This is a genomic window from Paraburkholderia phytofirmans OLGA172, assembly GCF_001634365.1.
Lineage (GTDB): Bacteria > Pseudomonadota > Gammaproteobacteria > Burkholderiales > Burkholderiaceae > Paraburkholderia.
This window is the reverse complement of sequence record NZ_CP014579.1, coordinates 2,868,871-2,926,541: the sequence shown is the minus strand read 5'-3', so window position 1 is coordinate 2,926,541 and position 57,671 is coordinate 2,868,871. Positions and strand designations below refer to the sequence as shown.

General features: G+C 60.7%; 50 protein-coding genes and 3 pseudogenes (2 of these 53 only partly in view). 29 read left to right on the top strand and 24 right to left on the bottom strand.

The genetic code is table 11. The features are described 5' to 3' along the window. A protein-coding gene (locus AYM40_RS33020; protein WP_063500168.1) for an HlyD family efflux transporter periplasmic adaptor subunit crosses the window boundary here: on the top strand, nt 1–32 show its 3' portion. Its footprint begins 1,285 nt before the window's first position; the window shows 32 of its 1,317 coding nt (coding positions 1,286–1,317); its start codon lies beyond the left edge, outside the window; the stop codon is at nt 30–32. A 303-nt stretch (nt 33–335) separates the two neighbouring features. Here AYM40_RS33020 and AYM40_RS33010 read toward each other — a convergent pair whose 3' ends face one another. The 4 genes from AYM40_RS33010 to AYM40_RS32995 all read right to left on the bottom strand — a co-directional run bounded on the left by AYM40_RS33010 (nt 336) and on the right by AYM40_RS32995 (nt 4,551). Beyond that, on the bottom strand, nt 336–1,604 hold the full coding sequence (locus AYM40_RS33010) for a Rieske 2Fe-2S domain-containing protein (protein WP_063500166.1): 1,269 nt from the start codon (nt 1,602–1,604) through the stop codon (nt 336–338). Nucleotides 1,605–1,628: 24 nt separating this feature from the next. Beyond that, entirely contained in the window at nt 1,629–2,876 is a 1,248-nt protein-coding gene (locus AYM40_RS33005) for a Rieske 2Fe-2S domain-containing protein (protein WP_236721021.1), read from the bottom strand. Between the two features lie 98 nt (nt 2,877–2,974). Next, complete coding sequence (locus AYM40_RS33000; RefSeq protein ID WP_063500164.1) at nt 2,975–3,946, bottom strand: PDR/VanB family oxidoreductase; 972 nt, start codon at nt 3,944–3,946, stop codon at nt 2,975–2,977. Between the two features lie 50 nt (nt 3,947–3,996). Continuing rightward, nucleotides 3,997–4,551: a bacteriohemerythrin gene (locus AYM40_RS32995; protein WP_236721020.1), complete on the bottom strand. Its 555-nt coding sequence runs from the start codon at nt 4,549–4,551 to the stop codon at nt 3,997–3,999. A gap of 274 nt (nt 4,552–4,825) precedes the next feature. Here AYM40_RS32995 and AYM40_RS32990 point away from each other — a divergent pair, with 274 nt between their 5' ends. Next, on the top strand, nt 4,826–5,980 hold the full coding sequence (locus AYM40_RS32990) for a porin (protein WP_420488495.1): 1,155 nt from the start codon (nt 4,826–4,828) through the stop codon (nt 5,978–5,980). Between the two features lie 281 nt (nt 5,981–6,261). Here the strand turns inward: AYM40_RS32990 and AYM40_RS32985 are convergent. The 9 genes and pseudogenes from AYM40_RS32985 to prpR all read right to left on the bottom strand — a co-directional run bounded on the left by AYM40_RS32985 (nt 6,262) and on the right by prpR (nt 18,683). Continuing rightward, nucleotides 6,262–7,636: pseudogene (locus AYM40_RS32985) on the bottom strand (NAD-dependent succinate-semialdehyde dehydrogenase). Nucleotides 7,637–7,805: 169 nt separating this feature from the next. Next, a complete protein-coding gene (locus tag AYM40_RS32980) occupies nt 7,806–8,135 on the bottom strand; it encodes a hypothetical protein (RefSeq protein ID WP_063500162.1) in 330 nt (109 codons plus the stop codon). Nucleotides 8,136–8,137: 2 nt separating this feature from the next. Continuing rightward, nucleotides 8,138–10,153: a heavy metal translocating P-type ATPase gene (locus AYM40_RS32975; protein ID WP_063500161.1), complete on the bottom strand. Its 2,016-nt coding sequence runs from the start codon at nt 10,151–10,153 to the stop codon at nt 8,138–8,140. Next, the gene (locus AYM40_RS32970; RefSeq protein WP_063500160.1) at nt 10,150–11,319 is read right to left on the bottom strand and encodes an SPFH domain-containing protein; all 1,170 of its coding nucleotides are present in this window, start codon (nt 11,317–11,319) and stop codon (nt 10,150–10,152) included. Before AYM40_RS32970 ends, AYM40_RS32975 begins: the two co-directional genes overlap by 4 nt. Beyond that, complete coding sequence (hflC, locus tag AYM40_RS32965) at nt 11,316–12,377, bottom strand: protease modulator HflC (protein WP_063500159.1); 1,062 nt, start codon at nt 12,375–12,377, stop codon at nt 11,316–11,318. Before hflC ends, AYM40_RS32970 begins: the two co-directional genes overlap by 4 nt. A 76-nt stretch (nt 12,378–12,453) precedes the next feature. Further along, nucleotides 12,454–14,367: a protease modulator HflK gene (locus AYM40_RS32960; RefSeq protein ID WP_063500158.1), complete on the bottom strand. Its 1,914-nt coding sequence runs from the start codon at nt 14,365–14,367 to the stop codon at nt 12,454–12,456. 278 nt (nt 14,368–14,645) lie between these two features. Beyond that, on the bottom strand, nt 14,646–16,004 hold the full coding sequence (locus AYM40_RS32955) for an MFS transporter (protein WP_063500157.1): 1,359 nt from the start codon (nt 16,002–16,004) through the stop codon (nt 14,646–14,648). A gap of 98 nt (nt 16,005–16,102) precedes the next feature. Continuing rightward, nucleotides 16,103–16,471, bottom strand: coding sequence for a hypothetical protein (locus AYM40_RS40940; protein WP_181448447.1), 369 nt, complete (start codon nt 16,469–16,471; stop codon nt 16,103–16,105). Between the two features lie 241 nt (nt 16,472–16,712). Continuing rightward, complete coding sequence (gene prpR, locus AYM40_RS32945) at nt 16,713–18,683, bottom strand: propionate catabolism operon regulatory protein PrpR (protein WP_063500155.1); 1,971 nt, start codon at nt 18,681–18,683, stop codon at nt 16,713–16,715. A gap of 290 nt (nt 18,684–18,973) precedes the next feature. Between prpR and prpC the strand changes: the two genes are divergently transcribed. From prpC to prpF, 3 genes are all read left to right on the top strand, one after another. After that, complete coding sequence (gene prpC, locus AYM40_RS32940; protein ID WP_063500154.1) at nt 18,974–20,143, top strand: bifunctional 2-methylcitrate synthase/citrate synthase; 1,170 nt, start codon at nt 18,974–18,976, stop codon at nt 20,141–20,143. A gap of 313 nt (nt 20,144–20,456) precedes the next feature. Further along, a complete protein-coding gene (gene acnD, locus AYM40_RS32935; RefSeq protein WP_063500153.1) occupies nt 20,457–23,054 on the top strand; it encodes a Fe/S-dependent 2-methylisocitrate dehydratase AcnD in 2,598 nt (865 codons plus the stop codon). A 35-nt stretch (nt 23,055–23,089) separates the two neighbouring features. Beyond that, nucleotides 23,090–24,274: a 2-methylaconitate cis-trans isomerase PrpF gene (gene prpF, locus AYM40_RS32930; RefSeq protein WP_063500152.1), complete on the top strand. Its 1,185-nt coding sequence runs from the start codon at nt 23,090–23,092 to the stop codon at nt 24,272–24,274. 363 nt (nt 24,275–24,637) lie between these two features. On the opposite strand, the gene AYM40_RS32925 is transcribed toward prpF, so the two are convergent. Further along, the gene (locus AYM40_RS32925; protein WP_063500151.1) at nt 24,638–25,276 is read right to left on the bottom strand and encodes a dihydrofolate reductase family protein; all 639 of its coding nucleotides are present in this window, start codon (nt 25,274–25,276) and stop codon (nt 24,638–24,640) included. Nucleotides 25,277–25,362: 86 nt separating this feature from the next. After that, nucleotides 25,363–26,274, bottom strand: a complete 912-nt coding sequence (locus AYM40_RS32920) for an AraC family transcriptional regulator (RefSeq protein ID WP_082855433.1) — start codon at nt 26,272–26,274, stop codon at nt 25,363–25,365. A gap of 111 nt (nt 26,275–26,385) precedes the next feature. Here AYM40_RS32920 and AYM40_RS42035 point away from each other — a divergent pair, with 111 nt between their 5' ends. Continuing rightward, nucleotides 26,386–26,751: a hypothetical protein gene (locus AYM40_RS42035; RefSeq protein ID WP_181448446.1), complete on the top strand. Its 366-nt coding sequence runs from the start codon at nt 26,386–26,388 to the stop codon at nt 26,749–26,751. Continuing rightward, on the top strand, nt 26,724–27,533 hold the full coding sequence (locus tag AYM40_RS32910) for an alpha/beta fold hydrolase (RefSeq protein ID WP_201788174.1): 810 nt from the start codon (nt 26,724–26,726) through the stop codon (nt 27,531–27,533). The genes AYM40_RS42035 and AYM40_RS32910 overlap by 28 nt, the downstream gene beginning before the upstream one ends. A gap of 286 nt (nt 27,534–27,819) precedes the next feature. Here AYM40_RS32910 and AYM40_RS32900 read toward each other — a convergent pair whose 3' ends face one another. Further along, entirely contained in the window at nt 27,820–28,857 is a 1,038-nt protein-coding gene (locus tag AYM40_RS32900) for an HAF repeat-containing protein (protein WP_063500147.1), read from the bottom strand. 550 nt (nt 28,858–29,407) lie between these two features. Here AYM40_RS32900 and AYM40_RS32895 point away from each other — a divergent pair. Both AYM40_RS32895 and AYM40_RS32890 read left to right on the top strand, forming a co-directional pair. Next, nucleotides 29,408–30,754, top strand: coding sequence for an IS4 family transposase (locus AYM40_RS32895; RefSeq protein WP_063496178.1), 1,347 nt, complete (start codon nt 29,408–29,410; stop codon nt 30,752–30,754). Between the two features lie 110 nt (nt 30,755–30,864). Further along, a pseudogene (locus AYM40_RS32890) lies at nt 30,865–31,131 on the top strand (GntR family transcriptional regulator); the annotation flags it as partial. Between the two features lie 244 nt (nt 31,132–31,375). Here the strand turns inward: AYM40_RS32890 and AYM40_RS32885 are convergent. Continuing rightward, nucleotides 31,376–32,377 (bottom strand): AraC family transcriptional regulator, encoded by a 1,002-nt coding sequence (locus tag AYM40_RS32885; protein WP_063500146.1) that lies wholly within the window; start codon nt 32,375–32,377, stop codon nt 31,376–31,378. A gap of 247 nt (nt 32,378–32,624) precedes the next feature. Here AYM40_RS32885 and AYM40_RS32880 point away from each other — a divergent pair, with 247 nt between their 5' ends. From AYM40_RS32880 to AYM40_RS32845, 8 genes are all read left to right on the top strand, one after another. Then, on the top strand, nt 32,625–33,680 hold the full coding sequence (locus AYM40_RS32880) for a 3-keto-5-aminohexanoate cleavage protein (RefSeq protein ID WP_063500145.1): 1,056 nt from the start codon (nt 32,625–32,627) through the stop codon (nt 33,678–33,680). A 153-nt stretch (nt 33,681–33,833) separates the two neighbouring features. Next, nucleotides 33,834–35,231, top strand: a complete 1,398-nt coding sequence (locus AYM40_RS32875; RefSeq protein WP_236721019.1) for an MFS transporter — start codon at nt 33,834–33,836, stop codon at nt 35,229–35,231. Between the two features lie 34 nt (nt 35,232–35,265). Beyond that, the gene (locus AYM40_RS32870; protein WP_063500144.1) at nt 35,266–36,246 is read left to right on the top strand and encodes a quinone oxidoreductase family protein; all 981 of its coding nucleotides are present in this window, start codon (nt 35,266–35,268) and stop codon (nt 36,244–36,246) included. Between the two features lie 10 nt (nt 36,247–36,256). Next, on the top strand, nt 36,257–37,105 hold the full coding sequence (locus tag AYM40_RS32865) for a TauD/TfdA dioxygenase family protein (RefSeq protein ID WP_063500143.1): 849 nt from the start codon (nt 36,257–36,259) through the stop codon (nt 37,103–37,105). Between the two features lie 124 nt (nt 37,106–37,229). Further along, the gene (locus AYM40_RS32860) at nt 37,230–37,790 is read left to right on the top strand and encodes an RBBP9/YdeN family alpha/beta hydrolase (protein ID WP_063500142.1); all 561 of its coding nucleotides are present in this window, start codon (nt 37,230–37,232) and stop codon (nt 37,788–37,790) included. A 70-nt stretch (nt 37,791–37,860) separates the two neighbouring features. Then, complete coding sequence (locus tag AYM40_RS32855) at nt 37,861–38,217, top strand: Rieske (2Fe-2S) protein (RefSeq protein ID WP_063500141.1); 357 nt, start codon at nt 37,861–37,863, stop codon at nt 38,215–38,217. A 142-nt stretch (nt 38,218–38,359) separates the two neighbouring features. Continuing rightward, nucleotides 38,360–39,505, top strand: a complete 1,146-nt coding sequence (locus AYM40_RS32850; RefSeq protein WP_063500140.1) for a porin — start codon at nt 38,360–38,362, stop codon at nt 39,503–39,505. A 30-nt stretch (nt 39,506–39,535) separates the two neighbouring features. After that, on the top strand, nt 39,536–39,910 hold the full coding sequence (locus AYM40_RS32845; RefSeq protein WP_063500139.1) for a BON domain-containing protein: 375 nt from the start codon (nt 39,536–39,538) through the stop codon (nt 39,908–39,910). A 209-nt stretch (nt 39,911–40,119) separates the two neighbouring features. Here AYM40_RS32845 and AYM40_RS32840 read toward each other — a convergent pair whose 3' ends face one another. Continuing rightward, nucleotides 40,120–40,710 carry a carboxymuconolactone decarboxylase family protein gene (locus tag AYM40_RS32840; protein ID WP_063500138.1) on the bottom strand — a complete coding sequence of 197 codons (591 nt, stop codon included), beginning with the start codon at nt 40,708–40,710 and terminating at the stop codon, nt 40,120–40,122. A 353-nt stretch (nt 40,711–41,063) separates the two neighbouring features. Here AYM40_RS32840 and AYM40_RS32835 point away from each other — a divergent pair, with 353 nt between their 5' ends. After that, nucleotides 41,064–42,401, top strand: coding sequence for an MFS transporter (locus AYM40_RS32835; protein ID WP_063500137.1), 1,338 nt, complete (start codon nt 41,064–41,066; stop codon nt 42,399–42,401). Nucleotides 42,402–42,542: 141 nt separating this feature from the next. On the opposite strand, the gene AYM40_RS32830 is transcribed toward AYM40_RS32835, so the two are convergent. Together AYM40_RS32830 and AYM40_RS32825 are read right to left on the bottom strand one after the other, a co-directional pair. Continuing rightward, nucleotides 42,543–42,815 carry a hypothetical protein gene (locus AYM40_RS32830; RefSeq protein ID WP_063500136.1) on the bottom strand — a complete coding sequence of 91 codons (273 nt, stop codon included), beginning with the start codon at nt 42,813–42,815 and terminating at the stop codon, nt 42,543–42,545. A gap of 287 nt (nt 42,816–43,102) precedes the next feature. Next, nucleotides 43,103–43,297 (bottom strand): hypothetical protein, encoded by a 195-nt coding sequence (locus tag AYM40_RS32825; RefSeq protein WP_148662378.1) that lies wholly within the window; start codon nt 43,295–43,297, stop codon nt 43,103–43,105. Between the two features lie 259 nt (nt 43,298–43,556). Here AYM40_RS32825 and AYM40_RS41640 point away from each other — a divergent pair, with 259 nt between their 5' ends. From AYM40_RS41640 to AYM40_RS32805, 5 genes are all read left to right on the top strand, one after another. Further along, nucleotides 43,557–44,054: a hypothetical protein gene (locus tag AYM40_RS41640; protein WP_158515371.1), complete on the top strand. Its 498-nt coding sequence runs from the start codon at nt 43,557–43,559 to the stop codon at nt 44,052–44,054. Between the two features lie 37 nt (nt 44,055–44,091). Then, entirely contained in the window at nt 44,092–44,874 is a 783-nt protein-coding gene (locus AYM40_RS32820; RefSeq protein ID WP_063500134.1) for a helix-turn-helix domain-containing protein, read from the top strand. 59 nt (nt 44,875–44,933) lie between these two features. Beyond that, nucleotides 44,934–46,817 (top strand): AMP-binding protein, encoded by a 1,884-nt coding sequence (locus tag AYM40_RS32815; RefSeq protein WP_063500133.1) that lies wholly within the window; start codon nt 44,934–44,936, stop codon nt 46,815–46,817. A gap of 69 nt (nt 46,818–46,886) precedes the next feature. Beyond that, nucleotides 46,887–47,714, top strand: coding sequence for an SDR family oxidoreductase (locus AYM40_RS32810; protein WP_063500132.1), 828 nt, complete (start codon nt 46,887–46,889; stop codon nt 47,712–47,714). A 1,073-nt stretch (nt 47,715–48,787) separates the two neighbouring features. Continuing rightward, nucleotides 48,788–49,144 carry a septal ring lytic transglycosylase RlpA family protein gene (locus tag AYM40_RS32805; protein WP_082855431.1) on the top strand — a complete coding sequence of 119 codons (357 nt, stop codon included), beginning with the start codon at nt 48,788–48,790 and terminating at the stop codon, nt 49,142–49,144. A 270-nt stretch (nt 49,145–49,414) separates the two neighbouring features. On the opposite strand, the gene AYM40_RS32800 is transcribed toward AYM40_RS32805, so the two are convergent. After that, entirely contained in the window at nt 49,415–50,356 is a 942-nt protein-coding gene (locus AYM40_RS32800) for a LysR family transcriptional regulator (RefSeq protein WP_063500131.1), read from the bottom strand. 102 nt (nt 50,357–50,458) lie between these two features. Here AYM40_RS32800 and AYM40_RS32795 point away from each other — a divergent pair, with 102 nt between their 5' ends. From AYM40_RS32795 to AYM40_RS32785, 4 genes and pseudogenes are all read left to right on the top strand, one after another. Beyond that, nucleotides 50,459–51,298, top strand: a complete 840-nt coding sequence (locus AYM40_RS32795; protein WP_063500130.1) for an SDR family oxidoreductase — start codon at nt 50,459–50,461, stop codon at nt 51,296–51,298. Between the two features lie 170 nt (nt 51,299–51,468). Continuing rightward, nucleotides 51,469–51,596 (top strand): annotated as a pseudogene (locus AYM40_RS40935) (ABC transporter permease); the annotation flags it as partial. A gap of 161 nt (nt 51,597–51,757) precedes the next feature. After that, nucleotides 51,758–52,663 (top strand): SDR family oxidoreductase, encoded by a 906-nt coding sequence (locus AYM40_RS32790; RefSeq protein ID WP_063500129.1) that lies wholly within the window; start codon nt 51,758–51,760, stop codon nt 52,661–52,663. Nucleotides 52,664–52,695: 32 nt separating this feature from the next. Next, nucleotides 52,696–54,336, top strand: coding sequence for an acyl-CoA synthetase (locus AYM40_RS32785; protein WP_063500128.1), 1,641 nt, complete (start codon nt 52,696–52,698; stop codon nt 54,334–54,336). A gap of 378 nt (nt 54,337–54,714) precedes the next feature. Here AYM40_RS32785 and AYM40_RS32780 read toward each other — a convergent pair whose 3' ends face one another. After that, nucleotides 54,715–55,365, bottom strand: a complete 651-nt coding sequence (locus tag AYM40_RS32780; RefSeq protein WP_236721018.1) for a cysteine hydrolase family protein — start codon at nt 55,363–55,365, stop codon at nt 54,715–54,717. 231 nt (nt 55,366–55,596) lie between these two features. Further along, complete coding sequence (locus AYM40_RS32775; protein WP_063500126.1) at nt 55,597–56,085, bottom strand: GNAT family N-acetyltransferase; 489 nt, start codon at nt 56,083–56,085, stop codon at nt 55,597–55,599. A gap of 332 nt (nt 56,086–56,417) precedes the next feature. Here AYM40_RS32775 and AYM40_RS32770 point away from each other — a divergent pair, with 332 nt between their 5' ends. Beyond that, on the top strand, nt 56,418–57,044 hold the full coding sequence (locus AYM40_RS32770; RefSeq protein WP_063500125.1) for a LysE family translocator: 627 nt from the start codon (nt 56,418–56,420) through the stop codon (nt 57,042–57,044). Here AYM40_RS32770 and AYM40_RS40930 read toward each other — a convergent pair. Beyond that, nucleotides 57,012–57,284, bottom strand: coding sequence for a hypothetical protein (locus AYM40_RS40930; protein WP_148662376.1), 273 nt, complete (start codon nt 57,282–57,284; stop codon nt 57,012–57,014). The two genes, AYM40_RS32770 and AYM40_RS40930, sit on opposite strands and share 33 nt — an antisense overlap. A gap of 218 nt (nt 57,285–57,502) precedes the next feature. Between AYM40_RS40930 and AYM40_RS32765 the strand changes: the two genes are divergently transcribed. Further along, nucleotides 57,503–57,671, top strand: the 5' end (the start) of a protein-coding gene (locus AYM40_RS32765) for an alkaline phosphatase family protein (RefSeq protein WP_082855430.1). The gene runs 1,796 nt beyond the window's last position; the window shows 169 of its 1,965 coding nt (coding positions 1–169); it begins with the start codon at nt 57,503–57,505; the stop codon falls past the right edge of the window.

Sequence of the window (57,671 nt, the reverse complement as noted above, 5' to 3'; positions counted from 1 at the left end):
GCGATTGCGCAGCGAGCGCCGCGTGCCTTTGACCCGGGGCTTCGGCAATGCATCGTCAGGTTCGTCAAGATCCGGAAGTGCCAATTCTTCCATCAACGCCAGTGTGCGCAGGCAAAACTCATTGCCCGCAGCGCGTTCCGCATCCGAAAAGTGTGCAATCGTGGGGGCGATCGACGCAGAGCACGCGAGCATCCGCCTGTGCGAGAGCATGAACGGTCTGCTCGCCGATACCCTGGCCCGCGCCGAGCACCACAAAACCGCGGCCGTCGAGCCGTAACAAGGACAAGTAGTCCGGTACATCGTTATGGCTGTTGTGGGTCACGGGAGTCGCCTTCTCAGGCAGTCACTGTCTGGCGATGGCCTGGCAGCAGGTCTTGCCAGGCTGTACCGTCTTCGAGTTGTCGGTCGCAGGCGCTCACGCCCCGGAGGTCGAGGCCGAGCGCTGGCGGTTGCCGGTTCTCCATCACACGCTTGATCGCATCCAGCAGCACACGGCGCACGCGCACGACAGCCTGGTCGGCGGGCACCAGGTGCTCGCGCGATCGGTCGTAGAGCGGTCCCTGAGACAGCCCGATCGTTGCGTCCTCCACCTCGACGCCGCGCAATCCGGTCCAGTTTTCCTTCATCAGTTCGCGGTTCTGGCCGAACGTGTCCATCCAGCTAGCCGAGAACGTGCAATTCTTGCGGTCGTAGTACTTGGGGTCGTTCAAGCCGAGCAATTCGATAATCTTCTCTTCAGTCACCGGGGCGTCGCCGTGGACGACGATGTAGGTGCTTGTGTGCGTGTCGTCTTCCGGAACCTCGAGGACGGTGAACTGAAACGCCGGGGCAGGGATGATGCGACCGTACGGGACGATAAACGGCACCACGCGTGCGTTGCGCACTCTCGGGTCCGCAGTCTTGCGCAGAGCGACATAGTGGAATCCGAAGGCCGTATCTTCGATTTTCAGAGCCGGTTCCAGGTCATTGGATGCAAGCGCAGCGGGATTGACTACGTCAGGGTTGGGCGTGAATTCGTCATCTTTCCAGCCGGGGCGCGCCATGTTGGTGTGCAATACGCCGACATGAGAACTGTCCTCTCCGCCTTCGACCAGCTGCAGATAATTGCAGGCGACGTTGACGCGCAGCACGACGCGATTGTTCGGTGCGGAGTCCATAAAAGCGTAATGCGAAAACGCCGGAAGCAACTCGAGCGGGCCGACGTAGGCCCAGACGATGCCGCCTTCCTCGCGCGCTGGAAAAGCCGGTGCCTTCATCCGTGCCGCGTACTTCGGATCGGCGTGGTTCGGCGTTTCCATTACGGCACCGGAAACGCTGAACTTCCAGCCGTGATAGAGGCACCGGATGCCGCCTTCTTCGACCCTTCCAAGTGCGAGCGACGCACCGCGATGCATGCACAGCTCTTCCAGAAAGCCTACCTTGCCCTCGGTGTCGCGGAATACGACATAGTTCTCGCCGAGCAGACGGACGCGGAGGGGCGCGCAGTCCGGATGCGGCAACTGGGCCGAGGTGCACACTGGGTGCCAGTAACGTCGCATCAAGGCGCCCCCCGGCGTACCCGGGCCGACGCGGCAGAGAATCTCGTTGTCATTGTGGCTCAACATATAAAGCTCCTTTCTTGATTTTCGTTATTGGCTGCGCTCTGCACGGGCAGCATGGGACGAAACGATCCGATGGTGCGGAACCAGGGTCCGCCAGTCCTCGTCGAGACCGATCTCACCGGATACGCCAATGGCGCTGCCAGCGTCCGCTCGCAGCGCGGCTATCTCCTGCTGGTCGCGAGCCGCCCGGGCATACGTCAGCAAGCAGCGCTGAAGACGACTGATCGCGATGTCGGCCGTGGATAGCATCTCCTGCGATCGGTCGCGAATCGCGCCGCTCGACACGCTGCATGCGGCATCTTCCTGCGTGATGCTGTCAAAGCCGGTGAAATGACCGTTCCGCTGCTGTCCGCGGTCCTGACGGTAGCCATTGGCAACGGACATTGCCGCCGGAGAGTCGCAAGTGTCGGCCGTCATCCCGTACTTGCGCAGGGTCGGCTCATCCAGACCCACGAACGTGAGTTGCTCGGTGCGCAGCGGCTCTTCGCCAACGTGCTTTTCGGCATCCCACCACACGTGATACAGGTTGCAGCGCTCGTCGTTCACCGGCACGATCGCAAGCCAGACATCCCCGTTCGCGTTAGCGATGAAGCAGGGGGCGATGAACGACGTGACTCGAGCGATACGCTTGTCGCCGGTTTGGCGGATGGCTACATAGTGGAAGCCGAAGTCTGTCTCGTCGGCTTCGATCTTGGGGGCCGCGTCGAACTGCATGTGCGAAGTCTTCTTCGCGTAGTCGAGATTGGAGTCGTTAGTTTTGGCCAGTACGGAACTATGAAGGACGGTCAAATGCGATGAGTCGACAAGACCTTCGATCACCTGAACAAAATTGGCGTTGACAACTGCGCAGGCATTGATACGGTTCGAGTCCGGCTGGTCCATAAAGGCCCAATGCGGGAAGGGCGGCTCTTTACCTTTGGGGCCCAGATAACCCCAGACGATGCCACCCACCTCCCGAACGGGGTAGGTTCGACCCTTGATGCGCTCCTTGAATTTCGGATCCTCGACGTTTGGGGTCTCGAGGACAGTCCCATCCACCGCAAACTTCCAGCCGTGATAGATGCAGCGCAGCCCATCGCCCTCCGAGCGGGCCAATTGCATTGAAGCACCCCGGTGCAGGCACCCCTCCGCATAGATGCCGGGCCGCCCCAACTGGTCGCGCCACACGACAAACCGCTCACCGAGCAGGTCAATTGTCTGCGGTTCTCCATTCGCCTGCGGCATGTCCGACGACTGGATCACGGGCAGCCAGAAGCGGCGCATCGCATCGCCCATCGCCGTACCTGTTCCAGTACGGCACAACAATTCGTTATCTTGCCTGGTCAACATGTTGATCCCTCGCTACGATGTTTGGCAGTGGGTGACTGGCAGGCTCAAAGATCGAGCACCAGCCGGGAAGTTTTCGCGCGCGAGCAGCACGGCATGAAGCTGTCGTTGCTTGCCCGCTCTTCGTCCGTCAGATAAAGGTCTCGATGGTCGGGAACGCCGTCCAGCACCTTCGTCATGCAGGTGCCACAGACACCCTGTTCGCAGGACAGCGGCAGGTTGAACCCGGCGTCGAGCAAAGCGTGCGCGGCACTTTGATCCGCGTGAACCTCGATGATCCGGCCGCTGCTGCCGATCTCGATTTCAAACCGTTCGTCATCCGAAGAATCGATTGGCGATGCCGCGAAATATTCGCGGTGCAGGTGTCCCTCGTCCCAACCGAGTTCGCGCGCAGTCTGCAGGATGTGGTCCATGAAACCGGTGGGTCCACACACGTACAGATGCTTGTCGGGCGATGGCGAACCGATCGAGGAGCTGGCGTCGAGTTGCTGGCCGGGGGTGCCGTCGTCGACGTGCACGTGCACCTGCGACTCGTCGCCAAATTGCGCTTGTTGCAGGCGGTCGACGAAAGCCATGCGCGACAACGTGCGCCCGCAATAGTGCATCTCGAATGGGCGGCGCTCGCGCGCCAGTTGCTGCGCCATGCAGAGGATTGGCGTGATGCCGATACCGCCCGCGAACAGAATCGAACGGTCTTCCTGACCGCTGTGCAGGGCAAAGTGGTTGCGCGGGGCGCTGATCGTGAGCGTGTCTCCCACCTGCACGTCATCGAGAAGTTTCACCGAGCCGCCGCGGGACTGGGGGTCCCGCAGCACGCCGATCCGGTAGCACGGGTTTTCGCCCGGCAAGTCATACAAGGAGTACTGACGCATGGGACCCAGAGGCACGTGCAGGTCGATGTGCGAACCTGCTTCGAAGGCAGGCAGTCCACCATCCGACAACGGCGAGAGTTCGTAGCCGCCAATGTCGTCCGCCAGCCAGATCTTGCTGGCGACTTTGACTTGCAGCAAGGTATTCATTGGGATCGATTTATCTTCCATGGGGATGTAGGCATAAAGAGGGTAGCGTGTCACGCGTCGATGTGAAGTCGACGCCGGATGACGACTGGCGAGGCGCCCAACTGGCGCTGAACTAGCCAGCGCGCCAGACCTTGGTCCATCACGCGCACGTGTTCCGGAAACCAATCCATCAGTGCTCTGGCAAAAGAGCGGACAACCTCGGTTCGTCCATCAGCCAGCATGGCGCGTACATCGTCGAGCGACTGGAGCACGGCCGCATGCTCTTCGATATGGCAGCCCGCTGAACCGTAGGCTGTCTCGCGCATCGAGGCGTCTTCCTCGCCAAAATGGCGGTGCGTATGGTCGGCAAACGCTTCGAGTGCGTGCTCAAGATGGTCGTCTTCCGTACTCAGCAGCGCGTGTACACATGCGACAAACTCACGGTGAGTCTCGTCCATCGCCTGATGGCCAAGTGCATAGTCGTCGTGCCAGACGAAGCCGGGGTGTGCACGATCCTTCGCCCCGGCATGTCTCGTTGCCTCGGCCATTGACGTCCCCACTGCTGGGTTCAGCGATGGCGCGATACCGCGGCCGTGAATTGTCTGTTGGTCTTCCAAATCTTTCATTTGTCAACGCACTCCTGCTCAGCTGGCCACGCCTATAAATTATGTCTTCCACGGAAGATACTAAATCGCGTGACGGATGTCGAGATAGGGCAAACGCCGATCCGCGTAAAAATCGCGGTAAGAGCGCCGGATTATTGCCGGTGAGGCTTGCCGTATATAGCAATCGTGAACCTCGTAAGTGTCTGGTACGGGTAACTCCCCACAGTAAATGGTTTGACATGGAAGATGAATAAAAATTATCTTCCACGGAAGCACGCAACCAAAAGGGAGACAGATGATGGGTTCGCAGTCGAGTCGGCAGGGGTGTGGTTTTGCATGGCGTCGGATGCTTGGGTGGGGGCTTTCGTTTCTTGCGGTATGTGCGCCGGGAGTATCCCAGGCACAGAGCTCTGTCACCCTGTATGGGATTATCGATACAGGCATTGAGTACGTGACAAACGTCGGTCCTCACAAGTCGAGCGTGGTGCGTGAGCCGTCGCTCACGGGATCGATCCCCTCAAGGTGGGGTCTGCGTGGCAAGGAGGATCTGGGTGGTGGTCTTAGCGCGATTTTTGTATTGGAGTCGGGCTTTGCCCCGTCAACCGGCGCGCTGAATCAAGGTGGCCGTTTATTCGGCCGGCAGGCTTATGTCGGGCTTTCAGGGCGATGGGGGACGTTATCCCTGGGCCGGCAATACTCTCAGATCTATTGGGCCTTGCCGGGAGACACGATGGGGCCGAATGTCTATGCCGCCGGCGATCTGGACCCGTACCTGGCTCAACCGCGACTCGACAACGCTGTCGCCTACTCCTTCACGTCATCGGGGCTGACCGTGGGTGCAACGTATTCGTTGGGGCGTGACGGGGTGGATCCTGCGGAGGCCGGAGGATGCGCCGGGCAGTCGCCGACGGACTGGCGGGCCTGCAAGTCAATCTCTGCCATGGTGAAATATGAAGCGGCGACATGGGGCGTAGCGACGGCCTTCGACCGCAACTATGGTGGTGGCGGCGTCGGCTCGCCCCTGCCGCTTAGCTCGCAAACGGATACACGTGCCGTTATCGACGGCTACGTGAAGTTTGGTACCGCGACTATCGGTGCGGGATTTCTCCACCGAATCAATCACGGGGAGCAGACGCCGACCCTTTTTGATGCGGTCAGCAACTACTGGTGGCTTGGCGGGACCTATTTCGTCCTTCCACAAATCGCCCTTGACGCCCAGTTCGGACATATATCGGTGAACGGCGGGAGTTCCGCGGGCGCATCCCTGTTCGCAGCGCGCGCGACGTACTTATTGTCCAAGCGCACTGCCGTGTACGTCACCGCGGGGCGTGTGTTCAACCAGCGCAACGCAGCGTTCACGATTGACGGCGGCGTGATCCCACCGGCTTCCTCGCCATTGCCCGGGGTGAATCAAACGGGTGCGATGGTGGGTATTCGCCACCAGTTCTAAATGGTCAGCGACGCTGGACCTCTAATCAGATAAGCCCTTTTCCTAATTACCGGCGCCGCGACGCAGGGGATCGTCGCGCGCTCGCCGTACTACGTTCAAGGACGGTTCGGATAAAGTCGTGATATGGCATCTGCACGACGAACTCGTCATCGTCACGACCCAAACCGGTGCGCGTAGATGAACAAACCGGTCAGACACAGCTTCGGTAGTCAGAGGATAACGGGTTATGCCGTAGACGGTGCAATGCCCATGAGCCGGGAGGAAGAACGCGCGGGAGGCTGTCAGTCCAGCCCGCCCTGGCAGAGATACTTGATCGACATGTAATCGTCGAGCCCGTACTTCGAGCCTTCGCGGCCATAGCACGATTCCTTCACGCCGCCGAACGGTGCGGCCTCGCTCGACACTGCGCCTTCGTTGATACCGATCACGCCCGCTTCGAGCTGGCCCGCAACGCGATCGATGCGCCGTACGTCCTACGTGTAGAAATAGGCGGCGAGGCCGAACGGCGTGTCGTTCGCGAGGTGGATCGCTTCGGCTTCCTCATCGAAACGGAACAGCGGCGCGACCGGGCCAAAGGTTTCTTCGCAGCAGACGAGCATGCCGGCCTGTGCATCGGTCAACACGGTCGGCGCATAGTAGTTCGGGCCGAGTTCGGTCAGGCGCTTGCCGCCTGTCAGCACCTTGGCCCCCTGTTTGACGGCGTCTTCGATATGGCGGGCAATCTTGTTGATGGCGCGCGCGTTGATCATGGGACCGATCTGTGCGTCCGGGTCGGTGGCGGGCGCAACTTTCAGTGCGGCAACGCGTTTCGCGAGGAGATCGGCGAAACGCGCGTAGACCCCGGACTGCACATAGACGTGGTTCGGGCATACGCAGGTCTGGCCGCCGTTGCGGAACTTGGCGGCCATCAGACCGGTGACCGCGGCGTCGAGATCGGCGTCGTCGAATACGATGAAGGGCGCATTGCCGCCCAATTCCAGTGACAGCTTCTTCAGCGTTCCAGCCGATTCGCGGGCGAGATGCTTGCCGACCGGCGTCGAACCCGTGAAGGTGATCTTGCGCACGCGCGCGTCGGCGAGCCAGTCGGCGACCGCCGCAATGTCCTGTTCACGCGAAGCCGACAGCATGTTCAGCACGCCGTCCGGCAAGCCCGCCTGCTGGGCGAGCGCTGCCAGCGCGAGCGCGGTGAGCGGCGTGTCTTCGGCGGGCTTGGCTACGACCGTGCATCCAGCCGCAAGCGCCGGCGCGATCTTGCGCGCAATCATCGCCAGCGGGAAATTCCACGGCGTGATCGCCGCGACCACGCCGACGGGTTCCTTCACCGAGCTCATGCGTTTGCCGCGTTGTTGCTGCGGGATCAGATCGCCGTAGATGCGTGTCGCTTCGTCGGCGAACCAGGCGACGTACGACGTACCGTAGGCAACTTCGCCACGGCTTTCCGCGAGCGGCTTGCCTTGTTCCGTCGACATCAGCTTGGCGAGGTCTTCGGTATGGGTAACGATCAGCGCGTGCCAGCGGCGCAGAATCTCCGCGCGCTCGCGCGGCAGCTTATCGCGCCACGCGGGGAAAGCGCGCGGTGTCGGCGGCGTCGATCCACTTGCCGTCGATGAGATTCTGCGGGCGAATCAGGTCGTTGCGAGTCAAGGCGAGAAACATCGGGTTGCTCCTTCAGATTGCCGTCGACGAAATCGGCAATCGAGGCTTTCACGGCGCGCGGAGCGTTTTTTTCGGGCCTCGACAGCATTTTCTGCTGAATGTGGCGTGACGCCGCCGTGCCGGGATGGGTGGCGGTCGCGCAGCGAAATATCCGCACGGACAGCAAGCACTACGGCTTGGGTGCCTGCGGTTTGTGCTGTTCAGCACAGTCCGACGTAAACGCCATGCTCGCCTGATCGGGCGTCATATGCGGCGCGCCGGGCCGGTAAATCTTATCGATGATGCCGAAGACCGCTTGCCGGTCGGACTCATCCTTGTAGTACTTTGCCGCTTGATCAAGCGCTTGCGCTTTCGTCTTTTTGTGCGCACGCCACGATGCCACCTGGGCGGCAATATCGCCAATCGCAAAACACCGATCGCTGACTGTCTGTGCAACGGCGTCAACCGCCGGCTGCGCGAGGCACACTGCGAGCACTGCCGATACAAATACACGTTTCATTTTCAAATCCTGTCTTTGTGTGCACCTTCAACAAGGTGCACACGATTCTCCCACGGAGGAATACCTTCATCCATTCGCAGCAGCCGCCCCGCATTCGCGATCACAATGAATGTGCCCAGGTTGTGCAAAAGCGCAACCCAGACGGCGCTGAGCACGCCGGTCGCGGCAAGCGCGATCACCGCGACAGTCCACGCCAACCCGATCGCGGCGTTGACTGCCGCCGTGTGCAGGCAGCGACGCCCGAGGCGGACACACGTCGGGATACGACGCAAGTCGTCGCCGAGCAGTACGACATCGGCCGACGCCACGGCAATGTCGATGCCTCGCTCGCCCATCGCAATGCTAGTGGGGCCGGCCTTGATGGCGAGCACATCGTTCAGGCCGTCGCCCACGACTAACGGATGATAGCCGGCCGCCATTTCCCGCACGACATAATCGAGCTTGTCGTGCGGCAGCGCCTGCGCGACGACCACGGCAATGCCGGTGTCCGCTGCCAGTTTTCGCGCCACCGGCTCGCGGTCGCCGGTCAACAGTGTCTGGCGCGTCAGCCCGAGCTCCCGCAACTCCGCCAGCGCATCCTTTGCTTCCGCCCGCAATGCATCGGCAAACCCGAACCACGCGAGCAACCGCCCATTCAATGCAAGACCAACGCAAGGCCCTTCAATCTCCCGGCGCGGGTCCGGCAAAGCCTGCACGTAGTCCGCTAGCAAGCCGTAGCGGCCCAGCACCGCGACACCGTCCGGCGTCTCGGCGAGGACGCCCAACCCGCGTAGTTCGCGTGCGTGTTCGAACGGCTCCCGTTCGAATCCGGCCGGTGCGGCTTCAGTCGCGTAACGCAGCAGCGCGCGGCTCACCGGATGCGCACTGCTGCCGCCCAGCCGCGCCGCGAGTTCGAGAACCTGCGCCGCGTCGGCGCCGGGTTCCAGCATCACGTCTTCGACACGCATTTCGCCGTAGGTCAACGTGCCGGTCTTGTCGATCACCAGCGAATCGATCTGCGCAAACTTGTCTAGAAAAGCGGCGCTTCTGAACAGAATGCCGTGGCGCGCGCCGACAGCGATGCCGGCAATGGCCGTCGACGGTGCGGCGAGCACCAGCGCGCACGGACACGCCGCGACAATCACGGCCAGCATTGCCGATGCATTCGCCGAGACGAACCACACCAGCGCCGCAATCAGCAGGACGAGGCACAAATAACCGCCCATGTAGCGCTCGAGTATCTGTGTAATCGGCGGCTTCGCCTGCTCGGCACGCTGCATCAACTCGATGATCTTGCCGAGCGTCGACTGCTTGCCCGCGTGAGTGACTTCGATACGCAGCGGACCGTCGAGATTCATCGCGCCGCCGAACACGGTCGACCCCGGCTCGACATCGAGCGGCACCGACTCGCCGGTAATCGGCCCATTGTCGACACTGGAGTCGCCATGCTGAACGATACCGTCGGCGGGAATCCGCGCACCGGCTACGACTTCGATGGGGTCGCCCGCCCGTACCGCGTCGTACGGCACTTCTTCGATCGAGCCGTCCGCCTTCACACGCCGAACTTTGCCCGAGGTCAGCCTGCCGAGCGCCCGGATCGCCTCCTGCGATCCGAGCACGCTGCGCTCTTCGAGTGCATGCCCGAACGTCATGACGATCGGCAACAACGCGGCGGTCGCCATGTCTCCCACCGCCCACGCCGCCAGCATGGCGAGTGCGATCAGCCGGTCAGTCACGCCGTGCAGACTCGGCGACTTAAGGCTGTGCCACGCGCCGGCGAACACAGGTCCGGCGACGGCCAGCGAAGCGAGGCCGGCCAGGACCTGCGCAAGCGCTTCGTCCGCTGGAGCGAAGTAGTGCCATGCCGTCGACAGAATCAACAGGCCGCCGGCCAGCAAGGCAAGCGCGACTTGCTGCGTGACGCCCCGTTGCTCGGAGGCCGACAAAACAATCGCACGCCCCTGAGCGATGCGGTTCGCTTCGTCCGCGTGCGAGGCGTGGCCACCTGTATGCGCTGTGTGCTTGACGCCGGTGCTCATCGCGCATTTCCCGGCAAGATCAGATTCGATGTGTCGTGCGGTCCGACGGTCGTCACGTTGCCCGCTTTCGAGAGGACCGACTGAACGCGGTCCCGATACACGCGCGCGAGAAGCCCGGGATCGCTATTGGTGCGAAGCGGCACTTCCAGTTGCTGGATAGTCATGGTTTTGGCCTGCGCGGTGGCGACACGCTCAACGGCGTTCGCCTGTGCGTTCTGCACGATCCGGTCGGCGTCCTGTTGCGCATCCTGGCGTATTTTTTCAGCGGACGTGCGCGCCTCGGCCATGCTGCGCTCGGCCACCTGCAACGAGGTCAGCACCGAATTGAACGCGCTCACGGCGGCAGCGGGAAACGCGACCTCGACGTCGACACGCGCGACTTCCACGCCGAGTCCCGCGTGCTGCGCGTCGAGCTGGCGCAAGTGGCGCTCGATTTCCTGCGCGAGATCGCCCCGCAGACGCTCACGCTTTACGGCGACCTGCTGATCCGCCGACAACAACTCGGGACGTGCGACGAGGATGGCATCCAGGTCACGCTGGGCGACGACATCGACCGCCGATGCGGACACGATTCGCTCCAGCGCCGCAGCCAGCTGATCTTTTTGCAGGACATAGGCATACGGATTCACCACCCGGTAATACAGCGTGGCGCGCAGTTGCAACACGCCGTTGTCGCCAGTGAGCACATAGCCGGAGCCGGCTAGCGCATCGGGCAACTGCACACCGGCCGGCGGATTGTCCGGGCCGGCCACGTTGTCTTGCGCGAGCGGTGGGCCAGGTGGCGTATCCTGCGGCCCGATCACGGCGCCGGTGTCGGACTGTCCTTGAACCAATGGCGGTGCTTCCGGTAATTTCATATCCGCAGCGCGCGCCCGCGGATCACGTTCGAGCGACTGGATGCGTTGCTCCAGGACCCGCGCACTGCCGGGCACCAGCAACGTCGACTCGAAGGGACGTGGCCACGCAATCAGCAGGCCCGCTTCCTGGGTGCGCACGAACTTTCCGAACCGCAACACGACCGCCCGGCTATCAGGCGGAATGCGCCGGATGTTCGATCCGGCCCATGCACAAGCGGCGAGCACGACCAGGGCGGCGACAAACCAGAACGAGAGTCGTACCGCCTGGGCTCCCGGGCCGAGCGGCGGCAAGCCGGCTTCCGACCTCATCGCGCGGACCTGGATTTTTTCGACGCGGGCGCCGAGCCGGCGCCGGGCTGCGGCAATGGCTCGGACCGCAGTTCGGTGGGGCCCTGCACTAGGGCCTGGAACGGCGCGGCATCGGTGCGCAGAATCAGATTCGTATTGGCGCTAACCACCGAGTCGAGCGTGTCGAGCGAGCGCAGCATCGTGTAGAGCCGCGGATTGCCCGCGTAAGTTTTGCCATAGATCGCGGCAGCGTCCTTGCGGGACTGCGCCTCGATCTCCGCCGCTTTCACATTCGCATCGGCGACGGCAAGCCGGGCATCGCGGTCCGCATCCGAGCGAATCTGCGCGGCCTCGCGGTTGCCGTCGGCCGTGCGCTGCGCGGCCACCGTCTCGCGCTCGGCGCTCATCCGGCTGACGGTGGCCGCGAGCGTCACGGCCGGCAGCGTCAGGCGCTCCAGTCCAACCTGCACGACATGCACGCCGTAAGCCGAATACAGTTGCGCGTCGATCTGACTGCGCAACGCGTCTTCAAAGGCAGAGATGCGCACCTTGGACGGATCCGTGTTGACCAGCGACGCAAGGTCGAATCCTGCCGACGTGGTTTGCAGCGACGAGCCGAGCAGCGAGCGGATTTGCTGCGCGGCTTCGTCCGGCTGGTTGCCCACGGCCCGAACGAAACGGCGCACGTCGTTCGGGTCCGCCGCGACGCGCCATGCGACATACGCCTGCACGATGATCCGCAAGCCGTCACGCGTGCCCACGTCCTGCAAGCCGCTCGACGTCGTATGCAAGCGCAGGTCGACCGGCACCACCGCTTCGATCGGCGCCGGCAGATGCCACGCGAGGCCAGGTTCGAGCAACACGCGCACGGGCTGACCGAAGCGCGTAATCACCGAGGCTTCGCCTGCACGCACGGAGATGAAGCTCGCCACCGCGATCGCAACGATCACGCAAAGCAACGCAAGCAGAACCCGTATGTAGAACGGACCGCCGCCCGCAGCCAGCGCATCGTCACCGCCGTGGCGATGCGGACCGTGACCGTGATCGTGACCGTCTGCATGCGAATGGAACAAACTCATATCGTCACCTTAAAAACAGCTTCGCCGACATTGGGCGTGCGTATCCGTACGGCGCGCGCACGGTGCAGCCAGGGGGTCAATTGCCGTGAGGAATGCCGGCGAGATCGCCCGCGGTGAACGAGCGCAGATCGATGGTTGCCCGGCGGTCGGCTGTCAGCCGGTCGTCGATCACCGTGATGCGCGCATTCTGCAATCCCTGCTGCAACTTGCTCAAGTAGTACTCGAAGGGGAACGCCGGTCCGCCGAGCCGGTAGGCCACCGTGTCGGCTTCGAAATTGATTTGCTGCACGCGCGCCGCCGCCATCGTGTCAGCCGCCCGGGCGCTCGCCTGGGCGACGCCCGCCAGTGCCTGTTGCTGCGCATTGCCGAGCAAGCCGGCCGCGAAGCCGTGTGCCTCGGCAACGCTCGCCTGAGCGCGAATCTGCGCCGCCTGCACGTCGTGATAGGCCGCGGCCGCCCCCGACGGCGGATGCACGCTCTCGATCACCACTGCCACGACTTCGATGCCGCTCGCGAGCTGGTCGAGTTGCCGCTGAACAGCACGGCGCACGCTCTCGGCCATGGCGGTTTGACTCGTCTCGAGCAACGCCTGCAACGTGTGCGACGCGAGGTAATGCACCACCTCGCGATTGGCGATCGACCGGACGGTGCTCTCCGGGTCGACCGACCGGTACAGTGCCGCACGCGCCGCCGTATCGCTCAAGCCCTCGCGGTAATCGAGCCGCACGTCGGCGTTGACGATCTGAAAGCTCTGCTGCTCGCCGGTTGCACCCGCGATCACCTGGCTTGTCTCCCAGGGATGCTGGACGTCCCAGAGACGATTCAGCTGTTCGGGCGTCGGGCCGTCGGCGGGAGTGGAGGGCGCTGCGACGCTGCTGTCGTCGGCGCCACCTGACACGATGAGCTGATGCACGGCGCCGTTGTCGACAAGGCGCGCCTTGCCGAAAGGCCAGGGCATACCGAAGTGAAGGCCCGGCGGCCATACCGCTACCGGTGCGCCGAACCGTTCGTATACCGCGCGCTGGGATGGGCCTAGCACCACGACCGATGTCAGCAACCACGCACACGCCACCATCGCCACGACGGTGACCGGCAACAGTCGCACAAAACTGCGCAACACCCAGTTCTGACGCAGATCGATACCGTAGCGGTCATGCAATTCAGCGCCGATCGACGAGAGCGGTGAGCGGCGATAACGCAACAGACCCGCAATGATGCTCGACGGAACATGAGCCGCGTTTGCACCGGCGCTCGGTGCGAAGAACCACAGAAGCGTGGCGCGGATCATCATTTCGACGGCAATCGCAGCATTGAATACCGCCGCAACATGCACCAACAGATCGAGCGCTGTGTGCAGGTAGACGAACCACGCCGCTGACAACGCCGCAGCGAGCGCACACATCACCAGGACGCGCAGCATGCCGGCGAGCGATGCCGATAGCGAGGCATGGGATTGCTCCGCATCCTGTGCATAGAACCGTTCGGCGACGAGCGTGAGGAAGGCCAGCGTCAGCGCCGCAGCGCCGCTAACGATCACAAGATTCGATGAGACCATCGCGTGAACGAGCGTGGCGGGCGAAAGGGGCTGCAACGCTGTCGCGGCGATCGCCACGGAAAGACAGCCGCACATGGCCACGCCCCACGGCTGCCAGCGAAAAGCCCGGAGTGCGAGACTCAAGGACGGCGCCTCGGCATCGTGCCGGACAAGCTGCTTCACGAAACTTACGCCCCGCTTCCAGCCTGATTCCTGTGCCGGATCAGGTGCCGTGCGTGCCATCGACGGCTGCCATATCGTGACAACCAGCACGTTCAGGCACGCGCTTGCCAGAACCGTGCTCCAGCGCAGATCGATGGGCAGGGTTTTAAACAGGCTCAGGGTGCCGAGCAGACCCGCGAGTCCCAGGGCGGCCCATCCAGCCAGCGAGGTTTCGCCACGTCCAGACGGTCGCTCGCCCAAGTTGATTTCTTCGCCGGCAGGCCGTTCTGACATCAGTATTCCTTACGCACGCGTTACAAATCGGGTGACGTGCAGCCTCCCCGTGGGCATTCGCGATGATCCGCGAGCCGCAATTTAACGCGCCAGCTTAGGATACTCAAGGTTAGTCTGCGAGAGAATCAACGGGCACAAGCAATGCGAAGCGGGACTGTCCTTGTCGCAGCGCGAGTCAGTCAGTCAGTCGTGACCGGCCTCTCCCGAACGCCGTGCGCGCCGTTCCGGATGGAACGCGGCGAGCTGGCGTTGCGAGCAGAGACACGGTAAAGCCCAACTCAATGCCCAAACGACTCCGCTTTCGCGCCAGCCTCTGCCATCACATGCGGACGTGCCGCCTGCTTGAGCAGCAAGGCCACGCACGAAATCAGACCCGCCACCGCGACCATCGCGAAGATGCCGCCAAACGTGAAGTGGCGGCGCGTCAATTCAGCCACGAGGAACGAGCCCGCGATCCCGCCGAAGCGGCCGATCCCCAGCATCCACGCCACGCCCGTACCGCGACCTTGAGTCGGGTAAAACGCGGCGGCAAGCGCCGGCATCGACGACTGTGCGGTATTCATCAGCACGCCGGCGACGAACACGATGAACACCAGCGCGCCGACATTGCCGACCGCCTGGCCGATGAAGTACACGCTCACCGCGGTCAGCGCATAGCAGGCGGCAATGATGCGGTTCGCGTTGAAGCGGTCCATCAGCACGCCGCACAGCACGGCGCCTACGCCGCCGAGCGGGAATAGCGCGGAAATCAGCGTCGCGCGTTGCGGCGTGAGTCCGGCGTCCTTCAGCAGAATCGGCATCCAGTTGATCGACGCGTAGAAGATCACGAGGCCCATGAAGTAGGCAACCCACAGCATCACCGAGCCGATGATGTACGAACGCGAGAGCACCACGCTCATGCCCTTGCCGCCGGTTTGCGGCGCGGTTTCGGTCATGACGAAACTGCCGGCGTTTGCGGCGTCGCTCGAAATGCGCGTCAGCGCTGCGCGAATCCGTTCGACCGGCTTACTGTTGGCCACCATGTAGCGGACCGATTCCGGCATCTTCAGCACCAGCGCGATCAGCAGCACCAGCGGCGTGATACCGCCGAGCAGCAGCACGCTGCGCCAGCCGAAGTGCGGAATCATCCACGCAGCGAGAAAGCCGCCGAAGGCCGCACCCAGCGGAAAGCCGCAGAACATCAGATTGATCAAGGTCGCGCGGCGGCGATCGGGGCAGTACTCGCCCATCATCGTCACGGCGTTCGGCATGGCCGCGCCGAGGCCGACGCCGGTGATGAAGCGCAGGATCGTCAGGTGTTCGATGCTGTTGGAAAAGGCCGAAGCAAAGCAGGCCACGCCGAACAGCAGCACCGAGCCGAGCAGCATCGAACGCCGCCCGAGCCGGTCGGACAGCGGCCCCGAGACGAGCGCGCCGCAGGCGAGGCCGAACAGCGCCGCGCTGAGCACCGGCGCGAGCGCCGGCCGGGCGATGCCCCATTCGGAGATCAGCGACGGTGCAATGAACCCGATCGCGGCTGTGTCAAAACCGTCCAGCAGGACGATGACGAAGCACATGAAAAAGATGAGCCACTGGAACGGCGAGAAAGGATGGTCGTTGATAAACGTTTGAACGTTCACAGCGGTGCTGCGGTTCATGAGGGTCTCCTGACTGCAGAATACGGAAAGGCTTGCCGTTACGGCTCGCCGTGACGGCTTGCCGCAGCGAGCCTTTCTTTTTTACGATCGTACGCCGTTTAGAAGCGGTGCACGATGCCTGCGCCGGCAGCGAACTGGCTGCGCAACGGTGACGGCGTGCTCTGCAAGCCGTCGCCGACGGTTGCGGTGGCCGCGATGATATGCCCCGCAGCCGCAGCCGCAGCCGCAGCCGCAGCCGCAGCCGCCGTGCCGAGCGTGTTGCCGTTGGTGCGCCGGAACGCCTGCGGCGCATAGGGGCCGGCGCGCTTCGGCAGTGCATAGTACTCGGACAGGTTGACCTGCCCTGACTTGCGCGAGGAGAAGGACGGCCCGGACGTTGATGATTTCCGTCTGATTTGTTCGCATAAAGAACATGGATTCTCTCTGAGAACAGGCCGAACTCTAAGTAGTTTGACAACGAGGAGCAACGCGGGATTACCCGACTCTGTTGCAGATGCGCGTCGAATCGGGCAGAGCGCATTGGCTTCGAAAGACTTTCATCTTCACGTTAGTTTTTGAATGCGCATGGGCCGATCATCGGCTACTTGCGTTCATGCCCGTGTTTGCGCTGGCGTTCGTCACGGTTCGTTCGATAGGCTAGCAGCAGGAAGCGCGCGGCCGTGTCGCGCGCCGGAGCGAATGCTGTGAAACAGGGCGGCGTGGCTCAGGCTACTGCGTCGCGCTCAGCTTCCGCCATAACGTCGTCTTGCTGATGCCGAGAGCCTGGCAAACCGCATCGCGGTCGCCGTCGCAGGCGGCGAGGGCGGCGCGGATTTCGTCTGCTTCCACATGACGGCTGCGCTCGCGTAACGTGAGCGCAGCTTTCTTCGTGCGCGCCTGGGGCTGCTCGAAGATTTCAGGTGCGACGGTGCGCAGTACCTCGCGCGTAAAGACGGTTTCTGTGGCGCCGTTTGAGTTCGTGTCCATGTCCGCGTCTGCCAGTTCAACCGCAATCCGTTCGATTACGTTCTGCAATTCACGCACGTTGCCCGGCCACGTGTAACGCTTGAGCGGCTCACCAAGACTGTTAAGCACGCGTGCTGCGGCATCCGCATCGTGTAGCCGTGCCGCCAGCCTGGGCTCGCGCGACGCCGCCTGCAGCAGCAGTTCGACCGCGAGCGGCAGCAGATCGGCGGGCCGCTCGCGCAGCGGCGGCAGGGCGATGCTCAGGATGTTGAGCCGGTAATACAGGTCCGCGCGGAAACCACCCGCCTCGATGCCCTCGGTCAACGCACGATGCGTTGCTGCGACGACCCGGATATCCACTCGCGTCGGCTCGGTCGAACCGAGCCGCACGACCTCGCGCTCCTGCAGCACGCGCAATAGCCGGCTTTGCAACGACAACGGCATCTCGGCGATTTCGTCGAGAAACAGCGTGCCGCGGTGCGCCACTTCGATCAGCCCCGCCTTGCCGCCTTTGCGCGCGCCGGTGAACGCGCCTTCCTCATAACCGAACAACTCGCTCTCGAGCAATGCCTCAGGAAACGCGCCGCAATTGATGGCGACGAAGGCGAAGTCACGCCGCGCGCTCAGCTGATGCATGCTCTGCGCGACCATCTCCTTGCCGGTGCCGCTTTCGCCGAGAATCAGCACGGTGGCGTCCGATTTGGCGTACCGCTGCACGAGCGTGCGGACCCGTTCGATCGAATCGGATACGCCGACGATATCGCCAAGCTGGTAACGCGCGCTGAACTGCTGAACGCGCTGCCGTGAGCGCAAAGTGCGGTCGAGCCGTTCGACCGCGCGCGATTCCTGAAACGTGAGCACGGTGCCTGCCGCCGAACTGCTGCTCGCCAGCGGGCCGCGATGCACGACATAGCTCGCGCCACGTACTGTGCAGAACGTGTCGCCGTCCGCGTCGGGCAAGCTGCCTGCGAGATCCGGTGCGAGGTCAAGCAGCGCGCGGCCCACTGCCTGTGCCGCATCGATGCCGAGCACGCTGGCAAGCCGCTGGTTCATCGCTTCGACGCGCCCTTGCGCATCGAGCGCGACGACGCCGTCGCGCAGATGCTGCAGCAGATTGTCGAGCCGTTGACGGCGAACCGTTTCGCGGCGGGTGGCCTGCGCGACTTCGAGTGCGGTATCGAACGCGGCACGCACCGATGCGCGTGAATACAGAAACACCGCGCCCATGCCGGCGTTCGCCGCGAGATCGGTGACGAGCCCCGGGCCGACCACGACGTCGATACCCCGATCGCGCAGATCGAGAACGACGCTCTCCGCGTCTTGCGCCGACTGATACGAAGCGAACGTCACGTCGATGCCGTACGCGGTGGCGAAGCGGCGCACCTCGTCTGGCGTATCGCCGTGCGTGACGAGCGCGACCTTCGCGCCGTCGCGCCGCGCTCGCGCGAGCGCGTGCATGACGTCGAAACCGGTTGGGTTGATCAGCACGACCGGTACGCCGACGCGCGTTTTCAGATACGCGCCGTTGGAGCCGCCGGCAATCACGACATCCGGACGCCCGGCCCCGACCTCGTCGATCTCGTGCACGGCGTCTTCGAAGCCATGCGAAACGATGCGCAGATCGGCGCGTTCGACGTACTCGCCGGCGATATCGAAGAACAGATCGCGCAGCCGGCTGATACTGACGGCCCAGATGCGGGGGCGCTGCGCGGGGTCGAAGGGTGGCGTGCTCATGGCGGGGGCTCGTTCTCTGGAGGGAGAGGCGGGAAGGATGAGAAGTTCGCCTATTATGCACCTGTCGATTTCGAATTTGAAATTCGATATTTCACTTATGAAATAGGATGGCGATGCAGCGAGGAGACGATTTTTTGTTAAATCAGGCACTTAGCTGCTCGCGTTCCGCCTGGCCCAATCTTTGCGTTGTTAGGCTCCGTTTGCACCGGTCACCGCCTTGAAACCCTGGAAGACAAGCTCGGCGCGCTGATTGCCGCACGAACGCAACCCCCGCAGTTGGAGACGAAATTATGAGTGAAGCCGATAACAGCACGCCGACCGCAGGCGCCTTCAAACCGAAGAAATCCGTGGCGCTGTCCGGCGTGACGGCTGGCAATACCGCGCTTTGCACGGTCGGCAAGACCGGCAACGATCTGCACTACCGCGGCTACGACATTCTCGACATCGCCGGTGCATGCGAATTCGAAGAGATCGCGTATCTGCTGGTCCACGAAAAGCTGCCGACGCAAGCCGAACTGACCGCCTACAAGACCAGGCTCAAGGCGCTGCGCGGTCTGCCCGCGAACGTCAAAGCCGCGCTGGAATGGATTCCGGCCGCCGCGCACCCGATGGATGTGATGCGCACCGGCGTGTCGGTGCTCGGCACCGTGCTGCCGGAGAAAGACGATCACAACCTGCCGGGCGCACGCGACATCGCCGACAAGCTGATGGCCTCGCTCGGGTCGATGCTGCTGTACTGGTACCACTACTCGCACAACGGCAAGCGCATCGAAGTCGAAACCGACGACGATTCGATCGGCGGCCACTTCCTGCACCTGCTGCACGGCGTGGAACCGTCGAAAGAATGGGTCGACGCGATGCATGTGTCGCTGAACCTGTATGCCGAGCATGAATTCAACGCCTCGACGTTCACCGGCCGCGTGATCGCGGGCACGGGCTCGGACATCTACTCGGCGATCACCGGCGCAATCGGGGCGCTGCGCGGCCCGAAGCACGGCGGCGCCAACGAAGTTGCGTTCGAGATCCAGTCGCGCTACCAGACGCCTGACGAAGCCGAAGCCGATATCCGCAAGCGTGTTGAAAACAAGGAAGTGGTGATCGGTTTCGGTCACCCGGTGTACACGATTTCCGATCCGCGCAACAAGGTCATCAAGGAAGTCGCGAAGAAGCTCTCGAAGGAAGCGGGCAACCTGAAGCTGTTCAACATCGCCGAACGACTTGAAACAGTGATGGCAGATGTGAAAAAGATGTTCCCGAATCTCGACTGGTTCAGCGCGGTCTCGTATCACATGATGGGCGTGCCGACGGCGATGTTCACGCCGCTGTTCGTGATCGCCCGTACGGCTGGCTGGAGCGCGCACATTATCGAGCAGCGGATCGACAACAAGATCATCCGTCCGAGCGCGAATTACACCGGTCCCGACGATCTGCCGTTCGTGCCGCTCGCCAAGCGCGTCTAAGGGTGTAAGCACCAAGCCGCAAGCGTTTCTCCTCCATTGCGTCTCATGAGCGCGACGTAATGAAGTTTTGGTCTTGGCTCGCAGGAACCCCGAGCCAAGGCTATTTTTTGCAGCGCATGTTGCGGTGCGCGTTGTGTTTCGTTGATGCGGCGCATCAACGAAACACACTGCGAGCCGGCGCGCCACGGCAAGCTAAACTACACAATTGTCCGATTGACACGCCAGGGGAGCGCCGCTTGAAAGAGGGGCAGCGGATTCTGAAGCACGGCTGCCGCCATCGTCCCCGGATCATTATTGTTTTGTCCCCTACGCCATGAATACTGCCAACCGCAAACGCCTTCCCGGTACCCAGCTGGATTTCTTCGACACGCGTGCCGCGGTCGATGCGATCGAGCCCGGCGCCTATGACAAGCTGCCGTACACCTCGCGCGTGCTGGCCGAAAACCTCGTGCGCCGCTGCGATCCGGTAACGTTGACGGCGTCGCTCAAGCAGATCGTCGAACGCAAGCGCGAGCTGGATTTTCCGTGGTTCCCGGCGCGCGTGGTGTGCCATGACATTCTCGGCCAGACCGCTCTGGTCGACCTCGCCGGCCTGCGCGATGCGATCGCCGCGCAAGGCGGCGATCCCGCGATGGTCAACCCGGTCGTGCCGACGCAGCTCGTGGTGGATCACTCGCTCGCCGTCGAGTGCGGCGGTTTCGATCCGGATGCGTTCGCGAAGAACCGCGCCATTGAAGATCGCCGCAATGAAGACCGCTTCGACTTCATCAACTGGACCAAGCGCGCGTTCAAGAACGTCGACGTGATTCCGCCGGGTAACGGCATCCTGCATCAGATCAACCTGGAGCGCATGAGCCCGGTGGTACAGGTGAAAGACGGCGTGGCCTTCCCCGATACGCTGGTCGGCACCGATTCGCATACGCCGATGGTGGACGCGCTCGGCGTGATCGCGATCGGCGTGGGTGGTCTCGAAGCGGAGAGCGTGATGCTGGGCCGCGCGTCATATATGCGCCTGCCGGATATCGTCGGCGTGGAGCTCACGGGCAAGCCGGCTGAGGGCATTACCGCGACCGACGTCGTGCTCTCGCTGACCGAATTTTTGCGCCGGGAAAAAGTGGTCGGCGCGTACCTCGAGTTCTACGGCACGGGCACGGCCAACCTGACGCTCGGCGATCGCGCGACGATCGCCAACATGGCGCCCGAATTCGGCGCGACGGCGGCGATGTTCTACATCGACGAGCAGACCATCAAGTACCTCAAGCTCACCGGCCGCGACGATGAACTCGTCAAGCTGGTCGAGACCTATGCGAAGGAAACCGGCCTGTGGGGCGATACGCTGAAGCACGCCGAGTATGAGCGCGTGCTGAAGTTCGATCTGTCTACCGTGGTGCGCACGCTGGCGGGGCCGTCGAACCCGCATCGCCGTTTGCCGGTGTCCGAGTTGGCCGCGCGCGGTATCAGCGGCAAGGTGGAGAACGAGCCGGGCCTGATGCCGGACGGCGCGGTGATCATCGCTGCGATCACGAGCTGCACGAACACCAACAATCCGCGCAATATGATCGCCGCCGGTTTGCTGGCGCGTAACGCCAATCAGCGCGGACTGACCCGCAAGCCGTGGGCGAAGACTTCGCTCGCGCCGGGGTCGAAGGCGGTCACGCTGTATCTGGAAGAGGCGGGCCTGTTGCCGGAATTGGAGCAATTGGGCTTTGGCGTGGTCGCGTATGCATGCACGTCGTGCAACGGCATGTCGGGTGCGTTGGATCCGGTGATCCAGAAGGAAATCGTCGATCGCGATCTGTACGCGACGGCTGTGCTGTCTGGCAATCGTAACTTCGACGGCCGTATTCATCCGTATGCGAAGCAGGCCTTTTTGGCGTCGCCGCCGCTGGTGGTAGCCTACGCGATTGCAGGCACGATCCGCTTCGATATCGAGAAGGATGTGCTTGGCGTCGACGCTGACGGCAATGCGATCAAGCTCAAAGACATCTGGCCGTCGGATGAAGAGATCGACGCGATCGTCGCGTCGAGCGTGAAGCCGGAACAATTCCGCAAGGTGTATGAGCCGATGTTCGCCGTCTCTGTCGATACGGGTGAGAAGGCCGATCCGCTGTATGACTGGCGTCCGATGAGCACTTATATTCGCCGTCCGCCCTATTGGGAAGGCGCGCTTGCCGGCGAGCGCACGCTGAAGGGCATGCGTCCGCTGGCTGTGCTGGGCGACAACATCACGACCGACCACCTGTCGCCGTCGAATGCGATTCTGGCGGACAGTGCGTCGGGTGAGTACCTTGCCAAGATGGGCTTGCCGGAAGAGGACTTCAATTCGTATGCAACGCACCGTGGCGATCACCTGACCGCGCAGCGCGCGACCTTCGCGAATCCGACGCTGAAGAACGAGATGGTGCTGGAAGACGGCAAGGTGAAGGCCGGTTCGTTGGCCCGCATCGAACCCGAGGGCAAGGTGACACGCATGTGGGAAGCGATCGAAACCTACATGGAGCGCAAGCAGCCGCTGATCGTGATTGCCGGGGCCGACTACGGTCAGGGTTCGTCGCGCGACTGGGCAGCGAAGGGCGTGCGTCTTGCCGGCGCGGAAGCGATTGTTGCCGAAGGGTTCGAGCGGATTCACCGCACGAATCTGGTGGGCATGGGCGTGTTGCCGCTGGAATTCAAGCCTGGCGTGAATCGTCTTACGCTGGCGATCGACGGCACTGAGACCTTCGATGTGATCGGCGAACGCAAACCGCGCGCCGACCTCACGCTCGTGATTCATCGCAAGAGCGGTGAGCGCGTGGAGGTGCCGGTGACGTGCCGCCTGGATACGGCGGAAGAGGTGTCGATCTATGAAGCCGGCGGTGTGTTGCAACGCTTCGCGCAGGACTTTCTTGAATCGACGAAGGCGGCGGCTTAAGGCTTTTGAGCTTCTCTCATCAGGACACTACTTTTATGGCCCACAAACCTCAGATCAAGATTCCGGCGACGTACATGCGCGGCGGCACCAGCAAAGGCGTGTTCTTTCGGCTGCAGGATTTGCCGGAGGCGGCCCAGGTGCCGGGCGCCGCGCGCGACGCGCTGCTGATGCGTGTGATCGGCAGCCCGGACCCGTATGGCAAGCAGATTGACGGCATGGGCGGCGCGACTTCCAGCACGAGCAAGACGGTCATCATCGCGAAGAGCAGCAAGCCTGACCATGACGTGGACTATCTTTTCGGGCAGGTTGCTATCGATACGGCTTTCGTCGATTGGAGCGGCAATTGCGGGAATCTTTCTGCTGCGGTGGGGCCGTTTGCGATCAGCGCAGGTCTCGTCGATGCGAGCCGGATTCCGCAGAACGGTGTGGCTGTCGTGCGTATCTGGCAGGCGAATATCGGTAAGACGATCATCGGCCATGTGCCTATTACCGATGGCGCTGTGCAGGAAACCGGCGACTTTGAACTCGATGGCGTGACGTTTCCGGCTGCTGAGGTTCAGCTTGAGTTTCTGGACCCCGCTGCCGAAGAGGAGGGCGCGGGCGGCGCGATGTTCCCGACGGGCAATCTGGTCGACGATCTCGAGGTGCCGGGTGTCGGCACACTGAAGGCGACAATGATCAATGCCGGTATCCCGACCATTTTCGTGGATGCTGAATCGATCGGTTATAAGGGTACCGAACTACAGGGTGCCATCAATAGCGACGACAAGGCGCTCGCGATGTTCGAAACCATTCGCGCGCATGGTGCGGTGCGTATGGGGCTGATCAAGAACATTGATGAGATCGCGACGCGGCAGCATACGCCGAAGGTTGCTTTTGTCGCCAAGCCTGCCGACTACGTGGCTTCCAGCGGCAAGCGTGTTGCCGCGAGTGACGTCGATCTGCTGGTGCGGGCAATGTCGATGGGTAAGCTGCATCACGCGATGATGGGGACGGCGGCTGTTGCGATTGGTACGGCAGCGGCGATTTCAGGGACGTTGGTGAATCTTGCCGCGGGAGGTGGGGCGCGCGATGCGGTGCGGTTTGGACATCCGTCGGGGACGCTGCGAGTGGGGGCCGAAGCTCGAGAGGAAGGCGGCGAGTGGATGGTCACCAAAGCCATTATGAGCCGGAGTGCGCGGGTGTTGATGGAGGGGTGGGTGAGGGTGCCGGGGGAATGAGTTAACGGTTGCCGGCCCGGCATAGTTTGACCCCAGGCGAGCATTGGCGCATCCAATGGCTTCGAACAATCGCGCTACGGCAAAGCGCGACGTGTGCTGGATTTCTTGGGGCCATAGGCTCCACTCAGTGAGGTTTGACTATCTCACACGACAGTTTAAAAGCGATGCAGTTGGCAAGAGAGGCCAAAGCCGCAAGTTACATGGCGACGAACGACCGAAACTGGCCGCAATGAGGCCGGCGATGACCGGCTCAGGATGATCCACAGCGGTCAATTCAACAATTGGGAAGCAGACATTCAACGCTCCGGTTCAGCGGCGGCCCGCACAGCGGACCGTTCGCTGCAACCGATTGTCAGGCCGGCCTCACTGACGCACATAGCGCAAGTGCGTGGCGGCTGGACCATCAAGAACCCTGTCAATGCGAAACTGCGGCCCTGGCTCGCCCAGGTTCTCGAAGAGACGCCGCCCACCGCCGAACAACACGGGTGACAAGGCGATTTCCAGCTCGTCAACGACACCCATGGTCAGGTATTGCTGGATCACATCGGCTCCACCCGCGATACGAATATCACGACTGCCTGCGGATTCCCGAGCCAGCTCAAGGGCACGCTCCGGCCCGTCATTGATGAAGTGGAAGATCGTCCCACCCGGGCGCACCCAGGGTTCGCGTTTCTCGTGCGTAAGAACGTATACCGGTGTGTGAAACGGAGCCTCCTCCGGCCAGGCGCGCTCGCCTTGCTCGAACATTCGCTTGCCCATAATGTTGGCGCCGATGCGCTCCGTTGTGCTGCGAAGCAGGTCATTGACCGGGCCAGTCTCTCCCTCTGGTCCGAGCTTGTGGTTCTCGCGGAAGTACTGTTGATTGAAGATCCAGGCCATCAGCGCACCCCACTTGGCGCCCCAGTTCTTGTACTCAGGCGTGTCCCAATTCTCCATGGTCATTCCTTCCGGTGCCATGTAGCCATCGAGGCTAAGTCCAATGTTGACGAATACTTTACTCATGATTCTCCTCTCGCAGGTTCGGATGTCGGCCTAACTTTAATATAGGGCGACAGTTTTGCGCCCTAATTTCGACGACTGGACTTCCCTCATCGGCAATCGAGTCTCGCGCGCCGATACTGAATCGGCGCGACGCCACGAGTCGATTTGAAGGCGCGGCTGAAGGAAAATTCTGACTGGTATCCAACGCGCGCCGCGATATCGCGAAGTCGCAGATCGGTCTGCTCGAGCAGTTGAGCGGCAATCCCCATGCGCCAGCGCGTTAGATAGCTGTGCGGTGGTTCACCTACTGAGTTGCTGAAGTTGCGGGCGAACGCAGCGCGCGACAAACCAGCTTCTTTGGCGAGATCCTCCAGTGTCCACGCACGTTCGGGTGCTTCGTGTATGTGCGCGAGAACCCGTGTGATGTGCGGCGAACGCAGCGCCGAAAACCAGTCGTTTGTTGCCGGAGATGCAGCGTCGGCCCAATCGCGCATGAAGTAGACGAACAAGGACGAGAGCAGGTTACGAACCACGATCTGATTCCCGAAGTTTGGCGTCTCCACTTCGTTACGAAGCATCCGCAACGTGTCGCATAGCGGTGAACATCCAGGTTCCATTCCAGCGCGGAGCGACACGGCTTGTGGTAGCGCCCGCAGAGCGGGAAGCACCAAGTGCTGATCTACGTCGAACTGGCCGCAAATCAGCGTGGTGGCCTTTGGGTCGCGGTCGACGACCCCATCACGCCTAGCCAGGAACGTTTCCAGCGGCATGGCTTTGCCTCGCCCAGAATGCGCCACTTCATGCGCACTGCCACGCGGGAACAAGACTAGTTCACCAGCCTGCAATTCCATCGTTTTCGTCTCGGGTTGGCGCACGAAAGCACGCCCTTCCGCCACGAAGTGGAACACCACGGCGTTGCGAGGTTGCACCTCGAACCCCCATGGGCCTGCCACGCGTGTGCGCACCAGCACCAAGCCGTCGGCCCGGACTGCTTTCAACCAACCGTTCAACGCATTCATGACCGTATCCTAGCAGAATGAGACGAATTGCTATGTTTTATCACCATATTGGTATGGATCATCTTCCAAAGAACGTTTCCAATGAGAGCTACAAAACACGGAGGCGAAATCATGAACAGGGATCACGTCCTACAAGTGCTTGACACTATCTACGAGAAGATCTTCAACAAGGGCCAGGCGAACCTGTATCCGGATTTCGTGAGCGGGCCATATATTCAACACAATCCGCTTTTTCCAGATGGGCTCGACGGCATCTTGGGCTACATCAAGCAGGCCGGGCGCATTCCATGCGAGGTTAAACGCATTGCGATAGATGGCGATCTTGCTTTTGTGCACGTGCGCTACCGCCTCCTTCATCACTCGGTCCGATCAGCGACGCCGACCTTGTCGCAACGCTGCCAGGTTTCACGAACGCTTACGCCGAAGTCAACGGTATCCGCCTGCACTACGTGGAAGGTGGTACCGGCGCCCCGCTGATCCTACTGCCGAGCTGGCCGCAGATTTGGTGGGAATTCAAGCGCGTACTGCCGCCGCTCGCCGAACGCTATCGCGTGCTCGCCGTCGATTTTCGCGGCATGGGCAGCTCGGACAAACCCGACGACGGTTACGACAAGAAGACCATGGCGTCGGACATCCACGCCCTCGTATCCCAGCTTGACCTAGGTCCGGTGAATATCGCTGGCAACGATGTCGGCGCGAGGGTGGCCTACAGTTTTGCCGCTAACCATCCAGAGGCTACGCGTAAGCTGGTGATGATGGACTCGCCGCATCCATTCGCGGTATTCGAGCAGATTCCTCTGCTTCCAGCGCCGGGTACCTACGATCTGGAAAATCCGGCGCGCGCGGTACATCCGTGGTGGTTTGCTTTCAACCAGATTCCAGGACTGTCAGAACGAGTGTTCGCGGGCCGCTACGGCATCGTGCAGGATTGGCTGTTCGACTACCTGGCAGCCGACAGGACAGCAATCACCGCGCACGACCGCGCGGTGTATACGGCAGCTTACGACAGCGCGGATGCGCTACGCGCAGCCAACAGCTGGTTCTCCTCCTTTGCAACTGACATCGCTGATGTTGGCGGCTATGCGCCGCTGACTATTCCGGTGCTCGGGCTAGGCGGTATCAGCTACGACTTCCTCGCTGCTTTCCTTGGCACGGCTGCCCCTGACGCGACAGTGTTAAAGCTACCGAATACCGGGCACTGGATTCCAGATGAGCAACCGGAAGAAACCGTGCGGCATCTCAATAGATTCTTCGGATGAACATTCACATGCGCTAGTGATTGACCTCTCTCAGCACGTCTATGAACGCCCGCAGACCAGCAGGCACCTCGTACTCCCGTCACGCACCCGGGCGCGGGGTGCTAGCCACGCGCCTCACAACCGCATCAAGATCGTTGACGGGGCCCACCCGGATCTCCAGATCGATCCGATCTTCCGCCATATCTCGTACGAAGTCCGAAAGAACAAGATCGACCTGAAGGCCGGCATTGAGCGACAACAGCTCGGGTATGAGTGGAAGGATTTGTGAACCACTAGAGACCGGCAGTCATTTTTCTCGTGTCCAAAGGATAGCGTGCGACGTGGAGTTACCCGCGATCTGGCCGCTCTCGGTGATCCCGACAGCTTCGCTGAAGTTGTCCCCGGGGAGCGTGCCCAGGTCGGTCATCACCCCGTGTTCGAACAGAAAGGCGTGCGGCAAGTACGGGTTGGTTCCGGGATCCGACTCGCCGACCACCTGGCCGCGATTGTTGATCCCAAAAGCGTTACTGTCGTTGCGACCGGGGAGCGTGCCCAGGTCAGTCATCACCCCGTTTTCAAACAGAAAGCCGTGCACGGCCCCGCTTGCGGTAGACGATATGCCGATCACCTGGCCGCGATTGTTGATCCCCTGAGCATGGCTGTTGCCGTTACTACCCTGGAGCGTGCCCAGGTCAGTCATCACCCCGTGTTCATACAGAAAGGCGTGCGCGTACCCACCTGCGATGGACGAATAGCCGACCACCTGGCCGCGATTGTTGATCCCCAAAGCTCCGCTATCGCTGCCACCGGGGAGCGTGCCCAAGTCGGTCACCACCCCGTTTTCAAACAGAGCAGCGTGAACGTACCCGCGCAGGTTGGACGCTAAACCAACCGCCTGGCCGCGCTCGTTGATCCCGGCAGCTCCGCTGACGTCGCCGCCGGGGAGCGTACCCAGGTCGGTCATCACCCCGTGTTCGAACAGAAAGGCGTGCGAGTTCCCGCGTGCGGTGCTAGAGGAACCGACCACCTGGCCGCGATTGTTGACCGCGAAAGCTGTGCTATCGCTGCCACCGGGGAACGTGCCCAGGTCTGTCACCCCCCCTTTTTCAAACAGACAAGCGTGCGTGTTCCCGCCCGCGGTGATCGAATAGCCGACCACCTGGCCGCGCTCGTTGATCCCGAGAGCGTTGCTGTAGTTAAAGCCACCGGGGAGCGCGCCGAGATCTTTGATGATGAGACTTTGGCCTGCGGCAGGCTGGAATGCAGCGACCGCGATCAGAGTGAAAACAATCAGGGCGCGGCGAACATGGCGCACATTGCCAATCACCTTGCATGCGGATTGCATAGTGATCCCCTTTCCTGGAATAAAACCTGGATCGCGATAAATTCATATGCGGCACAACGGGGCACACCTTGCGTCTCGATATAGGCGCAGATCGAAATAAAGTTGAGTCTTTTTTGCAAATAAAAATCTGCTATATATGCCGTTCGCGCATCTGTATCAGGATAAATTGCGCTGGCTTGCATCGGAAAGCGGCCATGGTTAGTTCGGATTGCTGACCGGCACAACCCAGACGTTAGAGCTGATCCACCATGGGTCGCCGTGATCAATGACGAGATAGCCTGTTATCCGCTTCCCGTGTTGGAGATTAGAATATGTACGCAGATAGAAGTTACGGACCACTCTAGTCTATGGAGTACCTTTTTTCAACTTATTAAATAGCGAGGCAAATTAATGACAATGCAAAATTGCGATGACTGCCTTTGCTCGATAGCGGGTTAAACGCATTTCCTTATACACAAATCGACGTGCCTGGAATCGATGCTGGATAGCAAATCAGCCAGGAGGGGGTTGTTAACAATGCGGATTTCGCGTTTACTCTCGGATTTTCGGCATGAAGACTCGAGACGACGCGGGAGCATGGGTGGACGAGGAATTTGAGACGCTGGATTTGGGTGATCCACGGCGAGACCGGCGCGCGAAGGAGCTGGTCAAGCGGTTCGCCAGCCGGCCCACGGCCAGCATTCCGGGCGCGTGCGAAGGCTGGGCCGAGACGATGGCGGCATATCGTTTTCTGGGCAATGAGCGCATCGACTGGCGCGACATGATGCAGCCGCATTGGGACCGTACCACGACGCGCATGGGGCAGTTGCCGGTGGTGCTTTGCATTGCCGATACGACAGAGCTGAACTTTAACGGTCAGGACATTGAAGGGGCCGGCCCGCTCAGTTATGAAGCACAGGTGGGCATGTATCTTCACGCGACCTATGCGGTGACACCGGATCGGGAGCCGCTGGGTGTGATGAACGCATGGATGTGGGCGCGCGAACCACGCGATGCAAACGGCAGGCGTGGCGGTGTCAGGGAAAGTGTGCGGTGGGTCGAAAGCTATGAGATCGTGGCCGAACAGGCACGGGCCCTGCCTGACACGCGACTGGTGTATGTGGCCGATCGTGAAGGCGACATCGCCGCGCTCATGCAGCGTGCGCAGGAACTGGGTGAACCGGCGGACTGGCTGATGCGCTCGCAGCACAATCGCGCCCTGAAGGGCGAAGCGAATTTGTGGGAGACGGTGCACGCCAGTGAGGTGGTCGGCCACATCAGCTTCGTGCTGCCCGGGCGCAGCGGCCAGAAGGCGCGTGAAGTGAGGCAGGAACTGCGTAGCCAGCGCATCACGCTGCCCGGGCGTGCCGGTGTCACGCTCACCTGCCTCGAGGCGTATGAAGTGGATGCGCCAGCGGGTGTGAAGCCCGTCATCTGGCGTCTTGTGACCAACCGCGAAGCGGGCGATGCGCATGCGCTCATCGAACTCGTTGACTGGTACCGCGCGAGGTGGGAAATAGAAATGTTCTTCAACGTCCTGAAGAACGCCTGCCGGGTTGAAGCGCTGCAACTCTCACAGATGGAGCGCGTGGAGAAGGCGCTCGCGCTGTACATGGTCGTATCGTGGCGTATCGCACGGCTCATGCGTGTCGGCAGAACCTGTCCGGAGCTGGACGCGTCGTTGTTCTTCGCGGCTGACGAGATACACGGCGCTCACGTGCTCTGTAAGAAGGCGCGTCCGAAAAAACCACCGACGCTCAGCCAGGTGATACGGATGATCGCGTCACTGGGAGGATTCCTCGGGCGCAAGAGCGACGGCGAACCGGGCGCGAAGACGCTGTGGATTGGCATGCAGCGAGTCATGGATGCTGTGATCACCATTCAGATCTTGCGCGACGGTTACGACACTTCTGTATAACGAAATGGGTTAAACGATCGCTCGGGTTTGAGCGTTCGACTCGATGGACCCATCTCCCAATTCCGGTTGCTACGACGTTGCAGGTGAGTCCTCGATTGGCGCGGGTTGCAATGTTTGTGCGCATTCGCGGCATGGCTGCCGAGATCGGCGCGCGCCTGCGCGTGATGATCGATGAAGGCGAGTTGCCGCCGAGTGCCAGGATCGACGAAAAGGAACTGTGTGTCACCTTCGACGTATCGAAAACGCCTTTGCGGGAGGCGCTGAAGGTGCTCGTCTCCGAAGGATTGGTCACGCATCGCCAGTACATTGGCTATCGGGTGGCGCCGATCGATCTCGCCGATCTCAACGCAACGTTCGAACTGCTGCATGGACTCGAGACGAGTTATTAGCCGTTCGCGACCCGTGAAGGTTTATCCGTCTTGGCTCGCGCACCAGACGCTCGTGGGTGATGAACACGACTGTCTAGGTCGACAGGCCTCGTCGCACTATCTGCGCAGGACGAGTCGACTATTGAGCGGCGGATGTCTGCGCCGGTTTCCAGGCGATGTGTGGTGGCGAGCTTTCGGTGATTTGACGACTGGCTTGCGATCGAAGCCTTCGAAAGCCCATGGCGCAGCGCGATCATTTCAAATGGCTGTTGCGCCAGTCACGCGGCGTCACGCCAAAGCGTGCATAAAACCAGTTCGTGAAGGAACCCTGCTGTGAATAGCCTAGCAGTGCGGAAACCCGCCCGATGGGATAGCGTGGGTTGCTCATATAGCGCACGGCAAGTTCGCCCCTGACTTCCTCGACCAGACGCGAGAAGCTGGTATGCGCCAGTTCAAGTTGGCGCTGCATGGTGCGAACGCTCAGACATAAATGGCGGGCAACCCGCTCGACGGTGGCCTGCTCGAGGGGCAGCAACAGGTAGATCGCCTTGCGCACTTCCAGCGCGGTCGAATCGACACCCGTCACATTGAGCGAATCCGCGAGGCTCTCGGCATATCGCACCAGTTCCGGGTCAGCGGCGGGATTCGGGTAGTCGAGATCGGCGGCCGCGCACACGAAGCCGTTGAAATCGCTGCCAAACTCCAACGGACAGCCGAAGAACCGTCGATGAAAAGTCAGGTCTTTCGGTGCTTGATGAACAAAATGGACGGAGCGTGGTTTCCAGTGATCACCAAGCAGGGCGCTGGAGTGGCGCCAGAGGACACCGACCGTGAGTTCGATCGCCTGATTCGTTGGGGTACCCGGTTCGACGACCAGTTCTTCCCGAATTGTGACCGTTTCGCCCGCGTCCTCGACGTACACAGCCAGGGCTTCGTTTAGCAAATGCCGGTATTCGGCTGTGGCCAGCAACACCTCGCGCAGCGTGCGTTTGTGCGCGAGCAGGACATTGACCACACCGGTACCGAACTTCTGCCGGGTCTCGGCCATTTGCAGCGCGAAAGTCGGGCATGACGCTTTTTCGGCCGTAAGTTCCAGCAGCCGGCACGCGGCGGCTGCCTGAATGCGATCGTCCGGATTCGCAAGCGCCGCGGTATCGATCCCGACCTGCTGCGCAAGCTCGACCGGGTTCAGTCCGACCCGCCGCGTCACATCGAAGTAGCCGCTCATGGCTACCGAGCGCAGCATCGATTCCATCGTTATGCCTCCGCACGCATCTTACGGGCAGCGCCTTGCCGTCCGGTAATGAAAATGCCTCCCGCGCGCAAATACTGGTGTTAACGCGCAGTGGCATGAAATGCTAAAAGGATGGCGCCCAATCACAAAAGTGTAACGCAGGATTGCCGTATCGTGAGATCTCAACGGTTCATCATGTTCCGACCAGTTTTGATTCGGCCAGCCGTGTCGCACGCGTCGGAATACCGTCCCCCTATTGGAGAACACGATGCAATTCCTCGACGATTCGCTGCACCCCGAGAACCAGGACAAGGTTGTCATCACGACTGCTCCGTACGGCCCGGAATGGATGCCCGAGGACTTTCCGGAAGACATTCCGGTGACGATGGAGGAGCAGATCCAGAAGGCCGTCGATTGCTACAACGCTGGCGCGACCGTCCTGCACCTGCACGTGCGTGAACTGGATGGCAAGGGCTCCAAGCGCCTGTCGAAATTCAACGAACTCATCGCGGGTGTGCGCGCGGCCGTGCCGGACATGATCATCCAGGTCGGAGGTTCGATCTCGTTCGCGCCGGAAGACGACGGCCAGGCTGCGAAGTGGCTGTCCGACGACACGCGTCACATGCTGGCCGACCTCGACCCGAAGCCCGATCAGGTGACGGTGGCGATCAACACCACGCAGATGAACATCATGGAGTTGCTCTATCCGGAATACCTGGAAGGCACGTCGCTGGCCAATCCCGCGCTCATGGCTGCCTACAGTGAAATGACGGTGCCCGCGGGTCCGGGCTGGGTTGAGGAACACCTGCGACGCCTGCAGGCATCGGGCATCCAGCCGCACTTCCAGCTCACCGGCATCCATGCGCTCGAAACGCTCGACCGCCTGGTGCGCAAGGGCGTCTACAAGGGGCCGCTGAACCTGACGTGGATCGGAATCGGCGGCGGCTTTGACGGTCCGAACCCGCACAACTTCTTCAACTTCGTTCACCGTGCGCCGGACGGCGGCACGGTCACGGCCGAGTCGTTGCTGAAGAACGTCCTGCCGTTCAACATGATGGCGATGGCCATGGGCCTGCATCCTCGCTGCGGCATCGAAGACACGATCATCGACCAGCACGGCAACCGCATGACCTCGGTGCAGCAGATCGAGCAGTGCGTGCGCGTGGCCCGCGAACTGGGCCGCGAGATCGCAAGCGGTAAGGAGGCGCGCGAGATCTACAAGATCGGCGTGCAGTACAACACGGTCGACGAGACACTCGCGGCCAACGGCATGGCACCGAACCGGAAGGCAGGCGTTAAGAACCTGCCGCTGCGCGCGGCGTAAGGGATGGGTACGCGGCTGACGCTTCGCGGATGTCGGGTTTCAAAGGTAGGGCTCTCCGGTATGCCGGGGAGGGTTGCACGGTAGCCATAAAGGCCCCTTTGCCCTGCAAGGCAAAGGCGGCCGCCAACGAGCTGGACACGAAGGAGACGACTCATGTTCACGCATGCTGAGCCCACCACGGCCGATGTTTCGACGACGCAGAAAGACGTGCGCGCCTATGCGTGGGTGGTATTTGCCCTGACGGTGGGGTTGCTGCTCTCCGACTACATGTCGCGGCAGGTGTTGAATGCGGTGTTCCCGATGCTCAAGGCCACATGGAACCTTTCCGACACCCGCCTGGGTTCGCTGAGCAGTGTAGTCGCGCTGATGGTCGGCGTGCTCACCTTTCCGCTCTCGGTGCTCGCCGACCGCTGGGGCCGCGTGAAGAGCATTGTGCTGATGGCGGCGATGTGGAGTCTCGCGACGCTCGGCTGTGCGCTCTCGACGAGCTATCACGAGATGCTGCTCGCGCGCGCCTTCGTCGGTATCGGTGAAGCCGCCTATGGCAGTGTCGGCATCGCGGTTGTGCTCAGCATCTTTCCGGCACGTCTGCGCTCCACGCTCACCGCCGCGTTCATGGCCGGAGGGGCGTTCGGTTCAGTGCTGGGCATGGCGCTCGGGGGGACAGTCGCGGCTCACCTGGGCTGGCGCGCGGCGTTCGGCGCAATGGCGGCCCTGGGGATCGTGCTGCTGGTTTTCTACCGGTTTGCCGTCACCGAAAAACAGCTAGCGCGGCTGCAGCCTGCAAGTGTGATCAGGCAAGCGCAGGGCGACCGTGTGTGCATGAGCGTCCGCGCGCTGATGAAAGGCCTCTTTTCGACGAAGTCAGTCGTGTGCGCCTACGTCGGCAGCGGTATCCACCTGCTGGTCCCAGCCGCCGTATGGGCATGGATGCCCAGCTTCCTGAACCGCTACTACGGCATGTCTACCGGCAAGGCGGCAATGAGCGCGGCAGTGTTCGTGCTGGCGACCGCTTTCGGCATGGTGGTATGCGGAATGCTGACCGACCGGCTCAGCAAGCATGAGCGGGAAAGGAAGTGGAGCACCGCCGTCGCCTTCTGTCTGATCTGCTTCGTGCTGCTCACGATCGGTTTCCGGATGCCGGTGGGTCCGGCACAACTCGTCGTGATTGGAGCCGGCATGTTCTTCAGCGCAGGCGCGACCGGCCCCTCGGGTGCGATGGTGGCGAACCTCACCCCGCCGTCGATCCATGCGTCGGCGTTTGCCACCCTGACGCTGGCGAACAACCTGCTGGGGCTGGCACCCGCTGCCGTCCTGACGGGCATCGTGGCCGACCGGATCGGGCTGCTCGGCGCGTTGCAACTCGTACCGTTTGCACCTCTCGCCGCGGCAATCGCCTTCTTCATCGGCAAGCGGAACTATGGTGTCGACCTCGATCGGTTGAGTGCTCTTCGTGAACAGGCCGGGGCTGACCCGACGGTCGCCCGCGAGCTTCAGACCTGGCAAGTGAGCCTGAGAGCAGAACGGGCCACCCCATCACAGGCCAAATAAATTTGCAGTTCGAGTAATGAATAGGAGATTTGACATGGCGAAAGCAGTGCGCTTCCATGAAACCGGCGGTCCCGAAGTTTTGCGCTACGAAAACGTTGAAGTGGGCGACCCCGGCCCCGGACAGGTTCGCTTGCGCCATGAGGCAGTGGGCCTGAATTTCGCCGACACCTATTTCCGCACGGGCCTGTACCCCGTGCCGCTGCCTGCGGGCATGGGTGTCGAGGCTGCAGGTGTGGTCGAGGCAATCGGTTCCGACGTGACCAACGTCGCGGTCGGCGATCGCGTGACCTACACGGGATTTCTCAACACACTCGGCGCCTACAGCACTGAACGCCTGATCCCGGCGGCCCCGCTCATCAAGCTGCCGGATGCGATCTCCTGCGAAACGGCGGCCGGCATGACGATGCGAGGCCTGACCTCGTCGTACCTGATGCGCCGCATTCATGACTTCAGGGCGGGCGACACTATCCTGCTGCATGCCGCCGCCGGCGGTGTCGGCCTGATTGTGTCGCAATGGGCGAAGCTGCTGGGTCTCACCGTGATCGGCACGGTGTCAAACGAGGCCAAGGGCGAGGTGGCCCGTGCGCATGGCTGCGATCACATCGTTTACTACAGCCGGGAGGACGTCGCGAAGCGCGTGCGCGAACTGACCAACGGCGTGGGCGTGGACGTCGTGTTCGACAGCGTCGGCAAGGATACCTTCGAGGCGTCGCTCGATTCGCTCAGGCGCCGTGGCTTGATGGTCTGCGTCGGCACGGCGTCCGGGCCGATCCCGCCGTTCAATCCACAGATTCTGGCAATGAAGGGCTCGCTCTACCTGACGCGCCCCGCGCTGGCGGACTATATCGCCGACCCCGCCGAGAAGGACGAACTCGCCGGCGAACTCTTCGGGCATGTCGCCGCGGGCCGCATCAAGATCGAACTCAACCAGCGTTACGCGCTGGAGGATGCGGCGCAGGCCCACCGCGACCTCGAAACGCGCAAGACGACCGGCTCATCGGTCTTCGTCATCTGAGGAGCGGGCCATGCGAGTCGAACAATTGACGTGTGCCATCGGTGCCGAACTGATCGGGGTGAATCTCGCCGATGCCATCCACGATGACAGCCTGTTTGCCGGGATCCGGGCGGCGCTGCTTGAGCACAGGGTGCTGTTCCTGCGCGACCAGGCTATCTCGCGCGCCGAGCACGTCGCATTCGCGCGTCGTTTCGGCGCGCTGGAAGACCATCCCGTCGCGGGCAGCGATCCCGAGCATCCGGGCCTCGTGCGCATCTACAAGAACCCGGATCAACCCAACGACCGGTATGAAAACGCGTGGCACGCGGATGCCACCTGGCGCGAGGCGCCGCAGTTCGGCGCTGTCCTGCGCTGCGTGGAGTGCCCGCCCGTCGGGGGCGACACGATGTGGGCGAACATGGTCCTCGCCTACGAGAACCTGCCGGACCACGTCAAGACCCAGATCGCGGACCTGCGCGCCCGCCACAGCATCGAGGCGAGCTTCGGTGCCGCGATGCCGATCGAAAAACGTCTCGCTCTTAAGGCGCAATTCCCGGACGCGGAGCATCCGGTCGTGCGCACGCACCCGGAGACCGGTGAGAAGGTGTTGTTCGTGAGTGCCTTCACCACCCATTTCACCAATTACCACACGCCGGCGCGGGTGCGCTTCGGGCAGGACGCCAATCCGGGCGCGGGTGACCTGCTGCGCTATCTCATCAGCCAGGCCTACATCCCCGAGTACCAGGTCCGCTGGCGCTGGAAACCCGATAGCATCGCGATCTGGGACAACCGCAGCACGCAGCACTATGCAGTAATGGACTATTCGCCGTGTCACCGCAAGATGGAGCGCGCCGGAATTATCGGTGACAGGCCGTACTGATCGGGCAGCAACCATCTTGCATGAGATCGGAGTAAGCGCTTTGCAGGGGACCAGCGTAACGCGTTAAAGCGCGAACTCTGGCCGACAGCTGAAGCGCTAACTCCGATCGACAGGAGACCGCTTCATGACTCTCGATATGACACCAACCATCCTGATGGTGCCGGGCTTACGCGACCACGTCGCGGAGCATTGGCAAACGCTGCTGGAGCAAAAGTTGCCCAAGGCGGCCTCGGTGCCGCCGCTCGAGCACGACAAGCTCAGTTGTGCGGCACGCGTTGCAGCGCTCGATGCTGCCCTCGCGAAAATCGATGGCCCGGTGATCCTGGTCGCGCATAGCGCGGGCGTGATGATCACGGTGCATTGGGCCCAGCAGCACAGCCGCAAGATTCACGGTGCACTACTCGCCGCTCCCGCCGACCTCGAGACACCGCTGCCGGCAGGCTATCCGGCCTTCGATGCGATTGCTCAGAACGGTTGGCAGCCGATTCCACGAAAGCCGCTCCCGTTTCCGAGCATTGTCGGTGCGAGCCGCAACGATCCGCTCGCGCAGTTCGAGCGTACCGCGGCGATGGCGAAAGACTGGGGCAGTCGTCTCGTCGACCTCGGCGAAGTCGGTCACCTGAATCCCGCTGCAGGGTTTGGTGAATGGCCGATGGCGGAGACACTGATCCATGAACTCGAATGATCGGATTCCACTCTCCCGAGGCTATTACCAGAGCTATGGTGTTAGCAGTCCGAATATCAAGGAACAGGCAATGTCACGTCAGATACCGGTTGGCGCGGTCGATGAACTCGCGCCAGGCCAGCGCAAACTGGCCTTCGTCGATGGCCGCAGCATTGTCCTGTTCAACATTGATGGCACGATCCACGCAATCGACAACGCGTGTCCCCACAACGGGGCCTCGGTCGCAAGCGGTCAGCTGGAGGGGTGTGTGCTGCGCTGCCCGGCGCACGGTCTGCGCTTCGACCTGCGCACCGGCTGCATGCCGGGCGTGGGTGGGTTGAGCCTGACGACTTTCCCGGTTCGGGTCGTCGGCGGGAAGCTGGTCGTGAGTCTTGGGGATCCGGCCGCCAGTCCCGCGCAGGCACCGGCGTGCAAGTCGGCACCGTGATCCAGGCCGCGCATCGGTACCGGGATCTTGCGCAATTCCTGTCGGCCTGAGACACCGACGTGGCAGCAACACAGTTTCATTCAAGCAACAAGCCATAAGCTGCCGGGTTCACCCGGCGCGCCCCAAACCAGGAGGAGACACAATGAAATTGAAGTCAAGCAGCCTGGCAGTGCTGATATTTTTTTCGGCATCAGCCCATGCCCAGTCGTCGGTCACGCTCTATGGCGTACTCGACAATGGATTCCTGTATCAGAGCACTTCGACCGCAACGTTCCTGCCGACCGCGCATAACCTGGGGCATGTCTATCAACTCAAGGACGGTGGCATCTATGCCAGCTACTGGGGCCTGAAGGGAAGCGAAGATATTGGCGGCGGCTACAAGATCACCTTCAAGCTGCAAGGCACGTTCAACACCACGAACGGCAAGTTCGGACTGTCCGATACGCCGGGCACGACCGCAATCTTCAACCAGTTCTCGACGATCGGGGCAAGCGGGCCGTTTGGCACGTTCGACGCCGGCCGGCAGATCATCCCGATGATCTATGCGATGGCGGAAACCGACGTACGCGGCGCACAGTATTTCGGCAGTATCCTGACTGCGTGGCTCGGCATCAATCAGGCGGCCGGCTGGCCCGGCACCAGCACGAATGCTCCAGTCGGCGCCCTCTATGACAGCAACGCGCTGGTCTACAATTCACCAAAATTCTATGGCGCCTCGCTTGCGCTAGAGTATGCGCCGGGTGGCGTCGCAGGGCAGTTCCAGGGCGGCACGCGTGAGTCGGCTGTGCTCAAGTATTCGAATTACGGTCTAAACCTGTCCGCTGTGTACTACAACGGACATGACACCAATCCGTTCCCGCTGACCTATCCGGCGGCGCCGGCTGCGCCTGCGACAGGCCAGAGCAATAATCGCTTCTACTATTTCGGTGCGATGTATACGATCAGCGGGTTTTCTATGTCCGCCTCGTACGGCATCGGCAAGAACCCGGCGAAGAGCAACACCGTCGACTTCGAAATGGTGTCGGGTGGCATCGGCTACCAATTCAATCCGTACTTCAAGATCACGTCCGGCTACTACTACCTGAAGGACCGGAACCATTCAGCGAATCACTCGAGCGAAATCGCAGTGGGTGCCGAATACAACCTATCCCTAAGGACCAAGGTGTACGCGCAAGTCGGCTATGTCGACAACAAGGGGACGATGAACCAGACGATCATCTATGGGGCTCCGGTTGCGCCGGGCGTCTCCACCACTGCGGCCATGGTCGGCATTCGCCATAGCTTCTGATTTCGTCATCTTTATAAACCGGAGTAATCCATGAAAACAATCAAGACACTCGAGCTGTGGGTCGCCGCATGGTTCGTTGCAGCGTCCACGACGGCGTGGTCCCAGACCGGTGACGCAGCCAGTGCGCAGGGTGCTTCCGTGATGGCGGCATCGGGCGCTGTGGCTCCCGCGGGCAGGAAAGCGGACCGTGCCCTGCGCCGTAGGATTTATGCCGCCATCGGGAAGGACAAGGAAATCAGCGCTGGAGACATCAGTGTCATCGCGAAAGACGGCGCGGTGACACTGAATGGCACGGTCACGGAAACTGCCCAGATCGGCAAGGCCGAGGCGATCGCCAGGGGCGTTCCCGGAGTGACGTCGGTGACCAGCAAGCTGACGGTGAAGAAACCGTTTGGCGGCATGTAAGCCGCCGTAGTCAAGCACGGAGGAGCGCCCAGATAGCACAGCATCAGGAACGGTATCAAGCGCCGTCCGACTTTGGCATACGTTTTAGATTCGAAGCTCGCCGGATCGGCGAGCGATCCGGTGCATCCGCCTTGGATCAAGGTGTTCTGCTTCGCTACCGGCGGTTCCAGAAATGTCGCGTATCTGAGAGGTAAAGGCAAGCCGGGTATTCATCGCGTGCTTGCGAGAATGGCGTTCGCGTCGGAGGCAGACGGCTTGCTCCATTCGTGTCCCCGCATGAAATCATCATATTCCGTACCGACAATATGGTTTGTGTAATTGCCCAAGATCTTCGCCGCTACACCGAGCAATACCTCTAGCACGTTTCGGCGCAAGTAACCCGCCGCCAGAAAGGCGTTGATGTCCGCTTCAGCAACGAAACCACGTTCCCGTACAACATGCGTCGTGAAGCGACGCAACGCTTCAAGCTTCGGATCCGCGAGTGGCTTGCCTTCACGTAAGGCAGCGACGAGCGTCGGATCCATGCCGACCTGCAACGCGCGAGCGCTGTGTCCAGCCATCGAATAGTGGCAGTTGTTCTCGAAGTTTGCAGTCATCGATACAACTTGCTGTTCCACTGAGCTCAAGGTGCTCTTGGAGAAAAGCTCGAGAAGCGTGAAATAGCCGGACAGTGTTTCCGGCGACTCGGCCAAATGCGCCTGGAGATTCGGCACTACGCCAAAAATACGTTCTGCCTGTTGGAGGCCCGGTTGAGACGCAGCAGGGGCGGATGCTGCTGTATATGCGAGAAACTTGACCATCGATTGCCTCGAACCAAAAACAATAGTCACACGAGTATCGACGATGCAGCACCTTCGCAGTAGGCGGCGCCGGAACATAAGAGCTATTCCCAACTGGAATAGGGTGTCAGTGCCCGGTTCGAAAGTCCTGAATCGTCAAAGAAATCGGCTCACGGATATTGCGCTTGGGTCGGCTCGCCGGCAATCAACCAATCAGGCAATACGGTTCCTGGATCACCAGCACGTCCATGCTCTGACGGTATGGAGGCAGTCCCATTCGGTATTGGCGGAATAATGCGGGTTCGCATAACCTGAGGCCCGTTACCGACCCCTATAAAACAAAAGCGACGCTGTCGCGCACGCACGGAGACATCTTGAGCAAGCCTCTCGACATCGCATCGCTCATTGATCGCGAGCCGCTTCGGCTCTATCAGTGGGGCATCTTCCTTCTTTGCTTTGCAACCACGGTGTTCGATGGTTTCGACACGCAAGCCATCGCTTTTACGGGCCCGGCGATTGTCGCGACGTTCGGCTTGCGTCCGGGCGATCTCGCGCCCATCCTGATTGCCGGGACGCTCGGCATGACGATCGGCGCGATGACGTTGGGTCTGATCGGCGACAGGGTAGGCCGCCGTCCGGCGCTGCTCGTTGGAGTCGCTGTGTTCAGCGTTGCGTCGCTGCTGACGGCCTGCGCGAGTGGCACCGCGCAGATTCTGGCTTTGCGATTCATCGCCGGACTCGGCATGGGCGGCTGTACACCGGTTCTGCTCGCCCTTGCCGCGGAGTACGGCTCGGCGCGCCACCGAGGCTCGATCATGACGGGTGTTCTGCTGGGCCTGCCGGCAGGAGCGATGCTGGGTGGACTGCTGGCGGCGCGCATGATGCCTGTGATCGGATGGCAGGGCGTGTTCGTCGTCGGCGGAGGGGCGCCGCTGCTGCTCCTCGTCGTGCTGTATTTTGCGTTGCCGGAGTCTCTCCAATATCTGGTTAGTCGGTCAAGCAACGACAGCGCGCAGCGTGTGCGCAACACACTGCGTCGCATCGTGAGCGTCGCGTTGCCGGCCGACGCGATATTTCAGGTCCCGGGGACGGCCGCACGCGCCAGCGTTACCGCACTGTTCAGCAATGGCAATGCGCGCAACACCATTGCTATCTGGGCCGTATATCTGTGCAACTGGGTTGCGTGGTTCATGTTCCTCTCGTGGCTGCCCACCGTGCTGAAAGCCGCGGGCCTGCCCGTTTCGCAAGCGCCGATGGGTACGGTAATCGTGAATGCAGTGTTCATCGTCTGTGCCATTCCCCTCTCGATGCTTCTTCCCAAAGTGAACACTCGCCGTTTGCTGATGGTGCTGCTAGGACTTGGCATTGCGATTTCCGCCGGGCTTGCTTATGCCGGAACTGAGTGGGGCCTGGTCTTTGCGCTTGCGGGGGCGGCAGGGCTTGGTATCGGCGGTCAGCAAATCGCGCTGAACTATCTGGTGGTGGGCGCCTATCCGACGACACTGCGCGCAACGGCGACCGGGTGGGCGATCGGAATGGGCCGGGTCGGTGCGATCGCGGGTTCCGCTATAGGCGGTACGGTCCTTGCGCACGGAGGCCCGGGCGGATTCTATCTGGCGTTGGCCGTACCTCTTGCGGCAGCGATGCTTGCCGTCATCGCGATTCGCACGACGGCGCGCGTGGCCGACAGCGATGTTGCCGTAGCGCATTGATCTACCGCCGTCGCTGCAGCGAAGGCCTATGACGTCCCCAGACGCGTGCGTCCGCCTGGGGATTCCGCAGGCCGTCGAGGAGGGCGATGCGCAGGGCGAAATCTGGAAGGAGTCGCCGCTTCGCCAACACAACGGTTTGGGCTATTGGGCCGCTGTGAGTTTGGGGCTTGTCCTCAATGCCTGCCAGCCCGTCTGCGGCTCCTTTCGCTGATCGCTTACTTGCTCGATGCCGCCTTTCAACACCGCTTCACAAAAGGCCAGACGGGCTCGGTAGTAATCTGCGTGCATCTGAGCGTCGAGGATGCGTTGTTCAGCCTGGAAGAGTTCCAGACGCAATTCTCGCAACGCTTTTTCGGCCTGCTTCTCCGGAGTAAGTGCGTTGCGTACAGCACAGTTGGCTATCCACCGCAGCATGATGAACTCCTCTCATCGTCAGGTGACATTCCGCCGGCTTCAAATCGGACTTTGAAGCCGGGGGTGCAAAACGCCACTGTCCCGACCACTTATTCATACAGCCACTGGTGAGTCAGCGCTATCAATAATCAGGGAGTACCTGTGCGTCACACTGCGCGGTAGATCACGTTGTTGCGAAAAAATTTCTCACCGCCTATGCAACCGGCTTTTCCGCTTCTGTGGCGAGATCATATGGATACACGTGACATGCACCTGAAGCTGCCGCACATCACTTGCGTGTGGCGACGTCACTTCCTCGAGATGACGCGTGAGCAATCGACGAACGTATGCGCGCGCCCCTCTGCGTAACGCACTGCCTCGTCAGTGGACAAAAATTCAACCGTCTCGGCAAAACGTGCAATCACGTTTGCCTGGATGAAGGGCTCCCGCTTATACACGTACCACGCGACTGAGTAACGCCGCTCGGCACCGTTGAACGACACGGATTGATTCTCCGTCACCTCGACGTAAACGCCGTGCCCCCGATATGGTTCGCAAGAATGGCCGTACATATTTCCTCCCCAGCGTCTGCGCACTGGACAAGTTAGGCTATGCAACAAGCATTCTAGGCTATGCAACAACCGTTCCAGGACGTTCGTTCGTTACAGAATGCGCGCCTCGTGATGCCGCAACGAGGGGGACTTACGTGTCATGATCGGTCGGATAAGGTACTTCAGTTTGCCGTGGCCGGATGGCGCCTGCGTGAACCACTTCAGCGAGTCGATTCGTTCGGTACCGCGCCGATCGGCGGAATGCCCTGGCCTTGATTGGAGTTTGCAATCAGGCGCCAGGCATGCGATGGAATTCTTCGATCATGCGCTTTTTTGCATCCGCGAGCTCCTGGTCCAGGCACGCCAGCATACGTCGCGCTTCCGTCGCGTCGATGCCCACCGGCCTCGCCGCGTCGATTCGCTCCTTTGTCCTAGCGACTTTGATGGTCAGTTCCCGACCCACTGCGGACCTCCGACTTTGAGTGGCCTTGACGGCGGCTTCAGGAATTACAACGGCCATTCGAAGACCGGGATAAAGCCGTCAGAGCCGCCGCGCGGGTTGGTGTTTCTCCGCACTTTCTATTTTGTGAACGATAGTGCTATTCTTGGGCTGAATGCTCAGATTTTCCAATATGAAATCGTTTGCCATCCGTATTCGAACGCCTGGATGCGTCGGGACAAGCGTGTACGGTGCGGCGACACGACCTAGAGCCCCCCGGCTGCCGTGCGGTTCAAGGAGAGGTTCAATGTCAGCCACCGCGCTCGCACCGCGAGGTCTGTTCGAGCGACATTTATTGGTCGTTGCAACCCAGCAGGTAGTTGCGGGTCAGTGCAAGCGTCCAGTCGTGACGCTCCTGCTCTCCACCAACGGTCGTCCCTTTCGATTGACGATGCCCGGCATTGGCAGCATCGAAGCGAACGTGATACTGGTCGCGCCGCAGCAACAACGCGCGCTGCAATCCGAAGGCCCTCTGCTCAGCGTGAATGTCGAGCCGGGCCACGCCCAGTACAATTCGCTGCGCAGCAGATTGCGCGGCGACGCAATTGTCGTTTTGGACCCTGGCCATTTTTTGGGCCTCAATGAATTGAGCGGCCTCTTCGAAGGAGGCTCATCCGCCCGTGCAGCGGCTTCATCGATCGATGCCGTGCTCAAGGTAGCCAGCGGGCCCTCATTGAAGTCGACGCGCCTCGATGACCGGGTCGCCGACGTGCTCACATATGTTCATGCGAGCCTGCCTGAGCGGCCGCCCATCGCCACGCTCGCGAAGCTGGTAGGCCTGTCGGAGGATCGGCTGTCGCACCTGTTTGCGGAGACAGTCGGTGTGCCGCTGCGCTCGTACGTCGTGTGGCTGCGCTATCGGCTCGCCATGCAGCAGATCTCACGCACCGAGAGACTCACGGAGTTGGCTAACAAATGTGGCTTCTCCGATGCGGCTCACATGACGCGCACTTTCGTCGAATTCTTCGGGTTTTCCCCGTCTCTTGTACTCCGTAGCGGTTTTGTTCAAGACTTTGCACCGTGCAAATGAAATGATGCCCATGCGTCGCCGTGACTTGGGGTAACGGCGAAATGCAACAGGAGACAAGGATGGGCCATCACAATCATTCAATCACGCTCACGAGCCTGCGTGACATCGACGGACTCGAAAGGCAATCTTCATTCGAAGAGGTGTCGCCGGCGCAGACGGTATATGGCGTCTTCGCGGCTAGTGCCGCGCGATATGGTGACCGGTGTGCGCTTAACATGGTGTTGAGCGGCGAGGAAAGCGAACTTACCCGGCGCGTCGGCTACCGGGCGCTACTCGAGGGCATCACGCGAAGTGCGAATCTGTTCGCGAGTCTGGGTGGGGAAAATGCGGGAGTCGCCTATCTGCTGCCTTCGCTCATCGAAACGCATTTCGTGTTGTGGGGAGCGGAGACATCGGGATTCGCAGTTCCGCTTAACCCTTTGCTGACGCCGGAACAAATCGTCGAACTCGTCCGGGCGGCCGGAGCGAAGCTTCTCGTCACTGTGGGGCCCGCGCTGGATGCGCAGATCTGGGGAAAGAGCGTTCATGTCAAGCGCGCTCTGCCGAATCTGTCTGTGGTCTGCATCGAGCCGCCCGCGCAGCCGGAGGTGAACTGCGTATCCTTCCACGAGGCAGTAGCGCAACGCGGCGGCGACAGGCTCGAATTCAGTGCGAGCAACTCGCCCGATTCGATCGTGGCGTATTTCCATACGGGCGGCACGACAGGCGGACCCAAACTGGTTGCACATACCAGTCGCAATCAGGTATGCGCGGCATTCGGCGCGGCCGCCCTGATGGGGCTTCGAGAAACCGACCGCGTGACGAACGGGATGCCGATGTTTCACGTTGGTGGCGCCATCGCGGGCAGTCTCTCCTTTTTCATGCGTGGCGCGGAGATCGTCGTCTTGTCCCCGCAAGGGCTGCGCAACCCTGACATCGTGCGGCGGTTCTGGAACATCGTGGATCGCTTTGGCATCACGGTGTTGGTCGCCGTGCCAACCGCACTCACCGCGATCCTGGCTATTCCCGTTACAGGTTCGCTCGCGACGGTTCGCTTCGGCCTCACCGGGGCGGCGCCGATCCCGCGAAGCGTAGTGGAACGCTTCACCGCGCTGACAGGGAAACCGCTGCACGAGATTCTGGGAATGACCGAGAGCGGCGGCGTAACGGCGGTCGATCCGACAGGTGATCAGCCGACGGCTGGTTCGGTCGGGATCCGGCTTCCCTACACGACCTTGCGCGTGCGCCGACGGAATCAGGACGGACGCCTTGGCGATGATTGCGTGGCTGGCGAGGTCGGCGTGCTGTTCGTCACTGGACCAACCGTGTCCCCCGGATACCTCGACTCCACGCAGAACGACAAGGTGTTTGCGGACGGCGGACTCGACACTGGCGACCTCGCGTACCTGAGCGCGGATGGGAAGCTTTTCATTGCCGGCCGCGCGAAGGACATCATCATTCGAAGCGGACACAACATCGACCCAGCGATGGTCGAAGCCGCCTTTGCCCGATGTCCATCGGTTGCGACGGCAGTAGTCGTGGGCCAACCCGATCCCTATGCTGGCGAGCTGCCCATTGCCTATGTGACGCTCTCGGCAGGAATGGAGGCGACCGAAGCGGAACTGATCGAGTTCGCGTGTCAATACATCGCGGAACGTCCCGCGTGGCCCAAACGTGTCCATATCGTCGACGCGTTGCCGATGACCGCGGTCGGGAAGGTCCATAAGCCTGCGCTGCGCGCCGATGCAACGGTCCGGCTGCTTCGATCGACGTTGGCCGCACTCGCTCGCGATCCTTCGCTCGAGATCGAGGCGCGAGTGGGCGGAAAACGCGGCCTTGAGGTTGTCGTCACGATGTCCGGTGCAGATGATGCCGCCGTCGAAAAGGTCGATGCCGAAATGAAGAAGTTCCTTTTCGAATACTCGATCCGACGGACGAACACCTCGCTGCAAACCCCTTCGTAGTCCTCGTGGCAATGCCTGCCGCCTGAACGAAGCAAGACCTAATTCTCCTGGCTTTTTTGAGACGTCACCATGCTCGCTACTCAGTATTTCGCAAAAGACCTGTTCAAAGGCAAAACCGTTTTTGTCACCGGTGGAGGCAGCGGCATCAATCTCGGCGTGGCGAAGAACTTCGCCGCACTCGGCGCCAACGTCGCCATCTGTGGACGCACGCAGGAAAAACTGGATGCGGCGGCTGCGGAGTTGCGCTCGTTCGGCACCGAGGTCTGCGTGGCGAGCGCAGACGTGCGCGACAGTGCCGCGCTTGAAGCGGCGTTCGAGAAATCCAGGGCGGAAGTCGGCGCAATGGACGTACTGGTCTGTGGTGCTGCCGGCAATTTTCTCGCACCTGCCGAGAAGCTCTCTCCGAACGGCTTCAAGGCAGTAGTCGACATCGATTTGCTTGGATCTTTCAATGCGACTCACAGCGCATTCGAGCAACTCAATGAAACGAAGGGGTCGATCCTGTACATTTCGGCCGGCATGGCTTACATGCCTCATGCTTTTCAGGTGCATGTGGGCGCAGCCAAGGCTGGCATCGACATGATGATGAAGAACATCGCTCTGGAATGGGGACGATTCGGCATCCGTGCTAACAGCATCGTGCCCGGTCCCATCGAGGGAACTGAGGGGCTGAAGCGCCTTTCCGATCCTGCGGAAAAGGCAAGGCTGATCAGCGCCGTTCCGCTGCGCCGCACCGGAACGGCGGACGACATTGGTCAGGTTGCGGCGTTTCTCGCCTCGCCGCTCGCTTCCTACATGACGGGCTGCGTGGTTGTTTGCGATGGCGGCCAGAACCTGCCCGGCTCGGCGCTGTTCAACACGACTGCCGAGCAGGTACTGCGCGCCCAGCAAGGATGAGCCGATCATGTACTTGGAGAAACATAGTTGGCGAACAAGTCCCGATCGCTGAGCGGCTGACGCTGTCAGCATGATCTCACCGCGAACGTCTGTTTCTTGGTGCGGAGCGGACGTTCAAATGACCGTGCGACGGCTTGGGCGAACGGCAGGAGATGGCCGGTAATTATCTGACGGCAATCGGCAACACGCATTCGGCCCGACATTGCCATAGGGAGGCATTCTGCTCAGCAACATAGTTGCCCCGTCGCGGACCATCAGGAACACTGCCGCCGGGTGTTCCGTTTGGCAAGAGGGTAGTGGAACGCTAGCTTCCCGATAGCCACCCGATGTTTTGTCCAATTGGTACAGGTGAATCTGACCGTCAAGAGCGCAAGCGACCATAGCATCCCCGCTCGGAAGCAACAGTTATTGCGCGAACGCACCGGAAATCACCGCACTGAAGAATTTCGCCGGACCGCCGCCGCTAACCATACTTTGTCGTCGCAGCTTCCAGGTTATAACGGTCGTTCACGTGGTCATCTCTGCCAGCGCGTACTCGACACTGAGCGGTCCATCGCACCGCAGGTGATAATATCCGTTGAACCTTATGCAGACGCATTACTCACGAGTTGCCTTGCAAACCCGTTCGACGTCCGGAACGTTGTGGACGTTGCATCGTGGCGAGCAGCCCGAACAATTGGGCGGTGCAGCGTGTAACTTCGCGCACCGGGCGAGATTCGTGGCCGTTATGATAGCCATGTGGCCCCAGGCAAATGAATACGTATTTCACGTATTTTCGTCATGGCCAGTACCAATTGCATCGGCGACACCTGCAATGAAATCAGGGTCGGACTGACAGACCCGATGCATGAGATCTAATAAAAATTGTCAAGATGTTATTTCGCCCGGGCACGCGGCTTGCCTGAACTTTTTGAGAACGTTAAAACCATGCCTCATTAACTGACATGTGGTCTATGGTGCTATCACTCCGCTATTTGGGAGTTTTGGGAATCTGCGCTTTGTTCGCGGCTTGCGGACAGATTGCGTCCGACCATGCTGCGTGCAGAGTTGATTCCTGTCGCATGCGACACGAGATGTTGCAATCCGGCGAGGCGTCATGGTATTCGGCAACGTTCCAGGGGCATCTGACCGCAAACGGAGAACGCTATGATGGCGGCGCATTAACGGCTGCCCATCGAACATTGCCGCTCGGCAGCTATGTGCGCGTCAGTTCGTTGGCAACAGGAAAGTCGGTTGTCGTGCGTATCAACGATCGCGGACCATACATCAAACACCGAATTATCGATCTCTCTTATGCCGCGGCGAAGACCTTGGGTTTGACAGACGCACGGTCGATGCAAGTACGGATTGAACGTGTAGAGAGCACGGCGAGCACAGAGACGGAGTCGGACGGCGGTGGAATCTTGACGACGGGAAACGGCAGTCGGTAGAAAACACGCGGAGCGTCAACGGCGTTGTGCCGCTCGCGCGGTAGGGGCTACGGTCTGACGCTGAAGGTTAGGGAGAGGCCGATCACGTTCGTGTAACGGTTGACCGTTGATTGCGGTAAACCGGCCATGCGGATTTTGCATCCTGATTCGAATGGCCGTCGGTACAGTCGGCGGTTGTTTCCACTGTCTAATGGTCGCGCGATGCTTACCTTCGTGCGGAATTTGTCGGCCCGACGCAGACTTTCGGTCGCCGAAAAAATGGTCGTACTACTACACGTCTGTCGCGGGCACGGTTGCTGACATTCCAATCGTCTCCGGGCTGGAATGCGCCAGCACGTAGTTCACCAGGGCCTTCAGCTTGGCAGGCTGCTGGCGTCTGCTCGGGTAGTACAGGTAGAACCCGGGGAAAGTCGGTGAGAAGCTGCTCAAGACTCGTTTCAACTTTCTGGCCCGGATGTGAGGAAGCGCGAGCTGCTCGAACGTGTACGCCAGTGCAATGCCATCCAGCGCAGCCTCAACCGAGAACAACGAGTCGCTAATCGTGAGGTTGCCGCTGATCTCGTATTCGACGATGCGGCCGTCAACCTCGAGCTCCCACTTGTGAACGGCCCCGCTGCCTGAAAACCTGAACCGAACGCAGTTGTGATGGATCAGATCGGACGGGTGGCGCGGTACGGGATGCTGCTTGAAGTAGTCAGGCGATCCAACGATGGATACGGCAACCGGGCCGCCGAGAGGCAGCGCGATCATATCCTTCTGGACACTCTCTCCCATTCGAATGCCGGCGTCGAACCCTCTTTCGACGATGTCCACGTAGCCCTCGTCATTCGTCAGCTCCACGTGGACGTCTGGATAGGCCTTCAGGAACCCGGCCAGCAGCGGCTGGAGGACCATCGCGGTCGAGATTCGCGCTGCGTTGATGCGCAGGACGCCCGATGGCCGGCCCTGAAGCTCATGAAGCTGCTCTCCGGCTTCCAGCACGTCGCTCAACGCCGGTCCAATCCGGGACAGGTATGCCTGTCCGGCTTCAGTGAGGCTGACGCTGCGCGTGTTCCGGTTGAGAAGCCTGACGTCGAGCCGGGCCTCCAGGTGGCGGATCGCCTGACTGAGCGCAGAAGGCGAAACCTCGAGCGCTGCCGCGGCGGCAGAGAAGCCACGGTGCTCCGCGACCTTCCAGAATGCGAGCAGTCCATCAAGCTGATTGAGTCTCATGCTTTGAAGAATATCTTCAAAGCATGTTCAGTACTAGGGTGTTTTTCTTCTCAGTCAATCTGCCTAGAGTGAAGAGCATTGACCAGGACTGGGAGTGTGAGCATGAGCAAAGTGTGGTTTATCACGGGTGCTGGCAGCGGTATCGGCGCTGGTACAGCCAGGGCCGCATTGAAGGCGGGTGATCGGGTCGTTGCTACAGGCAGGAACCTGGACAAAATGGGCAATGCCCTGCGCGACCTGGCCGGCGAGAATCTGGAGATTCTCCGGCTCGACGTCTCCGATGAGGCGCAGGCAACGACCGTGGTCGAAGAGGCGCAAAAGAAGTTCGGTCGTATCGATGTAGTCGTGAACAGTGCCGGATACAGCCTCTTAGGCAACTACGAGGAACTGGGAACGCAAGACATTCAACACCTGCTCGCGACGAACTTCTGGGGCGTGAGCAACGTGATGCGCGCAGCGCTGCCGATCATGCGCAGGCAGCGCTCCGGGAACATCATCAACGTCAGTTCCGTGGCAGGCGTGGTCGGCCTGATGCACTGCGGCGCCTACAGCGCGAGCAAGTTCGCCGTGGAGGGCCTTTCGCTTGCCGTGGCTGAGGAGGTCGGAAAGTTCGGCATCAAGATCACGGTGGTCGAGCCGGGATTCTTCCGCACGGACCTGCTGGACGCAGCCAACGCCAAATGGCCGGACAAGCGTATCGACGATTACGCAGCCGCCGAAGTCAGCGCCGAGGAAATGTGGTCCCCATACGCCGGCCAGCAACCGGGCGATCCGGACAAGCTCGGCCAGGTCCTGGTAGAGCTCGCGGGTTTGGACATTCCGCCGCGCGTGTTCGTGGCGGGAAGCGATGCACTGGCGGTGGTCGGGCCGGCTGTGGAGGCTCGGCTGAAGGCGGTGCACGCCCTGGAGTCGCTTTCGACGTCGACGGACGGTAGCTTCTAATCGCGAGGTGAGTCGCCCTTGCCACCACACACCTAAACCACGAAGGACTGCCCCATCGGTGGTCGCCTACGTGGTGGTGGCCTCGGTGCGGGAGTCGCGTCCCGTATTGCATAGTGTCACAGCCGGGGTGCATTGCAACCTGGCCTGACCCGACACAGTCAGCGGCGGCTATCCGCGCCGATGGAAGCATGATTCACGATATGTATCTGATGCGGGTTAAAACGCCTGCCGAGCCACTATCCCTGGCGAGCAGGCCTTTATCACCAAGGCAGAGACGCGCTGCAAACTATGGAATTAATTTCTCGTATTTTGGGTCTTTAAAGGTACTACTTTGCAAGCAAAGCTCGGACTGTGATCGAGCCACATGATTGCACCTGCAGCCGATTCACGGAGTTCCTTTTTTACGGAACAATCGGCACCAAAGGCCGGGCGCCCGCATCGCCAAATCGGAGAGACGATATGAAGGACCGCGTAAATGAATCAGTCAGTGCCCGCTACCGTTCGGTGTTTCGACCTGGCCTGTTTGACGGAAAAGTTGTGATGGTAACCGGTGCCGGAAGTGGCCTTGGTCGCTGCACGGCGCACGAGCTTACCTCGCTGGGCGCGACGCTGATCATGGTCGGACGGAATCCGGACAAATTGACTGCGGTTCGTGACGAGCTTAATGTGGACTATCCGGAAAGTGCAGACCGAATCGGCTTATATGCTTGCGATATTCGCGATGAAGCCAGCGTGAAACAGACGGTTGCGGCGGCTCTCGCGGACTTCGGCCACATCGATGGCCTGTTTAACTGTGCCGGTGGACAATTCCCGGCAAAGCTGGAAAAAATCTCACTGAATGGCTGGGACGCTGTAGTGCGTAACAACCTCCATGGGACATTCCTCATGTCGCGCGAGTGCTTTACCCAATGGATGGCGGGTCACGGTGGTGCGATCGTGAATATGCTGGCGGATATTTGGGGGGGCATGCCCGGGATGGGTCATTCGGGCGCCGCACGGGCGGGTGTCTGGAATTTGACCGAGACAGCAGCCTGTGAATGGGGGCATGCCGGCGTTCGGGTGAACGCCGTGGCGCCGGGGTGGATCGCCTCCGCAGGCATGGACAGCTATAACGAAGAATACCAGGCATTGCTTCGCAAACTGAAGCATAAAGTGCCGCTGCAACGTTTTGGTACCGAATCTGAGCTCGCGAGCGCTGCGATTTTCCTACTTTCGGAGGCATCGGCCTTCATTAACGGTACAGTGATCCGCGTGGACGGCGGGGTTCCCAACGCCCGACATTCCTGGCCGCTCGCCAACGCTGAGCGAGTCACCGAATATAACGGGTTCCCTCGCTACGAACCGCCTAAAGGGCTCCAGGATTAAGCACAGAGGTACTTCGATAGTTGGAGGCGGAGATGAAGCTAGAAGGACAGACGTACGAGAGTGTTACAGCGGACTTTGCGTGGAATATCCCTGCAAACTACAACATCGGTGTGGACGCCTGCGACAAATGGGCTGACGGTAGCGGGCGCGTTGCCCTCATTTATGAGGACCATGATGGGAAGGCTACGAAGTATTCGTTCGACCAGCTGAAATCGCTGTCGGGCCGTTTTGCAAATTCGCTTCTACGTCATGGTGCGCGCCGTGGTGACAGGGTCGCGATTTTCCTTCCTCAGTCTGCTGAAACGGCGATAGCGCATCTGGCTGTGTACAAAGCGGGCATGATTGCGGTTCCACTCTTTGCCTTGTTCGGCGTCGATGCTATTGAGCACCGCTTGGGCGACAGCGGCACCGTCGCGCTAATTACCGATCTTTCAGGCATCGAGAAATTACGGGACATCCGACAGTCGCTGCCAGAACTGCAAAGCATTTATAACGTCGACGGTGGGGAGGCGGGAACTCAAGCAGGGATTTATTCGTTCTGGGGCGAGTTGCAAGCTGCGTCCAGTGATTTCACACCCGTCGAAACGACGGCCGATGACCCCGCCGTCATTATTTATACGTCTGGAACTACCGGAAAATCTAAAGGGGCGCTTCATGCGCATCGGGTGCTGCTGGGACATCTTCCGGGCGTCGAGCTTTCACAGCAAGGATTTCCGACCGACGCGACCTTGATGTGGACCCCTGCTGATTGGGCCTGGATTGGGGGTCTCTTTGATGTCCTGCTCCCGGCGTGGCATCACGGCGTCCCGGTGCTCGCGAGGCGATTTGCGAAATTTGATGGAGAGGCGGCATTCGATCTGATGGAGCGTCACGGTGTATCGCATACGTTTCTTCCGCCGACAGCTTTGAAGATGATGCGTACTGTGGAGCGGCCGGAACGCTGGTCGTTGTCGCTTAAATCCGTTGCAAGCGGTGGTGAGACTTTGGGCGAGGAGCTGATCGAGTGGGGTAGGAACACGCTGGGTGTGACAATCAACGAGTTTTACGGTCAGACCGAGTGCAACGTCGTTCTCTCATCTTGCGCTGCCCTCTACGAGCCACGCATTGGCGCAATCGGTCGGTGCGTGCCGGGGCATCGCGTTAAGATCGTTGATGATGCGGGACAGGAGCAGCCACCCGGGACGATCGGGAATATCGGCGTCGAGAGCCCTGACCCTGTCATGTTCCTGGGCTACTGGCAGCATGAAGCAGCGACCCGCGAGAAGTATCGGGGCCGGTATCTCGTCACGGGAGATCTGGCGACCTGCGATGAGGATGGTTTCTTTCGCTTCGTCGGCCGCGACGACGACGTTATAACGAGCGCAGGATACCGCATCGGGCCCGGAGCAATTGAGGACTCTTTACTGCGCCACCCTGCTGTCTATATGGCTGCGGTTATTGGGGCGCCCGATAGTGCGCGCACAGAGATCGTGATGGCGTTTATCGTCCTCAACCCAGGGTTTGTCGGTGATGAAAATCTGGCGCGTGATATCCAGCAACATGTGAAAACCCGGCTTGCTGCTCACGAGTATCCTCGCGAAATTCGCTTCGTTGAAACCTTGCCAATGACCGCCACCGGTAAGGTAATGCGGAAGGAATTGCGTCTGCAAGTTGTCAGCGAAAATGGGACTTAGTCGTCCAGCGTACTCTCTGTTCCGAGCAGTCGAAACATCTAGGTACAGAGGAAATCATCGAGCTAAAAAGGCCACCTACAAACGCTTTCCTCGCTCAGCGTTTTACTGGCGCTCAAAGATGTGATGGGGGACGTCATAGAGATCTGACCGCTCGCGTAGCTGTCACGCGGTAGCTCGGGGAGTGGTCCCCGGGCGCATCGCCCACGTTGCAAACGCGTGTAGGCAACGCTCCGGTCGAGCGGATAAGCGTCTTGATTCCAACGGCCGGAGTCCGGCCAGTTTCGGTCACACAGGGCAGCGAACGTAGTGGCCAATTTGGGCCGGATTTCGGCCTCCCAACGGACCGCAGCATACGGCTTGGGCGGTTGCTTGCCGTATTCAGGGACCACACGGCGCGAAATCGACGTCTTTGCTCTCGATTACTCCGCCCGAGCGGCCAGGTGCCCTTTGCTTGCTCCAGTACATATTGGTGTGCCTGATCACGGCGTCCGGTGTCGGCGCGCCAGTTGTCGTCATGTCTTCAGTCGTATGGGCATCGCTGACCAGAGTGGCGTCATAGCCGCGCACGAGTGCGCCATGCAGGGTCGAGCGAACGCACATGTCCGTCTGCGCTCCGGTCACAATGAGTTTGCCTACGCCGAGCCTGGATAGAACCTGCTCTAGATCAGTGTCTTCAAACGCATCGCGATAACTTTTTTCGACAACCGCTTCCCCTGGCGCTGGAGCAAGTTCGGCAACAAACTGCCATGCTTCGCTGCCCTCCTTGAGGTCTTCGTCGGTGTGCTGGACCCAAACAACTGGCACGTGCGCGGTGCGTGCCCGCTCAATGAGCACGTTGACCGCGTCGAGCACTTCATTGCATCGATATGCGTTCGCGACGACTTCATTTTGAAGATCGATCACGACAAGTGCGGTGTTGGGGCGACCGGCTAACGTAGTCATGAGCAGAAACCTCTTGAGGAAAGAACGTATCTTAGCGGGATTTACAGCTCGCAATGCGACGGCAACCTTGAGGTGTTCACCGGACACTCGTACGTGGCACGCGAAGGTCCCTTGTGGGTCGAGATGTGCCTGACGCGTCGGGCAGCACGCGGCCGAGGCCGTGTGAAAACGCAAGCTAAAAGTAGCAGTCGAATAAATCGACCCTTCAGATCGCGCCATATCGGCTTGGCGGCACCTTGGGAAAGGTAAAACGACGCCCGAAAACCGAGTACTTTTCCGTTTTCACACGGCCTCGGCCGCACCCAGCCGAACGACCTTTCATCGGTCGAACCGGTACAGCGTCGCATTGCAGTCGTCGATGGGCAGAGAATGGACGACATATTTGCCGTCGGATAAAACGGGGACAACCTTTGCCCAGAACGCCGCTGCTCTCAAATTTTCCCTGACGTGCCATATCTGCCAACGGCCGGGGAATTTGCACAGCAAATCGGACACGACCCGCGTTCCCACACCTAGACCGCGATAACGCCGCGCTACGAAAAAGTAGCCGATATTGTGCTGCGCCCCTGCGGCATGAACCTCGTCGTCGACGATCACGAAACCGGCAATTTGGGCGTCAACAAGAATGAGAAGTGGAATCGTCGTTGGACTGGAAAGATACTCAAGCTTCGGACGGATAGCGAAGAACCCGTCTTCCGCAAACGAAAGCGGAACCCACTCGCTGAAGTCATAGTTATAAAACTGCATCAGGTTCACGATTAGCTGATGATCCGATTTCTCAGCCTGCTTCAATTCGATATGTGGCATGTGAAGACTCGATACGGACTGTGCGCGTTAGTGGCCCGATGGCAAAGCCTCTGCAGATTGTCGACGATTCATCCAGCAATGTCGAACGGCCGAAAGTGGCCGCGTAGTGCCTCATGCAAAGAGCATACGCGACCTGAGCCGCGTGAATCTCTGATCGGCGGCACGCGACCCACAAGGGACAGCCAGCTCACCTGAAAGCGGACATTAAGGCTGCCCTAACTGACCCAATGCGGGCAGATCGACAATGGCGGCAACAATATTTTTTCACCGCCCTCAAGCCCTGTTTATGGCAAGCTTTGTCCGCCCCCTCCCGAGATTGAACCGGAGAAACTATGAGTCTGCATACATACATGCTCTTTGTAGCCGCGAGTCTTGTTCTTTGTCTCGTGCCTGGTCCCGACATGTTGTTCATGCTTGGGCGAACAATTGCACAAGGACGTGCGGCAGGGCTATGTGCTGCGTTCGGAATTAATCTCGGCGCCTATGTGCATTTGCTCGCTGCGGTAACTGGTCTCTCGGCGCTTTTCTTGGCATCAGCAACGGCGTTCACCGCTGTAAAGTGGGTCGGTGCGGCTTATCTCATTTACCTTGGCTTGGGAGCATTGCGCTCCAAGGGAATTGCTCTCCCTGTCAGCGGTGATGCCAAGAAAAAAGCTTTACATCTCATCTTCTGGCAAGGCTTTCTCAGCGACGTCTTGAATCCGAAAGTCGCTCTGTTTTACATCGCATTGCTTCCTCAGTTCATGAGCGCACAAGACCCGAGTCCTGTGAAGCATCTCATTGCGTTAGGCGTGATTGGCAATATGGTCGGAATATCAACGAGTATCACCTACGTGTTTCTTGCGGCGAGAATGACAGGCGCACTTCGTCGTAACCAGGCTATTTCCGCATGGTTGACTAAGACCATGGGCGCCTTGTTTGTCGGGCTAGGTCTGAAGTTGGCAACAGAGAAAATTTGATGAAGCTAGCCAATTGTTGATGATCTGGTCCACGATGCCGAACGACTCAAACTGGCCGAGATGGAATGGACCGTCTGCATACAGTAATGCCAAATAAAAACCGGATGCGTGGTCGAAATCTGCAATAACGATAAGGACATGCGAAAGTATAGTGCCGGTTCCTGTTGAAGCGACGAGATAACGGCAATGGTCAATGATGCGCTTGCGCACCTTTGTTGCGGGCACATCGTTGTCGTCCAATCCAGTGCCGCGGGCGAATTATGCAATACGGATCGCATTGAAAGTTATTCGTTAGAAAATTCACACGCCATCGACTTCTTTTTGTCTCTATATCGTCATTGCCAACCTATAACTTCTCTCCGTCGTAATGCTTTGTAAGAGAGAGGCAGCGTCTCCACGCAGGGAGCTGCTCGTTGTTACCACACGCCACATTACCGCTTGCTCATCCGGGTAACGTCATGGAGGCGTTCGTGAAGAAAATTGCCAATGTAATTAGTACCCCAGCATTTAGAGGAGGCCTGCTTTGCAGCGCCGCTGCCTTCGCGCTTGCCGCGGCTATCTGGCCGGCAGTCGCGCAAAGCCAGCAGCAGGCCGCCGCAGCCGCGGTGAACACCGCGTCGCCGATCA

Coding starts and splice junctions, on each gene's coding strand:
- AYM40_RS33010 (WP_063500166.1), bottom strand. CDS start 1,604: ATGTTGAGCCACAATGACAACGAGATTCTCTGCCGCGTCGGCCCGGGT.
- AYM40_RS33005 (WP_236721021.1), bottom strand. CDS start 2,876: ATGGGCGATGCGATGCGCCGCTTCTGGCTGCCCGTGATCCAGTCGTCG.
- AYM40_RS33000 (WP_063500164.1), bottom strand. CDS start 3,946: ATGAATACCTTGCTGCAAGTCAAAGTCGCCAGCAAGATCTGGCTGGCG.
- AYM40_RS32995 (WP_236721020.1), bottom strand. CDS start 4,551: ATGAAAGATTTGGAAGACCAACAGACAATTCACGGCCGCGGTATCGCG.
- AYM40_RS32990 (WP_420488495.1), top strand. CDS start 4,826: ATGATGGGTTCGCAGTCGAGTCGGCAGGGGTGTGGTTTTGCATGGCGT.
- AYM40_RS32980 (WP_063500162.1), bottom strand. CDS start 8,135: ATGAAACGTGTATTTGTATCGGCAGTGCTCGCAGTGTGCCTCGCGCAG.
- AYM40_RS32975 (WP_063500161.1), bottom strand. CDS start 10,153: ATGAGCACCGGCGTCAAGCACACAGCGCATACAGGTGGCCACGCCTCG.
- AYM40_RS32970 (WP_063500160.1), bottom strand. CDS start 11,319: ATGAGGTCGGAAGCCGGCTTGCCGCCGCTCGGCCCGGGAGCCCAGGCG.
- hflC (WP_063500159.1), bottom strand. CDS start 12,377: ATGAGTTTGTTCCATTCGCATGCAGACGGTCACGATCACGGTCACGGT.
- AYM40_RS32960 (WP_063500158.1), bottom strand. CDS start 14,367: ATGTCAGAACGGCCTGCCGGCGAAGAAATCAACTTGGGCGAGCGACCG.
- AYM40_RS32955 (WP_063500157.1), bottom strand. CDS start 16,004: ATGAACCGCAGCACCGCTGTGAACGTTCAAACGTTTATCAACGACCAT.
- prpR (WP_063500155.1), bottom strand. CDS start 18,683: ATGAGCACGCCACCCTTCGACCCCGCGCAGCGCCCCCGCATCTGGGCC.
- prpC (WP_063500154.1), top strand. CDS start 18,974: ATGAGTGAAGCCGATAACAGCACGCCGACCGCAGGCGCCTTCAAACCG.
- acnD (WP_063500153.1), top strand. CDS start 20,457: ATGAATACTGCCAACCGCAAACGCCTTCCCGGTACCCAGCTGGATTTC.
- prpF (WP_063500152.1), top strand. CDS start 23,090: ATGGCCCACAAACCTCAGATCAAGATTCCGGCGACGTACATGCGCGGC.
- AYM40_RS32925 (WP_063500151.1), bottom strand. CDS start 25,276: ATGAGTAAAGTATTCGTCAACATTGGACTTAGCCTCGATGGCTACATG.
- AYM40_RS32920 (WP_082855433.1), bottom strand. CDS start 26,274: ATGAATGCGTTGAACGGTTGGTTGAAAGCAGTCCGGGCCGACGGCTTG.
- AYM40_RS42035 (WP_181448446.1), top strand. CDS start 26,386: ATGAACAGGGATCACGTCCTACAAGTGCTTGACACTATCTACGAGAAG.
- AYM40_RS32900 (WP_063500147.1), bottom strand. CDS start 28,857: ATGCAATCCGCATGCAAGGTGATTGGCAATGTGCGCCATGTTCGCCGC.
- AYM40_RS32895 (WP_063496178.1), top strand. CDS start 29,408: ATGAAGACTCGAGACGACGCGGGAGCATGGGTGGACGAGGAATTTGAG.
- AYM40_RS32885 (WP_063500146.1), bottom strand. CDS start 32,377: ATGGAATCGATGCTGCGCTCGGTAGCCATGAGCGGCTACTTCGATGTG.
- AYM40_RS32880 (WP_063500145.1), top strand. CDS start 32,625: ATGCAATTCCTCGACGATTCGCTGCACCCCGAGAACCAGGACAAGGTT.
- AYM40_RS32875 (WP_236721019.1), top strand. CDS start 33,834: ATGTTCACGCATGCTGAGCCCACCACGGCCGATGTTTCGACGACGCAG.
- AYM40_RS32870 (WP_063500144.1), top strand. CDS start 35,266: ATGGCGAAAGCAGTGCGCTTCCATGAAACCGGCGGTCCCGAAGTTTTG.
- AYM40_RS32865 (WP_063500143.1), top strand. CDS start 36,257: ATGCGAGTCGAACAATTGACGTGTGCCATCGGTGCCGAACTGATCGGG.
- AYM40_RS32860 (WP_063500142.1), top strand. CDS start 37,230: ATGACTCTCGATATGACACCAACCATCCTGATGGTGCCGGGCTTACGC.
- AYM40_RS32855 (WP_063500141.1), top strand. CDS start 37,861: ATGTCACGTCAGATACCGGTTGGCGCGGTCGATGAACTCGCGCCAGGC.
- AYM40_RS32850 (WP_063500140.1), top strand. CDS start 38,360: ATGAAATTGAAGTCAAGCAGCCTGGCAGTGCTGATATTTTTTTCGGCA.
- AYM40_RS32845 (WP_063500139.1), top strand. CDS start 39,536: ATGAAAACAATCAAGACACTCGAGCTGTGGGTCGCCGCATGGTTCGTT.
- AYM40_RS32840 (WP_063500138.1), bottom strand. CDS start 40,710: ATGGTCAAGTTTCTCGCATATACAGCAGCATCCGCCCCTGCTGCGTCT.
- AYM40_RS32830 (WP_063500136.1), bottom strand. CDS start 42,815: ATGCTGCGGTGGATAGCCAACTGTGCTGTACGCAACGCACTTACTCCG.
- AYM40_RS32820 (WP_063500134.1), top strand. CDS start 44,092: ATGTCAGCCACCGCGCTCGCACCGCGAGGTCTGTTCGAGCGACATTTA.
- AYM40_RS32815 (WP_063500133.1), top strand. CDS start 44,934: ATGGGCCATCACAATCATTCAATCACGCTCACGAGCCTGCGTGACATC.
- AYM40_RS32810 (WP_063500132.1), top strand. CDS start 46,887: ATGCTCGCTACTCAGTATTTCGCAAAAGACCTGTTCAAAGGCAAAACC.
- AYM40_RS32805 (WP_082855431.1), top strand. CDS start 48,788: ATGTTGCAATCCGGCGAGGCGTCATGGTATTCGGCAACGTTCCAGGGG.
- AYM40_RS32800 (WP_063500131.1), bottom strand. CDS start 50,356: ATGAGACTCAATCAGCTTGATGGACTGCTCGCATTCTGGAAGGTCGCG.
- AYM40_RS32795 (WP_063500130.1), top strand. CDS start 50,459: ATGAGCAAAGTGTGGTTTATCACGGGTGCTGGCAGCGGTATCGGCGCT.
- AYM40_RS32790 (WP_063500129.1), top strand. CDS start 51,758: ATGAAGGACCGCGTAAATGAATCAGTCAGTGCCCGCTACCGTTCGGTG.
- AYM40_RS32785 (WP_063500128.1), top strand. CDS start 52,696: ATGAAGCTAGAAGGACAGACGTACGAGAGTGTTACAGCGGACTTTGCG.
- AYM40_RS32775 (WP_063500126.1), bottom strand. CDS start 56,085: ATGCCACATATCGAATTGAAGCAGGCTGAGAAATCGGATCATCAGCTA.
- AYM40_RS32770 (WP_063500125.1), top strand. CDS start 56,418: ATGAGTCTGCATACATACATGCTCTTTGTAGCCGCGAGTCTTGTTCTT.